Here is a 57,671-nt window from a genome sequence, read left to right as displayed (position 1 = left end):
GCTTGACTGCGAGAGAGACAACTCGAGCAGGGACGAAAGTCGGGCTTAGTGATCCGGCGGCACTGAGTGGAAGGGCCGTCGCTCAACGGATAAAAGCTACCCCGGGGATAACAGGCTGATCTCCCCCAAGAGTCCACATCGACGGGGAGGTTTGGCACCTCGATGTCGGCTCATCGCATCCTGGGGCTGAAGTCGGTCCCAAGGGTTGGGCTGTTCGCCCATGAAAGCGGTACGCGAGCTGGGTTCAGAACGTCGTGAGACAGTTCGGTCCCTATCTGCCGCGGGCGGAGGAAACTTGAGAGGGGCTGTCCTTAGTACGAGAGGACCGGGATGGACCGACCGCTGGTGTCCCAGTTGTGCCGCCAGGCGCACCGCTGGGTAGCCAAGTCGGGGGGGGAGAAGCGCTGAATGCATCTAAGCGCGAAGCCCGCCTCAAGATGAGGTTTCCCACACCGCAAGGTGGTAAGACCCCTTGGAGAAGACGAGGTAGATCGGTCCGGCGTGGAAGCGCCGCGAGGCGTGAAGCGGACGGATACGAATCGGTCGAGGCTTTCTCAAGCTGTGGTGGCTTTTCGGTTTTGAGGGAACGAGGGTCGGGTGACGAGAGCGGAGGGGAAACACCTGTCACCATTCCGAACACAGAAGTGAAGTCCTCCAGCGCCGATGGTACTTGGGCCGCAGGGCCCTGGGAGAGTAGGACGTTGCCGGGCGCGTTCCCGCAAGCCCCGCAGGATCTTTCCTGCGGGGCTTTGTGTGTGTGCCCGGCATGGGCGTTGACTTGGTGGTGAAAGTCCACTGCAGGCGAGGCAGCACGAGTCTGCTAGCCAAAGGCAAGGGTGTCCGCTGCGAGGCGGAATCCGAAGGAAGCCGGAGGCAAACCCACGGTCCGATGAACAAGAACCTCATACGAGGCTGCGCCGTTCGGATGAGCTGGCGCAACACAGCGAAATCCAAGGCTGCCAAGGAGCGGTGGAGTATATGAGGCGGGCGCGGGGGGAAGGTCAGCGTTCTTACCCGGGGAGGCCTGCCGGACACGCCAGAGAAACTGGCAACCCGAACCGAGAGGTTCGGCTGAACCGGCAGGAGTCAGCAGAGGGCATAGTACTCCGGGGATCATGAACCTGAGAGGAAGGCCCGAACATCAAGTCAGAGGTGAGACCGGTGCGTTCGCGAGAAGGACGAAGACAGCCGAAAACCCTGAACAGGGACTGCCCACGGGAGGAAGTGGTGAAGCCACGGGGGATCGTGGGAGAGCCGAGCCCTTCTCCGGCACAAAGCGGAACCTCACCTCGCGGGGATCAAGGTGATAGCCTGATGGAGAAGGTGGTGGCCAGGGATAACATGCTGGCCGCCCTGAAGCGGGTGGAGCAGAACAAGGGTGCCCCCGGCGTGGACGGCATTCCCACGGAAAACCTCCGGGAACAGATCCGAGCCGAGTGGCCGCGCATCCGGGAAGAACTGCTCGCGGGGACCTACCGACCGCAGCCCGTGCGCCGGGTCGAAATCCCGAAACCCGGGGGAGGCAAGCGGATGCTGGGGATCCCCACCGTGATGGACCGCCTGATCCAACAGGCCCTCCTGCAAGTGCTGACGCCGATCTTTGACCCGGAATTTTCGGAGGCCAGCTACGGGTTCCGCCCCGGAAGAAGGGCCCACGACGCGGTCAAGAAGGCGAGGCAGTATGTGGAAGAAGGATACGAATGGGGCGTGGACATGGACCTGGAAAAGTTCTTTGACCGGGTGAATCATGACATCCTTATGGCCCGGGTAGCCCGGAAGGTCACGGACAAACGAGTGCTCAAGGTTATTCGCCGGTACCTCCAGGCAGGGATCATGGTGAACGGGGTGGTCATGGAAAGGGAGGAAGGGACGCCACAGGGCGGGCCGTTGAGTCCACTGTTGGCGAATATCCTTCTGGATGACCTGGATAAAGAACTGGAAAAGAGGGGCCACAGGTTCGTCCGGTATGCGGATGATGGTGCGCCACGAAGGCGACGAGCTAGGTGATGGCTCGAAGGCCATGCCGAATCGAAGATGAGGGCAGGCCCCTCGAAGTCGCCATGCAGGTGGAGGCTTCAAACCACCGTAAGCTGCTGTGGACAAAAGCCATGGTAGTGAGCGTTACGGAAAAGGCGAGGGCCAGACCTCGTCAGGTGCGTGCCGATGGAGACGAACACCAGTGAACCGCTGATAACGTGTCGAAAGCGTAGGGACGTCATCAAAACCGGGAGGTAGTCGTTAGCCCGGGATCAGTCTGGAGGAAACCTGCTTACTGTCCAGGCGGTGACCGGCATGAAGGCGGCGTGAACGCGGCACAGGCTTCGATTCGGAACGTGGGAACCTGCACTTCGATGCGAAGGGAAAACTCCAAGCGGAGGACCCGCAAGGACGAAAGTACCGATGCGAGGTGCAGGGGCGGAACAACCCGTAGTAGCGAGGAAGCTTTGTAATGGAAGTGGAGTGAAGGGGTTGTGTTATCCAGTTTTGTGCAGAGGTCAACCGCAAGGGAGGAGCCAATGGACAAAACAAAGCCGTACAAAATCTCTAAACATGTGGTGCTTGAGGCGTTCCGACGAGTCAAGGCGAACCGGGGAGCGGCTGGGGTAGACGAGGAAAGCCTAGGGCAGTTTGAGGCCAATTTGAAAAACAACCTCTACAAGATTTGGAACCGGATGTCCTCCGGCAGCTATTTTCCTCCACCAGTCAAGGCAGTGGAAATACCCAAGAAAAACGGAGGAACAAGGATTCTTGGAGTACCCACGGTGGCGGACCGCGTCGCACAAATGGTCGTGAAGATGTACTTCGAGCCCAAAGTGGAGCCATACTTCCATGAGGACTCTTATGGCTACCGGCCAGGGAAGTCGGCAGCGGACGCGCTTGCGGTCACCCGGCAAAGATGTTGGCGATACGACTGGGTACTGGAGTTTGACATCAAGGGGCTGTTTGACAACATCGACCACGAGCTGCTGATGAAGGCTGTTCGTAAACACACGGATAACCCATGGGTGATTCTGTACATTGAAAGATGGCTGAAGGCACCGTTTCAGTTGTCGGATGGGACCGTGGTGGAGCGAACGAAGGGTACGCCGCAAGGCGGTGTAATCAGCCCGGTGCTGGCTAATCTGTTTCTTCATTACGCGTTTGACAAATGGATGGACAAGAACCATCCGGACAAACCGTTTGCCCGGTATGCTGATGACGCGGTAGCACACTGTAATAGCCTGGAAGGTGCGCAGAAGCTACGAGCCAGCTTGGAAAAGCGGTTCAAAGAATGCGGGCTTGAACTCCATCCGACCAAAACGCGTATCGTCTATTGCAAAGATGACGATCGACGTAGGGAGCACCCGGAAACGAAATTTGATTTCCTGGGCTACACGTTTCGACCGCGAAGGTCCAAGAACAGATATGGCAAGCATTTCATCAACTTCACCCCAGCGGTAAGCAACAAGGCGAAGAAGGCCATGCGGCAGACGATTCACGATTGGCGCATGCATCTGAAGCCGGACAAGACCCTTGAGGATCTGTCCAGGATGTTCAATCCCGTCATTAGGGGCTGGATCCAATACTATGGGCGCTTCTACAAATCGGAACTGTACTCTGTGCTCCGGCACATGAACCGAGCTTTGGTTCGCTGGGTACGACGCAAATACAAGAAGTTTGCTAGCCACCAGCGGCGGGCGACACACTGGCTCGGGTGTTGATATACACTGAAAATGGACCCCAGATCGTCAGTGAAAATTGACCCCCACCAGATAGACTGGTACGCTCCTACTAATCTGAGTGGGAGCGGGGGAGAAAGGGTTGATCTCTATCGAGGATTGGACTGCGATTCGAGCACTCCATGCCCGCGGTGTCAGTATTAAGGCGATTGCGCGGCAACTGGGAATTTCGCGCAACACTGTGCGTCGTGCCTTGCGGGGAGACGATCCACCCAAGTATGTGCGAAAGAAGCCGTCGGCTCGGGCAACAGACCCATTCCTGGAGCACATTCGACAGATGTACGTGGAAAAACAATTGATCGGAACACGAATCTATGCGGAGTTGCAGAAGATGGGGTACCAAGGTTCACTTTCTGCGGTTCACCGGTGTCTGCAGCGGCTGAAGAAAGAACAGCCGCACACCGAAGTGCGGGTTCAGCGGATGGAGACGGCTCCAGGTGAACAAGCCCAGTTCGACTGGTCGGAGTACTCAGTAAAGATAGGAGGCAAGGAGGTCAAGGTATACGCGTACCGTTACATTCTCAGTTATAGTCGAATGCGATACACGCACTTTGCGCTGAATCAAACGCTGGAGACGGTCCTGGAAGCTCTGGAGTGCGGGATTCGCCACTTTGGCGGTGTGCCTGAGAGGGTGCTGATCGACAATGCCGGTCAAATGGTCGTGGATCATCGGCCGGATGGAGCTGTACGGTACCACCCGGAATTTCTCAAGGTCATGGGACTGTACCGGATGGACCCGTATGCATGCGCCCCGTACCGCGCCCAAACGAAGGGGAAAGTGGAACGGGCCTTCTATATGCTGGAACAGCATTTCCTCAAAGGGACGGAGTTCAAAGACTTTGAGGACCTCATTACCCAAGGGAAGTCCTTTGACGAATCGGAGAATCAGCGGGTGCACCGCCGGTTGGGACAAACCCCGTTGGAGCGGTTTGAGGCGGACCGGGCGGCTTTACGGCCCCTCCCCGAGCGCAGGTATGTCGACAGTGTGCGCGTCTTGCGCCGCGTCAGCAGAGACGGATACATCTCCGTCGATCACGTGGAATACTCGGTCCCGCCCTCCTACCTCGGCCGGGAGGTGTGGGTGACGCAACCCAGGGGGGCATATGTCGAGATGTACGGCCCAGACGGCACCTTCTTGTGTCGGCACGTCAAATCGAGAGACACCGGCTCGATCCACACGCTGCCCGAACACCAGGCGCCTCACCGGGAGCGTGTCTCGGTTCGTCAGCGATTCTGCGAGGTGTTTCCCAGCGGTGCGGCATTCTACCAAGGGCTCACCCGTCGGTATGCCCACAACGCTCGGTACCATGCCGCCCGCATCCTGGACATGCGCAGCACCTATAGCGACGAGTCTATTGAAATGGCCCTGAAGGAGGCCTTGGCTTACGGAGCCACGGACGAGAAGGTCGTGTTGAAACTGCTGGCCAACTACCCGACAAAACCGGCCGCCTCTTCGAGAAACGTCGAGGTCCAGGCGTTATCTCGGCGCGCCGACACCATTCGCCCGTTGTCCTACTACAGTCAACTGTTGCATTAACAAGGGGGAGTTCCCGTGACCGAAGATGCGATGGAGACCCTGAAACAACATCTCAAAACGCTCCAACTGCCGTATATGCGGGAGGTGGTGGAACGGGAAATTGAGAACGCGGTGAAAATGAAGCTGACTTACCAAGCTTTTCTCACGCGGCTCGTGGAAGCGGAAGTGTTGCAGAAGACCAACCGGTCCATTGCCACGAAGATTCATCTGGCGCGATTCCCGCGGATCTGTACATTGGAGGAGTTCGATTTCTCGTTTCAACCTTCGCTCCATGCCGCGGAGATTCGGGAATTGGGAGAACTCGGCTTTATCCACCGAAAAGAAAACGTTATTTTCCTAGGTCCTCCAGGGGTTGGAAAAACGCACTTAGCGATTGCCCTTGGGGTCAAAGCGTGCACGGCCAGACTCCGGGTCGCGTTTTTCACCGCCTCTGAACTGGCGGATCTCTTGTATGCCAGTTTAGCGGATCGTTCCACGCCCCAAAAGCTGGCGTCGCTGAGCCGCTACCACCTGCTGATCATCGACGAGTTGGGCTACATGCCCATGGACAAGCAACGGGCGAACCTCTTTTTCCAGCTCGTCAGCAAGCGCTATGAGACGGGATCAATCATCCTGACGACCAACATGCCTTTTGACGAGTGGGACAAGGTGTTTGGCGATACAATTGCTTCTGCCGCCATCATTGATCGTCTGGTGCATCACAGTCACATTTTTCACATTCAGGGTCACAGTTACCGGATGAAGGACAAGCTCAAGGCCGATGCCTCCGCCTAATCACCAGCCCGGCGGACTTGGTACCCCATGTTGTCCGTGCGTGTGCGACACGCACACGTGGCCGTTGTCCCCTAAGGGCCCCCCATCGGCCCGCAGCCGCGAGGTCAAGGGCGCCCTTGGGCGAGCGAAGCGTCCCTTGACGGAGCGGCCAGGGCCGATACACTCGGCCCGTTGGGACAACGGCCGACGACGATGAACCCTGAGTGACGACACGACATGGCAAGCAATGACTTCCGTTTTCTGAGGGGGGTCAAAATTCAGTGCCAAACCGGGGTCAATTCTACTTGACGATCAACATCGGGAAAATCGCCAGGCGTGAACCGAAACTGTTCGTGCATTGGCAAATGGGGATTTTACCTTAGGCTGGATAACGGGAGCCGGATGAGCTGAGAGGTTCACGTCCGGTTCTGAGAGGGCCTCGGGGTGAAACTCCCCGGGGCTACTCACCCCAACATCTACGTTCGAAGCAGACGGGCGGGGGAGAGAGTCCTGGCCAGTATCCGGAAATTCCTGCAGGAGCGGTTAAAACTCAAGCTTAACGAGCAGAAGAGCACGGTGGACCGACCGTGGAAACTCAAGTTTCTGGGGTTCAGCATGTACAAACGCAAAGCCGGGGAAATCCGGATTCGCCTGGCCAGGCAGTCGATCGACCGGGTCAAGACCAAGATCCGAGCCCTCACGGCGAGGAACCAACCGATCGCCATGGAGGAACGAATCCGACGGCTGAATACGTACTTGGGCGGCTGGATCGGATACTTTGCCCTGGCCGAAACGCCGAGCACATTCGAAGAAATCGAAGGATGGATCCGGCGGAGGCTGCGGATGTGTCTCTGGAAACAGTGGAAACGGGTGCGGACGCGATACCGTGAACTGCGCGCACTGGGGTTGCCGGAGTGGGTGGTACACCCATTCGCCAATGCCCGCAAAGGGCCGTGGCGAATGGCCCATGGGCCGATGAATCGAGCCCTGGACAACACCTACTGGCAGGCTCAAGGTCTGATGAGTTTAACCGAACGTTACCGAAGGCTTCGTCAAGCTTGGTGAACCGCCGGATGCGGACCCGCATGTCCGGTGGTGTGAGAGGACGGGGGCTAGCCGCCCCCTCCTACTCGATGTGCCCGGCATGGGCGTTGACTTGGTGGTGAAAGTCCACTGCAGGCGAGGCAGCACGAGTCTGCTAGCCAAAGGCAAGGGTGTCCGCTGCGAGGCGGAATCCGAAGGAAGCCGGAGGCAAACCCACGGTCCGATGAACAAGAACCTCATACGAGGCTGCGCCGTTCGGATGAGCTGGCGCAACACAGCGAAATCCAAGGCTGCCAAGGAGCGGTGGAGTATATGAGGCGGGCGCGGGGGGAAGGTCAGCGTTCTTACCCGGGGAGGCCTGCCGGACACGCCAGAGAAACTGGCAACCCGAACCGAGAGGTTCGGCTGAACCGGCAGGAGTCAGCAGAGGGCATAGTACTCCGGGGATCATGAACCTGAGAGGAAGGCCCGAACATCAAGTCAGAGGTGAGACCGGTGCGTTCGCGAGAAGGACGAAGACAGCCGAAAACCCTGAACAGGGACTGCCCACGGGAGGAAGTGGTGAAGCCACGGGGGATCGTGGGAGAGCCGAGCCCTTCTCCGGCACAAAGCGGAACCTCACCTCGCGGGGATCAAGGTGATAGCCTGATGGAGAAGGTGGTGGCCAGGGATAACATGCTGGCCGCCCTGAAGCGGGTGGAGCAGAACAAGGGTGCCCCCGGCGTGGACGGCATTCCCACGGAAAACCTCCGGGAACAGATCCGAGCCGAGTGGCCGCGCATCCGGGAAGAACTGCTCGCGGGGACCTACCGACCGCAGCCCGTGCGCCGGGTCGAAATCCCGAAACCCGGGGGAGGCCAGCGGATGCTGGGGATCCCCACCGTGATGGACCGCCTGATCCAACAGGCCCTCCTGCAAGTGCTGACGCCGATCTTTGACCCGGAATTTTCGGAGGCCAGCTACGGGTTCCGCCCCGGAAGAAGGGCCCACGACGCGGTCAAGAAGGCGAGGCAGTATGTGGAAGAAGGATACGAATGGGGCGTGGACATGGACCTGGAAAAGTTCTTTGACCGGGTGAATCATGACATCCTTATGGCCCGGGTAGCCCGGAAGGTCACGGACAAACGAGTGCTCAAGGTTATTCGCCGGTACCTCCAGGCAGGGATCATGGTGAACGGGGTGGTCATGGAAAGGGAGGAAGGGACGCCACAGGGCGGGCCGTTGAGTCCACTGTTGGCGAATATCCTTCTGGATGACCTGGATAAAGAACTGGAAAAGAGGGGCCACAGGTTCGTCCGGTATGCGGATGATGCCAACATCTACGTTCGAAGCAGACGGGCGGGGGAGAGAGTCCTGGCCAGTATCCGGAAATTCCTGCAGGAGCGGTTAAAACTCAAGCTTAACGAGCAGAAGAGCACGGTGGACCGACCGTGGAAACTCAAGTTTCTGGGGTTCAGCATGTACAAACGCAAAGCCGGGGAAATCCGGATTCGCCTGGCCAGGCAGTCGATCGACCGGGTCAAGACCAAGATCCGAGCCCTCACGGCGAGGAACCAACCGATCGCCATGGAGGAACGAATCCGACGGCTGAATACGTACTTGGGCGGCTGGATCGGATACTTTGCCCTGGCCGAAACGCCGAGCACATTCGAAGAAATCGAAGGATGGATCCGGCGGAGGCTGCGGATGTGTCTCTGGAAACAGTGGAAACGGGTGCGGACGCGATACCGTGAACTGCGCGCACTGGGGTTGCCGGAGTGGGTGGTACACCCATTCGCCAATGCCCGCAAAGGGCCGTGGCGAATGGCCCATGGGCCGATGAATCGAGCCCTGGACAACACCTACTGGCAGGCTCAAGGTCTGATGAGTTTAACCGAACGTTACCGAAGGCTTCGTCAAGCTTGGTGAACCGCCGGATGCGGACCCGCATGTCCGGTGGTGTGAGAGGACGGGGGCTAGCCGCCCCCTCCTACTCGATATCTGGGTGCTCAAAGGCCTCTGGGGGAGTGATCCGCCGGGATGGCGAACGAGCGGAATTGAAACCCCAGGGCGTGGATTCGTCCCTTCCCGGGCATAATACTTCCGAGTGTCGACCGAGGGAGGGATTGGCCGATGCAGGTGGTGTTGCGTCCGGAACTTCGAACCGCCGGTGGGGAATCATTGGGGATTTTTTTGTCCCACCGCTGGATAGGAGATGTATATCTCGTCTACCGAGAGGGGCATTTGCTGACCGGGACGATCCAGTTGGACAGCGGGAAATTACCCGATGATCAGGTTGACGCGGTGGTGAGTCACATTCAAGACTACGTGGCGGGCTTGGCCGGGGCGTTGGACATTGGCGACGCCACAGTGGTGATGATGTACGGAGATATCGATCCGGTCTTGGAAGGTCCAGCGACTTGGACTGGCCATCGCGAGGAAAATGAAGCACAACACGACTCCGCCCAAGACACTTCCGGGGCGAATCGCAAAGAGGCGCGCAAAGCCCCCGAAGGTGAAATTTTGAATGGGTCGGCCCCCGAAGATCAGGACGAACAATACGGAGACGAAGGCCCCGAATATGATCTGGATGGTTTTCAAACCTCGTCCCGGCGCGGGATCTCCGCCGACCCTTCCACGGAGTCCAACAAGGAATCCGCGAAAAACCGGCTGTCGGCCAATGATCGGTCGCCGAAACGCCGGCGTCGGAATCGGGGCCGCCGTCAAACTCTGCATCTCTCTCTCTATAAAGAAGAGGGAAGTCACACCAAATATCATCTTCATAACGGCCATCATGAGCCGATCGGCCTGGTGGCGGTGGATGAGTTGGATAACAGCGTGACGGGGCGGGTGGAATTCTGGCAGCCGCCGGGCAAGGCGATGACCAACCAAGTGGCGAGGTTATTAGCCAGAGAGTTTGCAGACGGCGACGTGCAGCGGGTCAGTTTTACGATGAACTACATGGATGAACATCTGGGAGATATGCACTTAGAAAAACAACCCCTCCATTAGTGCCCTTATGCGGCCGCACCGTTTATCCGCCGGGCGGCCGCGCTCTATGTTATAATGCGAGAAGAATAATCGCTAAGGGACAGGACTAGGATGGGGGGAATGATGCCCGTGCGGGTGGGGTTTGTCGGAGTGGGGACTATGGGAGCCCCCATGGCGCGCCGTCTGAAAGGAGCCGGATTTGAGACTCTTTTTTTTGCGCGCCGCCAGGCGGTCATCGAAACATTACAGGCAGAGGGGCTGCACTATGTCCAAAATGTGCGGGATTTGGCCGCCCAGACCGACGTGGTCTTGATGTGTTTGCCCGACGATGCCGTCGTAAACGAAGTGGGTTCGGTCGTTCTCTCTGCCATGAAAACCGGAGGGGTCGTGGTGGATCACAGCACGGTCAGCCCCTATACCTCCCGGAGGCTGGCGGCAGAAGCGCAAAGACAAGGGATTTCTTATCTCGATGCGCCGATCAGCGGCGGTCCGATGGGGGCCGAAGCGGGCACCCTTGCCATCATGGTGGGGGGAGAGGAAGAAGCTTTTCGCCGTTGCCATCCTTTGTTTGAGGCGATGGGCCGGCATATTTTTTACCTCGGCCCTAGCGGCGCGGGCAACATTGCTAAGCTTGTGAATCAGCTAATCATCGGGATCACGCAAGAAGCCCTGGTGGAGGGCTTTGTCCTGGGGAGCCGCATGGGCCTGGATCCCAAACTGCTGTATGACGTCTTGGCCGTATCCACCGGGGAGAGCGCAATGTTGCACCGGAGTGTACCGAATTGTATTTTACAGCGGGATTTTACTCCAAAATTCACTGTGGATTTGCTTTACAAGGATCTTCGCCTGGCCAATGACCTCGGCCGGGGTGAAGGGATTCGCCTTCTGGAAGGGGCTGTGGCCGAGCAAGTGTTTCGGGAGGCGGCTGCGGAGGGCCTCGGCTCGGAAGATATTTCCGCTTTGGTGAAACCACTGGAACGCCAGGCCGGGGTTGTCGTGGAAAAACGGTCGTGATCAGCGGTTCTTGGGGAAATGGAGGGTTCTTCCGGCGTTTCCCCCTTGGCGAATTCCGAGACTCGATATATAATGTCTACCGTGTATGGATGACTGTTCATTCACGGTAGACAAATGGATCGGCGCGTCCATGGGGGGATGAGGAAGATGAAACAGGATGTTGTACGTGTCGGCCTGATGGGGCTCGGGACGGTTGGCACGGGGGTGTACAAGGTGTTGCAGCGCAATGCGGAAGATATTGCGCTGCGGGCGGGCATCCCCGTGCGGATCGAGAAGATCGCGGTGCGCGATCCTGCGAAAGAGCGGACTGTGGACGTGCCGAAGGATCTCTTGACCACGGATGCAGACAGTTTAGTGGATGACCCCGACCTGGATATCATCGTCGAGGTCATGGGGGGCATGGACCATACCCTTGAGCTTTTGTTGCGGGCACTGCGCAACGGGAAGAGCGTCGTGACGGCCAACAAAGACTTGATCGCCGAGCACGGCCGGATCCTTCTGGAGACGGCGGAAGCGCACCGGTGTGATTTGCTGTTTGAGGCCAGCGTTGCGGGGGGAATTCCCATCGTTCGACCTTTGAAACAGTGTCTCGCAGGCAACCGGATTTCGGAAATCATGGGCATTATCAATGGGACCACCAATTATATTTTGACGAAAATGACCGAAGACGGCTTGGATTTTGCGACGGCCCTTCACCAAGCGCAGCAATTGGGGTACGCCGAAGCGGATCCGACGTCAGATGTGGAAGGATACGACGCGGCGCGGAAAATCGCGATTCTGGCGTCTCTGGCGTTCAATTCCTGGGTGGTGTTCCCGCAGGTGGATGTCACCGGAATTACCGAAGTGACAGACCGGGATATCCGATACGCCGGGGAGTTGGGGTACATCATCAAATTGTTGGCCGTTGCTAAACAGGACGAGGCGGAGGAGGCGATCGAGATCGCCGTACGGCCGACCTTGGTGCCCCGGGATCATCCCTTGGCCGCGGTGGGAGGTGCGTATAACGCGATTTTTGTCCGGGGGGACGCCATTGGCCAAGCGATGTTCCACGGCCTGGGGGCAGGGGAGTTGCCCACCGCCAGTGCGGTGGCCGGGGATGTGGTGGAAGCGGTGCGGAATCTCCGGGACGGGGTGCGGGGCCGAATGCTGTGTCCCTGCTATCGGCGGAAGACGATTAAACCCATCGAGGACACCCGTTCACGGTTTTATTTGCGGGCCCTGGTGGTGGACCGTCCAGGTGTGCTGGGCGCGGTTGCCACAGTACTCGGGCAGTACGGGGTCAGTATCGCCTCGATGTTGCAAAAGTCCTCCCAAGGAGATCTTGCGGAAATCGTCGTGGTTACACATTCGGTCCGCCAGGGGAATTTGATGGATGCGGTGGCCCGTTTGCGGGATCACGAAGTGGTGCATACGGTGCACGCGCCTTTGCACGTGGAACATTAGGCGTCTCGCGGGCTGGGGCAGTCCGGGGGGCCTCACGGATGGGTGGACGTCAATCATGCCTGGAACGGTCGTCGTAAAAATCGGCAGTAGCTCGTTGATGGAAGGGAATCACTTACACACCGGAAACATGGAGGCGGTGGCAGATCAACTGAGCGCATTGATGAAGGATGGGTGGAAGGCCGTTCTGGTCAGTTCCGGAGCGGTGGCGGCGGGGCGGATGCGCCTGGGTCTTCCGGCCGAGGGACTTACCATTCCCGAGAAGCAGGCTGCGGCCGCCGTGGGCCAGGGCGTCCTGATGCAAGCGTACGAGCGGATTTTTGAGCGGCGCGGGATCATTATCGCCCAGGTTCTGCTCACCCGGGACGTGATGGGGGAGCGTCGCAGGTATGTCCATGCCCGGAACACCCTCATGACCTTGTTGCATCATCGGGTTCTTCCCATTGTGAATGAAAACGACACCGTGGCGGTGGAGGAGATCCGCTTCGGGGACAACGATGCCCTGTCCGCCCAGGTGGCGGTGATGGTGGACGCAGATCTTCTGGTCCTGTTGACAGATACGGACGGGCTCTACACCGCCGACCCCCGGGTCGATGCCGGCGCGGTTCGGATTCCCAGGCTGGCGGAGATCACTCCGCAAATTTGGCGGGCGGCGGGCCGAACCCGCTCCCGGGTGGGTACCGGGGGCATGCGTTCGAAGCTGCAGGCGGCCCGAATTGCCTCTTCCACCGGGATTCCCACCGTTATCGCGTCGGCCAGGCGGTCCCGGGCCGTTCTCGACGCAGTGGAAGGCAAAGATGGGGGGACGTATGTCGAGCCGCAGCCCCACATCCGGGGACGGAAGCGGTGGATCGCTTATAGTTCCGCCCCCCGGGGTCGCCTCATCGTGGACGAAGGCGCGGTGCGGGCGCTCTGCCTGGACGGACGTAGTCTACTTGCTCCGGGACTGTTGGATGTTCAAGGGTCCTTCTCGGCCGGGGACGTGGTCAGCATTGTGGGACCGGACGGCCGGGAGATCGCCCGGGGCGTAGTGAACTACGACGCCAGGGATTTACAAAATGTCCGGGGATTACGCAGTCAGGATATCCGGGAGATGGGTGTGGCAGCCCGAAAACCGGAAGTGGTTCATCGGGACGATTTGGTGATCATGGAGGAGGGATGGAGGTGACCCTTGTCAAGGAATTGGCGCTTCGAGCCAAAGAGGCTTCGGGAAAAGTGGCGGCGGCGGGGCCGGAGGCGCGGCAAAAGGGCGTTTTGGCCATGGCCCGGGGACTGGAGGAGCACGTCTCGAAGATCCTCGCCGCCAATGAGGAGGACGTGGCGGCGGCTCGGGAGCGGGGAGTGAGGCCGGAACTGTTGGACCGGTTGCAACTGAGTGAGCGCCGGGTGGCGGAGATGGCCGAGGGTTTGCGCCAGGTTGCAGGTCTTCCCGACGTGATCGGTGAAGTGTTGGAGGCTTGGCAACAAAAAGACGGTCTTTGGATCGAAAAGGTGCGGGTGCCCTTCGGGGTGGTCGGCATGGTTTACGAGTCCCGGCCGAATGTGACGGCGGATGCGGCGGGTTTGGTGGTCAAAGCCGGGAGTGCGGCGATTCTCCGCGGGGGTTCCGACGCCCTCCATTCCAACCGCGCCATCGTCACGGTTTTGCGGGCGAGCCTTGAAACGGAGGGGATCCCTGCGGATGCGGTGATTTTGGTGGATGACCCCGATCGCCGGGCGGTGGATGAGCTTTTGACGGCAAAGGGGCTGGTGGACCTGGTGATCCCCCGGGGGGGCGCGGGGCTGATCCAACATGTCGTGGAGACGGCCACTGTCCCGGTGATCGAAACCGGGGTGGGCAACTGTCATCTGTACGTGGACCAGGCCGCCGACCTTGACATGGCTTCGGCCCTGACCATCAATGCGAAAACCCAGCGGCCCGGAGTGTGTAACGCCATTGAGACCCTGTTGGTTCACGAGGCCGTGGCGGACTCCTTCTTGCCCGGAATCGTGGCGTCCCTGCGGGAGCGGGGAGTGGAGGTCCGCGGCTGCCCGAGGACCAGGGCCGTGGTCCCCGATGTGGTGCCGGCCGGGGAGGAGGATTGGGTCACGGAATATCTCGGACTGATCCTGGCGGTTCGGGTGGTGCCGGATCTGCCGTCGGCCATCGAGCATATCAATCGCTACGGCACCCATCATTCCGAGTCGATCGTCACCGAAGACAAAGAGGCTGCGGAGCGCTTTCTTCGCGAAGTGGATGCGGCGGCGGTGTATCACAACGCGTCCACCCGCTTCACGGACGGATTCCAGTTCGGGTTCGGAGCGGAAATCGGCATCAGCACGCAGAAATTGCACGCCCGGGGACCCATGGGCCTCAAAGAATTGACCACGTACAAATACGTCATCCGGGGCAGGGGCCAGGTGCGCCCGTAACAGGCTGCTGGGAGGCCTGGCGTTGCTTCGAGAACGGTTGTTGGATTCTTGTGGAGAGGAGCCGGTACGATTTTCACAATGACAGCACAAACACAATTGGCCTTTCTCGGCCCGTCCGGGACCTTCACCGAGGAGGCGGCCCGGGTCATGTCCGGCGTTTTGGCTTCAGATCTCCCTGGAGAAGAATGGGTGGCCTGCGACACCATTGCGGATGTGCTCGACCTGACGGCTTCTGGAGCCACGGCCTTCGGGGTGGTGCCCATCGAGAATTCCTTGGAGGGATCCGTGAATATCACTTTGGACTGGTTGGCCCACGAAGGGGGACTGGTCATCGCGGCGGAGGCGGCCCTGCCCGTCTCCCACCACCTTCTAGCCCGTTCGGGGGTTTCGGGAGAGCAGATCGAGGGAATTGTCAGTCATCCCCAGGCCCTGGCCCAGTGTCGAGGATATCTTCGAAACCACTTTCCAGGGGTCCCTCAGTATGCGGCTGAAAGCACGGCCGCGGCGGCGGAACGGGTTATCCGGGATCCCGAGGATTTGGCGGCGATTGGAACCCGCTTAGCCGCCCGGATCTACGGTCTAGAAATCCTTGATAGTGAGATTCAAGACGAGGCCAACAATCGGACCCGATTTGTGTTGGTGGCCGCTGAATCCCGGTGGACCGAGGATCAGCAGCGGGAATTTTGTCGGCGGCACGGTTCCAGCAAGACGTCCGCCTTGATCACCCTCGGGGAAGACCATCCCGGCGCCTTATATGAGGTTTTGGCCTGTTTTGCCCGGGAACGGGTCAACCTGACCCGGATCGAATCCCGCCCCACCCGCCGAGGACTTGGTAGCTATCATTTTTTTGTGGACATGGAGGGACAGTGGTGGGATCCGGCGGTGATTCGGGCGGTGGAGGGGATTCATGAAACTGGGGCGGCGGTTCGGGACCTCGGGACGTATCCGGTCATCGCATAATCTTCACATAACCTTTAGAAGAAACCCTTGACACTCCTTTGTCCGACCTCTATAATCCGAGATAAATATTTCAATCGGTTGCCCCGTGCGGCGGCAACTCGACACGGTGAAGAAGAACACAGGCAATGACGGGGACAGGAAGACGCGGAGCTCTAAAGCCCAGAGAGTCGGGGTAGGTGAGAGCCCGGCCTTTATCTCCGATGTCCAGCTCACCCCTGAGCCTCTCGCCGAACGGCTTCCCCTGAGAGGGAGGTACCAGTAGGCGACGACGGCAGGCGGCGGCCGTTATCCCGCCGGAAGTCTCGTATTGTGAGAGACTTCACGAGGTCGTGCGTTGCGAAACGCCGACGAACCTGGGTGGTACCGCGAACAAAGCCTTTCGCCCCGGACCGTGCACCAAGTGTGCCGGGGGTGAAAGGCTTTTTCCGTTTTCCCCGATGGGGTAAGTGAGAAGGGAGAGAGAGCGGTGAGTGAAGGTCAACTCATCTACTTGAACGGGGAGTTCGTCGATCCCAAACGGGCGACGGTCTCGGTATTCGATCACGGATTTTTGTACGGAGACGGTATTTTTGAAGGGATTCGCGCGTACGGTGGGAACATCTTTCGCCTCCGCCAGCACATTGTACGGCTTTATGAGTCGGCCAAATCAATTTTGTTGCAGATTCCACTGACTTTTGAAGAGATGCAACAGGCAGTGGCGGAGACGGTGCGCAGGAATGGCCTGAAAGACGCGTATATCCGCCTGGTGGTCTCCCGGGGCCCCGGGGATTTAGGGCTCGACCCGCATAACTGCTCAGGCGCCAATGTCATCATCATCGCCGATCAGATTAAATTGTATCCGCAAGAATTTTATGATCAGGGCTTACGAGTGGTGACAGTGCCCACCCGGCGAAACAATCCGGATGCTCTCAATCCGAAAATCAAATCGTTAAACTATCTCAATAATATTTTAACCAAAATCGAAGCGAGCCGCGCCGGGGCTCTGGAGGCCTTGATTCTGAACCAGGATGGCTACGTTTGCGAAGCGTCGGGTGACAACGTGTTTATCGTGAAAAACGGGCGGGTTATCACTCCACCCACATATCTCGGGGCGTTGGAGGGGATCACGCGAAACGCGATCATCGAAATTTGCCAGCGGGAAGGCATCCCGGTGGCCGAAGAGCCCTTTACCCGGCACGATGTGTTTGTCGCCGATGAATGTTTTCTGACGGGCACCGCCGCGGAGTTGATCCCGGTGGTGGAGGTGGACGGCCGGGAAATCGGTCGGGGCGTCCCCGGGGAGATGACCAAGCGGTTGCTGGAGCATTTCCGGGCCCTGACTCGGGTGGACGGTTATCAGGTGTATCCCGAAGCCGCCTCCCATCAGGTCTAAAACCAAGACGACGGGGTTGAGGTGAAAGAGGATGGAAACGCAAAAGCTGGAGGTTGTGCCCGAACCTGAGGCCTCGGCCCCGGCGGCCGGCCCCAGGGTGATGACCGGGGCGGAGATGTTGGTGGAGTGTTTGAAACGGGAAGGCGTGGAGATCATGTTCGGGTACCCCGGCGGCGCGGTGCTGCCCATCTATGACGCGCTATATGGCTCCGGAATCAGGCATATCCTCACCCGGCATGAACAAGGAGCGGTTCACGCGGCAGAGGGGTATGCCCGGGTGACCGGGCGGCCCGGGGTGGTGCTCGCGACCTCCGGGCCGGGGGCCACGAACTTGGTGACGGGGATCGCCGATGCGTACATGGATTCCACTCCTCTGGTCTTGTTTACGGGCCAGGTGGCCACGGACCTCATTGGCAGCGATTCCTTCCAGGAAGCCGACATCATCGGGATCACCATGCCGATCACGAAACACAGTTATCAGGTGCGGGACGCCGCGGATATTCCCCGGGTGGTGCGGGAAGCGTTTCATATTGCCGCCACCGGCCGACCGGGGCCGGTGCTGATCGATGTGCCAAAGAATGTCGCCAACCAAAAGGCGGTGTTTGAGTGGCCCGAGCGCGTTTTTATCCGGGGCTACAACCCGACGTATACACCCAATCCCACCCAGTTGTCGAAAGTCACGGAGGCAATCCGGGAGTCCCGGCGGCCGCTACTGTACGTCGGCGGCGGCGTGGTCCATTCCGGGGCGGCTGAAGAGTTGCGGGAGTTTGCACACAAAACGGGCATTCCCGTGGTTTCCACCCTGATGGGACTGGGGGCGTTTCCTTCTGCCGATCCGCTGTTTGTCGGCATGCTGGGCATGCACGGGACCTTCGCGGCCAACCGGGCGGTGATGGAATGCGATCTACTCATCGCCGTGGGGGCGCGGTTTGACGACCGGGCCACGGGCAAGTTGGAACGATTTTCGCCGCATTCGAAAAAGGTGCACATCGACATCGACCCGGCGGAGATCGGGAAAAACGTGGCGGTGGACCTGCCTTTGGTGGGCGACGTGAAACGGGTATTGTCGGCCATGCTCCCCGAGGTGGGCCCGGTGGGGACCAAGGCCTGGATCGACCAGATCCGGGCCTGGGATGAACAGTGGCCCCTGGGCTACAAGGCCGAGCCGGGGGTGTTGAAACCCCAGCAGGTCCTGGAGATGCTGTGGGACGCGACCCGGGGCGAGGCGATCCTCACCACCGAGGTCGGACAACATCAGATGTGGGCGGCCCTGTTCTACCGGTTCAAGCGCCCCCGGCAGTGGGTCACCTCCGGAGGGCTCGGAACGATGGGTTTCGGATTTCCGGCGGCGATGGGGGTGCAGTTGGCAAAACCGGGTGAAACGGTCATCTGTGTGGCCGGGGACGCCAGCTTCCAGATGAATATCCAGGAGCTTCAGACGGTGGCGGAAAACGGCCTGCCGGTCAAAGTGGCAATTATCAACAACGGGTTTCTCGGCATGGTCCGGCAGTGGCAGCAGTTGTTCTACGACCGCCGCTACGCGGAGTCCCGGGTGGGAGCTCCGGATTTCGTGAAGGTGGCGGAGGCGTACGGGATCCGCGGCCTCCGGGCCCAGACGCCGGAGGAAGCCCGGGAAGCCATTCGGGAAATGCTCGCCCACCCCGGACCGGTTGTCGTCGATTTTGTCGTCCCTGAAGAAGAAAATGTCTTCCCGATGGTCCCTCCTGGGGCGGGCACCGATGAGATGATCGGGAGGTGGGATGATTGAAGCACGTTCTCTCGGTCCTGGTCAACGATCAACCGGGGGTGCTGGCCCGGGTTGCCGGATTGTTTTCCCGGCGAGGGTTCAACATCGAAAGCATCACCGTGGGCAACGCCGAGGAGGCAGGGCTGTCCCGCATGACCCTGGTCACCTCCGGCGATGAAAGAACGCTGGAACAGATTATGAAACAACTCCACAAATTGGTGGATGTCATCAAGGTGAACGACTTGACGGAAGAGCCCATGGTGGCCCGGGAGTTGGTCCTCATCAAAGTGGCGGCGACGGCGACCACTCGGCCGGAGATCACCCATCTCATTGAGCCCTTCCGGGCGGCTATCGTGGATGTGGGCCGGAACAGCCTGGTGGTCCAGGCCACCGGCGATATGGATAAAATCGACGCCTTGATCGAGCTCCTTCGCCCTTACGGCATCAAAGAGATCGCCCGAACCGGCGTGACCGCTTTGATGCGGGGCAGCTTGGTCAAAGTGCGAGTCTGACCGCTTCAAGAGCGGTAGCAAATCTCTTGATTCACATTCTTGTACAGATGGGAGCGAATCGTTTTGTCATTGAAAATCTACTATGAACAAGACGCGGATTTGAAATTGTTGGACGGGAAGACGGTTGCGGTGCTGGGTTACGGCAGTCAGGGCCACGCCCAAGCGCAAAACCTTCGCGACAGCGGCGTATCGGTGGTGGTGGGACTGCGTCCGGGCCGCTCCTGGAAGCAAGCCGAGGCGGACGGGTTTGAAGTCCTGTCTGTGGCCGAGGCCACCGAGCGGGCCGACCTGATCCAAATCCTCATCCCGGACGAGCGCCAGGCCCAGACCTATCGGGAGGAGATGCAGCCGAACCTGCGCAGTGGCCAGATGCTGATGTTCGCCCACGGATTCAATATTCATTTCGGCCAGATCGATCCTCCGGCGGACGTGGACGTGACCATGATCGCCCCGAAGGGCCCGGGACACCTCGTTCGGCGCACCTTCCAAGAAGGAACCGGGGTGCCGGCGCTGCTGGCGGTTCACCAGGACGCCTCCGGCAAGGCCAAAGAGATCGCCCTGGCTTTTGCCAAAGGCATCGGGGCGACCCGGGCCGGGGTGATCGAGACCACTTTCAAAGAAGAAACCGAGACCGACCTGTTTGGCGAACAGGCGGTACTGTGCGGCGGAGTCTCCAACCTGATCAAAGCCGGTTTCGAGACCCTCGTCGAAGCGGGATACAAACCCGAGATCGCCTTTTTCGAGTGTCTGCACGAGATGAAACTGATCGTGGATCTCATGTATGAGGGCGGGTTATCCCGGATGCGGTACTCCATCAGCGATACGGCGGAGTTCGGGGATTACCGGAGCGGGCCCCGGATTATCACCGAGGAGACCCGGGCCGAGATGCGAAAAATCCTCGCAGAGATTCAAAGTGGGCAATTCGCCCGGGAATGGATTCTGGAGAACCAGGCCAACCGGCCGTTCTTCAACGCCAGGCGGAAAGCGGAGCAGAATCATCCCATCGAAGTGGTGGGCGGAAAACTGCGGGAAATGATGACTTGGATTAAAAAATGACCTCCGCTCGTTACAGAGCGGTACACACGCGGGAGGTGGCACACATGCGGACCATCGAGGTGTTCGACACCACGCTGCGGGACGGCGAACAATCCCCGGGAATTAACCTCAGCCGGGAGGAGAAATTGGAGATCGCGCGTCAGTTGGGCCGTCTCGGCGTGGATGTCATCGAAGCCGGATTCGCGGCGGCGTCGCCGGGCGACTTTGAGTCCGTGGCGGAAATTGCCCGGGAGGTGCGCGGGTTGACCGTGTGCAGTTTGGCCCGCAGTGTCCAGTCGGATATCGACAGGGCGTATGAAGCCCTGCGGGATGCCGAAGACCCGCGAATTCACGTCTTTCTGGCAACCTCGGACATCCATCTTCAGCACAAGCTGAGATTGACCCGGGAACAAGTTTTGGAGCAGATCGACGCCGCCGTTCGCTATGCGGTCAAGTATATGAGCAACGTGGAATTCTCCGCTGAAGATGCGGGGAGGACGGACATCGACTTTCTCTGCCAAGTAGCCGAGGTGGCCATCCGGGCCGGGGCCAAGGTGTTCAATGTCCCGGATACAGTGGGTTATCTAACGCCCCAGGAGTACGCGGGAAAGATCCGGGCTTTGCGGGAGCGGGTGCCAGGGATCGAAAAGATCAAGCTGTCCAGCCATTGCCACGACGATCTGGGGATGGCGGTCTCGAACACCCTGGCGGGCATCGAGGCGGGAATCACTCAAGTGGAGGTCACGATCAACGGCATCGGAGAGCGGGCGGGCAACGCCTCTTTAGAAGAGGTAGTCATGGCTTTGGCGACCCGGCAGGATTTCTACCAGGCGAAAACGAACATTGTGCTCAATCAGATCTACCGCACCAGCCGACTGGTGAGTAAACTCACAGGATTCGTGGTGCCGCCGAACAAAGCCATCGTCGGGGCGAACGCCTTTGCGCACGAATCCGGCATTCACCAGGACGGGGTACTGAAAGAGAAGCTGACCTACGAGATTATGAAACCCGAAACGATCGGGGTGGCGGAAAGCAAACTGGTGCTCGGCAAACACTCCGGGCGCCACGCCTTCCGGGAAAAGCTGACGGAGATGGGCTATCAGCTCTCGGATGAAGAGGTCAATGAGTTGTTTAAACGTTTCAAAGACCTGTGTGACAAAAAGAAAACAGTGACCGACGACGACATCGCCGCTTTGGTGGACGACAGTCATACCGTTGAACGCTCGGACCTCTATCAACTGGAGTACCTGCACATCTCCGCCGGCAACACCGCCGTTCCCACGGCGACGCTCCGGGTGCGGCTGGCGGACGGGACCGTGGTGGAAGAAGCCGCGGTGGGCAACGGCGCCGTGGACGCTATTTATCAAGCTATCGACCGGGTGACGGGGGGAGCGACTGAACTGGTGAGTTATCAGATTCAATCGGTCACCGGTGGCCGGGATGCCCTCGGCGAGGTGCGGGTCCAGGTGCGGCAGGGTGAAGCCGTGGTGAGCGGCCGGGGTGTGAGCACCGATGTATTGGAAGCCAGTGCGAAAGCCTACCTGGATGCTGTGAATCGGTTGGCGGCGGGGCAGGGGCGGTCTGCGGGAGCAGCCCGGGTGAAAGCGGGTGTCTGAAAAGGTCTATCGCCTTGTCCTGCTGCCTGGAGACGGAATCGGACCCGAGGTGGTTCAGGCAGGGCGGCGGCTCATCGAAGCCGTCGCCGGGGCCTTGGGTCACGAGGTGATCTTTGAGGAACACGCCATCGGCGGGGCGGCCATTGAAGCCTTTGGAGAGCCGCTGCCCGAGGGCACATTGAAAGCCGCCCGGGAAGCCGACGCCGTGCTCCTCGGTGCTGTGGGAGGCCCCAAGTGGGATCGGCTGGGGGGCGATCGGCGCCCCGAGGCGGGCCTGCTCGGGATTCGGAAAGCTCTCGGCGTTTATGCAAACCTGCGTCCGGTGCGGGCTTATACGCCCCTTCTCGGCGCCTCCCCTCTTCGCCGGGAAAAGGTGGAGGGGGTGGATCTCCTGATCGTCCGGGAGCTGACGGGCGGACTGTATTTTGGCCCGAAACGCCGGGAGCCCATCGACGGCGGCACGCGGGTGGTGGACGAGCTGGTGTATACCACGGCGGAAATCGAGCGTATCGTCCGCCTGGGCTTTGACGCCGCCCGGAAAGCGGGAAAAGCGCTGACTTCCGTTGACAAGGCCAATGTGCTCGAAAGCTCTCGCCACTGGCGGGAAGTGGTGGAGCGGGTGGCAACAGACTACCCCGATGTGGCCTTTGGCCATATGCTGGTGGATAACTGCGCCATGCAATTGGTTCGCAGTCCGAACCAGTTCGGGGTCATTGTCACGGAAAACATGTTTGGCGATATTCTCAGCGACGAAGCGGCGGTGCTCACCGGCTCTATCGGGATGTTGCCCTCCGCCAGCCTCGGCGATGGGCCAGGACTGTACGAGCCTGTTCACGGTTCGGCGCCGGATATCGCCGGGCAGGGTCTCGCGAACCCTCTGGGGACGATGCTCTCTGTCGGGCTGATGTATCGTTTTAGCCTGAATGAACCCAGGGCGGATCAGGCCATCGTCCGAGCGGTAGATCGTGTGCTGGAGGAAGGGTATCGAACGGCCGACTTGGCGGGCCCGGGGGATCGCATCAGCCGGACGGAGGAGATCACCGAGGCCGTTCTCGAAAGGTTGGAACTCGAGTAAACCGGTTTGAGAAGCAGTGGAGTCTGGCGGAACGTGCCTGGGAGGGATTTCCCCCGGGCGCTTTTCGTGTACAATGGGATGTGTATCTCGAAGGAGAAAACCTCACAGGCTTCAGGGAACGGGTGAGGTTGAAGAGACCGGGGGGAACATCGTGGAACGGGATACGCACCGCCGAGCGATTTCGGCTATGGGGAGCGATTTATGGACACTGATGCGCCCCCGTCAATGGATGAAAAACGTCTTTGTCTTGGCGCCGGTATTTTTTGCCGGCAAGATTGGCAACTGGGGTTCCCTGTGGGCCACGGTGGCGGCCACGGTGGCATTCTGTCTCATGAGCAGTGCCGTGTACGTGGTCAACGATTTCATGGACATGGACAGGGATCGGGCTCACCCGAAAAAAAAGCACCGCCCTTTGGCGTCCGGCCGGGTGTCCCCGGGGCCGGCGGTGGTTTTGGCTGCCGCCCTCTTTGTGGTGGCCGAGTGGTTGGGCTGGGTAGCGGACACGGGCGCTGGAGTTCCGACGGTGCTGCTGATCTACGGGTTGATGAATTTACTGTACAGCACTGTCTTGAAACATTATGCCATCGTCGACGTGTTAATCATCGCCTTCGGGTTTGTCCTCCGGGTGGTGGCCGGGGCGTTTGCTGCCGAAGTGCCGCCGAGTCCGTGGCTTTTGCTCACGACCTTCCTGTTGGCCTCCGTGCTGGGCCTTTGTAAACGCCGGGCGGAACTGGCCGCCCTGGAGGATCAAGCGGCGGTCCATAGGGCCAATCTCGGCGTGTACACGGTGGATCTCCTCAACCAGCTGATTTCGATCTCGACAGCCGCCACCATTATGACGTACGCCATGTACACCTTCAGTGGACCTCAAGGTCCCAGAGCGATGGTGACCGTTCCCTTTGTCATGTACGGTCTCTTTCGCTATCTCTACTTGGTCAATCAGAAAAATGAAGGGGAGAATCCCGATCAGATTGTGGTGCGAGACACCCCCTTTGTGATCAACGGCCTCCTGTGGGTGGGGGCGAGTTTTGCCGTCGTCTATTGGCCGTGGCTCTAAAAGGAGTGAGCGCTCATGGCGGCTGATTGCATTTTTTGCCGCATTGTCCAAGGCGAATCCCCTGCACGCAGGGTATACGAGAACGCGCATGTTGTCGCCTTTCACGATATCGCCCCCCAGGCCCCGGTCCACGTCCTGGTGATTCCCCGCCGCCATCTTGCATCGGTATTGGAGCTCGGCGAGGAGGAGGTGGAGATCCTGAAGGGGATCCAAGGGGCGATCCGCCGGGTGGCGGAGGAGACGGGCGTGGCCAGAACCGGATTTCGGGTGGTTACCAATTGCGGGCGGGACGGCCATCAAACGGTGTTTCATCTCCATTATCACATCCTGGGCGGCAGGCGGCTCGGTTGGCCGCCGGGTTAAATCGGACGCCGGTGTCGGGGATTCAAAAACGAGGAGGCTGGGACACGTGGATGGGACAAAACCGTTAGCCGGATTAAGGATCGTTGATTTTTCTCGACTTCTCCCCGGTCCCTTTGGAACTTGGCGACTGGCGCAACTCGGGGCCGAGGTGCTCAAGGTGGAGGATGTACGGGGCGGCGATCCCATGCGGTTGTTCGGACCGCCCTACGATGCGGTCAATCGCGGGAAACAAAGCGTCGCCCTGGACCTCCGTGAGGAAACGGGCCGTCGCCAAGCGCTTGCCTTGATTCGGGCCGCAGACGTGTGCATCGAGAGTTATCGCCCCGGAGTGATGAAGGCGATGGGGCTGGACGAACCGTCGGTTCGGCCGCTCAATCCCCGGCTCATCTACTGTTCAGTGACCGGCTACGGGCAGGAAGGCCCCTGGGCTGACCTGGCCGGCCATGATATTAACTACTTGTCCGTCACCGGGGTGACGGCGGTGACCGGCGTTGCCATCGGCGATGAGGAGCACCTGGCAGTCCCGGGGATTACTGTGGCCGACTATGCCGGCGGGGTGGCGGTGGTAGAGGCGGTGCTCGCCGCCCTGTGGCGCCGGGAACGCACCGGGCAGGGGGCTTACCTCGACGTTGCGATGCAGGACATGCTTTTGTCCTTTCAAGCGGTGAATGGAGCCTTGGCCCGGGCCGGTGTGCCCACGGGTCCGGAGAAACAAGAGCTCAATGGCGGAGTGGTCTGCTACCATCTATACCGGGCTAAGGATGGCTGGGTTTCCCTGGGTGCCCTGGAACAAAAGTTTTGGGATCGATTCTGTCAAGGTGTGGGTCGGCCACAGTGGCGAGACAAAAGCCGGTCTCCCGCGTGTTCTGAGAATCCGGTGTACCGGGAGATGGTTGAATTATTTCGATCCCGGCCCCGGGATGAGTGGGCGACCCTTGGTGAACAGTGGGACTGCTGTTTGATGCCGGTTCTCACCGTTCCCGAGGTGGTCGAACGGTTTTCCGACCACCCCGCGTTTCGTCCGGGCAAGGGTCCGGCTCTGGGAGAACACACGTGGCCGTGGGTTCGAGAGGCCTTGGCGTCGGCAGACTGAGCGAAGATGTGCCTGAGCAGTTCTGCCGGTCAAATTCTCGGGTAGATATTTCGCCGATGGGTGGCCAGGGCTGTTTCATAAAGCCGCTCCTGGCTGTTCAGGGGCTCCTCCTCTTCCCCGGGGGTTATGCGCACATACGTGCCGTCCGACAACAATTGACGCCGCTTCACGTTGTCGGCCAATTGGGTTTCCAGGATTCCGATCACCCGGCGCTTGAGCCTCGGATTGAGCACCGGAAACAATGTCTCCACCCGGCGTTCCAGATTGCGGGTCATCCAATCGGCACTGGATATCCACACCTTTTCCCGGCGCCCGGCGCGAAAACAGTATGCCCGCCCGTGTTCCAGAAAGCGGCCGACAATGCTGTGGACGCGGATGTTTTCGCTCACTCCGGGTATCCCGGGCCTCAGGCAGCAAATGCCGCGAATGATCAGATCGATCTGGACACCGGCGCATGATGCCCGGTACAGCGCTTGAATCATTTCTTTGTCCGTCAGCGCGTTCATCTTCGCGAGAATGCGTCCGGGCTGTTCCGGGGTGGAGTGAGCGATCACTTCTTCGATCTGCTCAACAAAGGCCTCCTCTAGCCCCCAAGGCGCCACTCGAAGGTGATGCAGCTCGGGCAGGGAGGAGTAGCCGGAGAGCTGATTGAAAATCGAAGAAACATCTTCGCCGATCAGTTCGTTGGCGGTGAAAAGGCCGAAGTCGGTGTACAGGCGAGCCGTATTTTCATTGTAATTCCCGGTGCCGAGGTGGACGTAGCGCCGGAGCCGGTCTTTCTCCCGGCGCACCACCAGGATCATTTTGGCGTGGGTTTTCAGCCCCACCAGGCCGTAGATGACGTGACAGCCGGCCTTCTCCAATTTTTTTGCCCACACGATATTTTTTTCTTCGTCAAATCTCGCCCGGAGTTCCACCAAAACGGTGACTTGCTTGCCGTTTTCCGCCGCTTCGGCCAGGGCCGCCACGATGGGGGAATCGCCCCCGACCCGGTACAGGGTTTGCTTGATGGCCAAAACCTGGGGATCCTGGGCGGCCTGGCGCACGAAATGCACCACGGGTTCAAAGGACTCATAGGGGTGATACAAGAGGATATCCCGCTTGCGGATGGCCTCGAAGATATCCTGCTCCCCCCGAAGATCCATCGGGAGGATCGGGGGGTAATCCACAAAACGGAAGGCTTCGAACCCGTCTTGGTTGACAAACCGAAACAGGAAGGTCAAATCCAGAGGTCCTTCCAATTCGAATACTTCCTGGGGGCTGACCTCCTCCCACTCTTCCAGTACCTCCCGCAGGTAGGGGTGCATGTCCCGCTCCACTTCAATCCGAACCGCATCTGCCGTCTTGCGCTTCTTGAGTTCTTTTTCGATCTCCTCGAGGAGATCTTCCGCCGCATCCTCGTTTAAGGTTAAATCGGCGTTTCGAGTGATCCGGAAAGGGCTCGCCGACAGGATGTGTTTCCCCCGAAACAGATCCTGCAGGTGCATGCGAATGACTTCTTCAAGCAAGATATAAGTCAGCTTGCCACCTTCCGCCGGCAACTCAATGAACCGGGGCAATACGCTGGGGACCTGGACGAAGGCAAACAGATAGGGCTCTTTTTCAGGATCCTCCGATTCGATGAGCACCGCCAGGTTCAGGCTTCGGTTGAGGAGCATCGGGAACGGCCGGCTGGCGTCCACCGCCATGGGCGTCAACACCGGGTAAATCATTCGGTCGAAAAGATCTGAGATGTAGGCTTTTTGTTCCCGGTTCAACTGCTTCGCCCCGATGAACGAGATCCCTGCCTCTTCCAGCAAAGGGACGAGCACTTCCCGCCAGGCGTGCATCTGGTTGCGCATGAAGTCCCGACTGCGCCGCAGGGCCGCGTCCCACTGCTCCATGGCGGACATCTTCGTTTTGTTGTCGGGCACGTTGCTTCCCGTCTTGATCTGCTCTTTGAGCCCGGCGATGCGCACCATAAAGAATTCATCCAGATTGGAGCTGGTGATCGCCAGGAACCTCAAGCGTTCAAACAGTGGGTTGCTGCTGTCCAGGGCTTCCTCCAACACCCGCTCGTTAAAAGACAACCAACTCAGTTCTCGATTGATGTAATAGGCCGGGTTCTCAAATTCTTGCGGCGCGGTCAAGATCATCGACCTCCAACCGTATCTCTCGCTGAAAAACCTTTCGACATTTCTTGGTCCATTCCAAAGCCAGGTCTAACTCAATTCCCAGCGGCTGTCTCGCCTTTACGATCAGCTTCCAGACCCGGCCATCGGGCTGAAGGTCGAGGCCCGTGACCGCACCCGTTTCCGTGCGATCAAAGGCCCGGACCAGTCGCAAAATCACTCCTAATTGAGCGATGGCCGGGATATCCTCTTCGTCAAAAAATTCCTGATACATAGAAAGGTAAGTTTGAATCTGCTTGGTGCTTTTGAAGGCTGCAATGGCCGCCGCCATGACGCGGTCCCGGTGGCTGACCCCGAAGAGGGGAATCTGAAGGAGCAGGTAAAAGGTGTGTTTACTCGTATTATAGATACTGATGGCTCGCCCGATGTCGTGGAGGAGCGCCGCCACCTGAAGCCAACGCCGATGTTCTTCCGACGCTACCACCAAGCCGTGTTTTACCATGGCCGTCAACAATTGATCCGCCAGTTCCCATACGTGAAAGGCATGGTCCCGGTTCAGGCCAAACTGGTCGTGGACATTTTCAATGCTGTACATCAGCGTGTCCGGAAGCAACTCCTGCCCCCGAATATGCAGAACTTGCTCCATCAATACCCCATCCCGCAACCCTTTATTGCTGATGATGAACCGGGAGGTGCCCACTCGCTTCAGGATCTGATCCAACATCGCCAGCCCCGCCGTGATAATATCCGCCCGGTCGGCGGACAGGCCATTGATGTTCCTGCGTTTGGCGATGGGCATGGAGCGAACCATGTCCAGGATAGCCGTGACCTCTGTGGGCCACATCTCGTATCCGTGCAAAATCAGCAGGGGATAATGCCGCCGGCGCTGATGAATGCGCGCCAAAGATCGGGCGGTCCCCCCCATGCCGATCACCGGGAATCCTAAGCCCGTGAGCCACGGGCGGCGGTCCAGTTCTCGTTGAATGACCCGATCCAAGTTTTTCATGTCCTTCATGGACGGGAGATCACTCCGGAGAAACTCCCGGGTCAAGGAGACCGCGCCGTAGGGAATGGAGTCGGCCCGCACCAGGCGGCGGCCGCGAAAAACGGTGATCTCCGTGCTGCCGCCGCCGATGTCGACGGTGACGCCTTCTTCCATGGCAAGGGAATTCACCACCGCCAGGTATCCGTACCGGGCTTCCTCCTCGCCGCTTACCACCCGGAAAGGGATCCCGGTCGCTTCATAGATCCGCTTGAGCACTTCCTCCCGGTTTACAGCCATGCGAACGGCCTGGGTGGCGATTCCCGTGATGTGGGTCACCCCATACGCCCGGCACAACTGGCAGAATTGCTCCAACACCCGAAGCGCCACCTTGATCCCGGCTTCGTCGATTCGCCCATCGTCCCCCAAGTGGCTGCTGAGGCGAACGGTTTGTTTAAGATTATCGATCTCTTGTTGGGTGCCCTGTGAACTTTGTCGATAGATGACCAAGCGGACGGAGTTGGATCCGAGGTCGACAATGGCTCCGAGTTCGTGGCTCATCCCGATTCCTCCGTTGTATTTCTCAGGGAACCGCCGTGTTTTGTTTCTATTGTACAGCATTCCCGGAGGTCTTTCACCCAGGGGCGATCCGGGTGGCCAAACAGGGTGTCTTCGCGACGCTATCCTACCTCTCCACGTCAGCGGTGCATAAACTTATGCAGCCATAGATACCTGATAAAAACAAAGTAGCGATGGACTCTATAAAATTGCAGGTCTCAATGTGGCATTATTCTTGCAAGTGAAATGTGTATCCTGATTCTGATGGAGGGATAGAATGGTTGTCCCCAAGACAGCCGGTTGGAATGACCGGGTACAACAAAAGCTTCGGCGCATTATGGTGCTGGGAGCGGGAGGTGTTGGCGAGGTCGTCATTAAAGGGTTGCTTCGGCTAAAGGCTGTAGAGCGAATCTGTGTCGCCGATATTGATGAAAAGCGGGCCCGGGAGCTGGTGGACCGGGCTCGGGATCCCCGCCTCGTCCCCTTGCACATGGACGCCGGGAACGTCGCCGCGTTGTCTGCGGCTCTCCGGGAGTGCGGGATCGTGGTTCACGCTGGATTGCCGCGAAACAATCTTCATGTCATGCAAGCCTGTTTGCAAGCTTCTTGCCACTATATCGACATGGCCTCGGATGGGCCGGTGGATATGCCGGGATTGGTGACGATCCAGGACCAACTCGGGTACGACGACTCCTTCAAGACCTCGGGGCTGTTGGCCATCCTTGGCATCGGCAGTGATCCCGGTGTTACAAACATCCTCGCCCGCTACGCCTATGAACGTCTTCAACGAATGGAATCGGTGGTGGTTTACGACGGAGACAACTCCGTCGTCAAGAATCAAGCTTTTGCGATTGCCTTTTCCCCGGAAATCAGTATTGAAGAAAACCTGCAGCCCCCCCTGGTCTACGACCGCGGCCGCTGGGTGACGGGCATTCCCCTGGAGACGGGCATTGAACAATTCGAGTTTCCTTCCCCGGTTGGGACGCTCACCGTCCGCAGCGTCGCCCACGAAGAAGTGCACACCATCCCCCGATTTCTGGGCGACAAAGGGTTGTACCAGTGTGAGTTCAAATACGCCCTCAGTCAGCAATATGTGGATATCCTGAAGGGGCTGCGGCTCATCGGCCTGGATCGGGAGGATCCGGTGCAGGTCGGCGACGTTTCGGTCAGCCCGAGAAAGGTCGTGGCCTCTCTACTGCCCAAACCCGCCTCCCTGGCGGATAGTCTGGAAGGGACGTCCTGTGTCGGGGTGCAGGTCAAGGGACTGGATGACCAGAACCGGCCTGTGGAGATGTTTTTGTATACTATGCAGTCCCACGAATTCAGCCGGAAGGACATGGGGGTCAATGTCACCGTCTTTCAGGCCGGGATTCCCGCAGTGATCGCCGTGGAACTCATGCTGGAAGGGATGCTCGATGTTGCAGGGGTCTATTCGCCAGAACAGTTCGACCCGCAGCCTTGGATCGATCGGTTGCCCCGGTGGGGGATGCCTCTGTACGTCAGAAAAACGGTGACCGAAGCGCTCTGAAGACGCTTCGGTCGCACTGCAGAACTACATCGCTCGATTGAGGAGGGATATTGGAGTGGGTAGCGAGCGAAGCACGAGACTGAAAGCGAACGCCCTCAACTTTTTCGACAACACCGTCATCGGCGTGGCATCCACGGCGCCGGCTTACTCCCTTGCCGCGTCACTGGGCGGGATTGTGGCCGTGGTGGGCTTCATGTCACCGGCCCTGCTGCTGTGGAATTTCGTTCCCATGATCGGGATTGCGTGTGCCTTTTATTATTTGAATAAATACGTCGGGCCTTCAGCGGGAGGCGTTTACAGTTGGGTGAGCACCAGTCTCAACCGTTATTTAGGATACATGTCGGGCTGGGCCATTGCGGCTGCGGGGATTTTGTTCCTCATCTCCGGGTCGGTGCCGGCCGGAACCTATACCTTGGCGTTGATCAATCCGGATCTTTCTGACAACCCTGTACTGGTGTCTTTGGTGTCGGCGGCTTGGTTTATCGTCGTGACCTTTATCGTCGTTCGGGGCATTGAAATTACCGCAAAATTCCAATGGGTCCTGTTGTTAATTGAGTATGTGGTGCTACTGGTTTTTGCCGGTGTGGCACTGTATCGGGTCTACGGGGTCGGGGTGCCCGGGTCGACGCCCATTCATTGGTCCTGGTTTACCTTTCATGGAAGTTTAGCGGATTTTGCCAGTGCCACCACCATCGCCCTGTTCTTCTATTGGGGATTCGATACCATCACGAACCTCGGGGAAGAATCGAAGGATGCCCGAAACAATCCGGGCTGGGCGGGGGTCACCAGTGTGATCGCCCTGTTGATCATTTTCCTCGTGGTCTCCATTTCGGTCCAGGCGTTGATCCCCGAGGAAGAAATTGTCAAACATCAGGACGATATTTTGAGCTATTTCGCAGGTCTATTGGCGCCTCACCCCTGGAGCGATCTGATGATTCTTTCGGTTCTCTCGTCCACGGTGGCGACGCTGGAGACCACCCTCTTGCCTTCGGCCCGGGTGAGCTATGAGATGGCGGTGGACCGGGTGTTACCCGAGGTTTTTGGGAAGGTTCACCCGTCCTGGAAGACCCCGCACATCGGCACCCTCATCATCGCCGCGATTTCCTTCATTGGCATTTTCTCGATTAATCTGTCCTCAAGTGTTGGATCTTTTCTTGAAAATGCCGCCAGCAATGTCGGCATCATGGTGGCTTACTACTATGGCATCAGCGGTGTGACGTCGGCGTGGTTCTTGCGAAAGCGGTTGACGGACTGGAGAATATTAGTGTTTGGCTTTGTTCTCCCGTTGTTGAGTGGCCTGTACCTGGTTGCGGTGGGCATCATTGTACTTTTGGAAAGCGGGTTCAGCAGTTCGCTGCCGGCCCTGGTGGCTTTTGCCCTGGGCTTGCCGGTGATGGCCTATTATGCCTTCAAAAACCGGGCGTGGTTCCGGTCGCCCGAAGTCCCTGCACTGTCGGAGGACGTCTTGGTCGGAGGCGCAAAGGTGGACCAAAGTGGCGATTTATGATTAGCGCCCGGTTCGAAACGAGACACAGCCCGGACTGGGTTCCCAAAGGCAGCGGGTGGAGAGTTTGCGGTCGGGACGGTGATCGAGAATGGATGAGGCGGGAAGGTCAGAATTCGGGCGCAGTTTCTGGCTCGACACCTGCGGGGACGACTGTACTCCTCGTCCGGCTCTTGCTGGCGAGATTCTGACCGACGTTGTCATCGTCGGGGCGGGGTTTACCGGATTGTGGACGGCGCATTACCTCGTCAGCGCCCGACCCGACTGGTCGATCGCCATCTTGGAACGAGAGATTGCCGGATATGGTGCCTCGGGTCGGAATGGCGGGTGGTGTACGCCGGAACTTCCGATAAGTCCCGGGGAAGTGCTCAAGCGGTTCGGGCGGGAGGCCGCCCGGCGCTGGCAGGCGGCGCTGTACGACAGCGTGGGAGAGATTGAAACGGTTCTTGAGGCTGAAGGTATCGATGCACACTTTTATCGAGGGGGCTCTATGATGGTGGCCTTGGGAGCCCACGGCCTTCCCCTTCTTGAGGAGGAGTGGAAAGCTTATCGAAAGCTTGGCGTCGAATCCCACTATGAGTGGTGGGATGGACCCCAAGCCCGGGAACGGGTCAACATCCGAAAACTTTGCGGAGCTCTGTATTGTCGGGACACGGCCGTCCTTCATCCCGGTCGTTTGGTGCGGGGTCTTGCCCGTCGGCTGGAGCGTCGCGGTGTGCGAATTTATGAACGCACGCCGGTTCTCGACATTCGGGCGGGGGACGGTCGGAAGCCTCCGGAGGCGGTGACCAAGGAAGGCCTGGCCCGGGCCCGGGTGGCGCTTGTGGTGGCGACCGAAGGCTATACAACGATGCTCAAACCGTGGCATCGAAGTGTGACGCCGGTTTACTCTTCCATCGTGGTGACGGAGCCGCTGCCGGAATGGGTGTGGAAAGAGATCGGCTGGGCGAACCGAGAGGCGGTGGCGTCGACACGCCTCAGCATCGATTATCTGCAAAAGACCGTGGATGGGCGCATTCTGTTCGGCGGCCGGGGGGAACCGTATCATTTGGGATCGCGGATTCGGCCGGAATACGATCGGAATCCCAAGGTGTTCGCCAAGTTGATGGCCATGGCCCGGGAGTGGTTCCCCGCGCTCCGGGATGCCCGGTTTACCCATGGATGGTCCGGGCCTCTCGGCATGACCCGCGATCAGATCCCGAATGTGTGGTATGACCGGCAAAGTCGGTTGGCCGGAGCCTGGGGGTATGTGGGGGCAGGGGTGGTGGGGGCGAACCTGGCGGCGCGAATTTTGTCCACGCTAATTTGGGGAGAAGAACCGGTTTGGGAGGGGGTTCCCATCGTACAGCACCAATCGGTTCGTTGGGAGCCGGAGCCCTTCAGATGGCTGGGCATTCGTTACGTTCAGCATGGGTTGGAGCGTTTGGACCGCCGGGCGGAGCGAACGGGCAAGGCGCCCCGGGGCACCTCGCTGCCCGAACGGTGGTTTCGCCACTGATGTTTCACCAGTGATGCGTACAGGGGAGGGGTATCATGCGGGCTTCTGCGGAGGAGATTTTGGCCGAATCAAGCCGGATTCTCCGCTTGATTGAAGCGCCGGCGTTGTCCGACGACGAGCGCCGGCAGATCGTTGAGGATTCTGTTACGAATTTTTCCCTATACGTCACCAAAGCGATTCTCGAACATCGAAAATCCTGCTCGTCGGACTATTCGGTGGCGGAGTGGGAGGACGAAGGGGCGGTGTTCCGGGATACCGCCGGCCGGGAGTATATCGATTGTCTCGGCGGATACGGTGTTTATCTGCTGGGACACCGCCATCCCCGGGTGGTGGCGGCGGTGGAGCACCAACTTCACCGTTATGCTTTGCACAGCCAGGAGCTGATCGACCCGCTCCGGGGCTATCTGTCCAAATTGGTGGCGATGATTACCCCCGGGGATCTCCGCCACACCTACCTCGTGAATGCCGGGACCGAGGCCAACGAAATGGCGATCAAGCTGGCCCGGCTGGCCACGGGGAAAACGCACATCATCGCGACCCTAGGGGGATTCCACGGCAAGACGTTAGGTTCTTTGTCGGCCACGGGGAAAGGGCTTTACCGGGAACCCTATCTGCCTCTCGTTCCCGGGTTTCACCATGTTCCTTTCGGGGAAGCCGATGCGGTGGAGGAACGGATCGAGGCGCTTCTTCAGACCGGGGAATCGGTGGCCGCGGTGATCGTCGAGCCGATTCAGGGGGAAGGCGGGATCAACATCCCCCCGGTGGACTACTTGCCGCGATTGCGGGAGATCTGCGACCGCTACGAATGTCTCCTGATCGTGGATGAAGTCCAGACGGGGATGGGCCGAACGGGTCGGATGTTCGGGGTTGACCATTGGGATGTGGTGCCCGATATCATGACTCTGGGCAAGGCGTTTGGCGGCGGGGTGATGCCCATTGCCGCCATGGTCGCTCAGCCGAAGTGGTGGGGGAAGATGGAAGAAAATCCGTTTATTCTCGGATCGTCGACTTTTGGCGGGAACCCGCTGTGCGCCGCCGGTGCCATTGCCGGGATTCATACGATATTGGCCGAGGACATTCCCGGTCAGGCCCGGGCAAAAGGCGAGTATTTTCTCAGGGCGCTAAAGGCAATGCAGCAGCGGACGCCGGATTTGCTCCGGGACGTTCGGGGGATGGGGCTTTTAATCGGCCTCGAATTCATCGACAATGCCAGGGGATTTTCGGTGGCAAAGCGCATGTTTGAGCGGGGCGTGCTCGTGGGCGGCACTTTGAACAATGCCCGGGTGATCCGCATCGAACCTCCGGCGGTTATCCGCGAAGACCAGATCGACAGGGTCCTACAGGCTCTGGAGGATTCTCTGCGGGAAGAAGCGGCGACCATGTGAGAGTGGACACATGATGCCGGGATGAACGGGATTAGTTGCGGACAGTTGTACTTCGGTTCAGTGCGTGAGGGGCATCCGATGGGGTGCCCCTTCGAACGATTCGGGCATGTCTTTGGCCAGCGGTGCTTGAGCCCGGACCGGATTTAAACGGGAAAAAACATTATACACCCAAATATTTATGCCGCACGTCGTCGCTTGTGGCCAACTGCTCGGGGGTGCCTTGCCACACAATGTTCCCTTTGTTCATGATCATGATTTCGTCGGCAGTGCGCAGGGCGAGGTCAAGATTCTGTTCCACCACAAGGATTGCCAAGCCCGTTTGTTTCAGATGTTCAAGAATGTCCCCGATCTGGTCGATCACGACGGGGGCCAAACCCTCGGAAGGTTCATCCATCAGAAGAAGGTGCGGGTTGGTCATCAGTGCCCTAGCGATCGCCAACATCTGCTGTTGTCCTCCGGACAGTTGAGTACCTTGATTTTTCTCTCGCTCCTTTAGGATTGGAAAGAGTTCATAAACTCTTTCCAGATCCCAGTCTTTTGTTCCGGTGAACGGATTTGGGCGTGCGGACATGGTTAGATTTTCACGGATCGTCAAGGACGGGAAAATCCGCCTCCCCTGGGGGACCAAGCCCATGCCCAGTTGAGAGATTCGATGGGCTGGCAAATTCTGAATATCGGTGTCCAGAAACCGAATCCGACCTTGACGGCACCGAAGGAGGCCACAGATGGTGTGAATGGTGGTTGTCTTCCCGGCACCGTTTCGGCCGAGAAGCACGGTGGATTTTCCTGCGGGCACTCGAAAAGACACCCCTTGTAAGATATGGCTCGTCCCGTAATAGGTGTGTACATCTTCAAGCTCCAGCACCGATTTTTGCCCCCCCTCCAAAGTAAATGCGTTTGACCATTTCGTTGCTCCGTATTTCTTCAGGGGTGCCGCTGGCAATCATTTCGCCATGATGCAGGACCGTCAAACGATCGGCAATGGAAAACACAACTTCCATATCGTGCTCAATCACCAGAAGCGCCATGGTTCCTGGGAGGTTTTGAATGAGCGCCACGGTTTCCAACGTTTCGGCGGGTGACATGCCGGAGGTGGGTTCATCCAGCAGCAGGATTCGCGGTCTGGATGCCAGGGCAAGCACGAGTTCCAACAAGCGCTGCTCACCATAGGAAAGGTTGTTCACCCGGATATTCCTCCGGTCGGTGAGCTTCCACCTCCTGAGAAGTTCTTCCGTTTCCTCACGAAGATCTCGATAACGGGACAAAGGCTTGAAAAGTCGAGAGCGATAGGGTTTGGTTGCGGCCACGGCCAGGTGGATGTTCTGTTCGACGGTCAAAGTGCCGAACAGGTTATTCTTCTGAAAAGTTCTTGCCAGCCCGAGATGCACCCGGCGATGGGAAGGGAAGTGAGTGATCTCTTCCCCACCGAGATATATTCGGCCTGCGTCGATACGCTGTGAACCGGTGATGCAGTTGAACAAGGTTGTCTTTCCCGCGCCGTTGGGACCGATGATGACATGGCGTTCACCGGGCTGAACTTCCAGAGATACATCCCGAAGCACCCGAAGGCTCTTGAAAGATTTACTTATTCCTTCAATTGTTAACATATGCTCAACCCCTACTTCCCGTATAGATGGCCTGAAGAGGATTTTTGCAAGGATGCCTCTTTTTGCCTCACAAAGATTTTTGTTCTCGCCAAACCCACCCAGTGTACGATTCCGCCCCGACCGACGAGGACCAGGGTGACGAGCAAGGCCCCCAGAATGATGGGCCATCGTTCGGTGTAGCTGCTGATAAAGTTTTGGAGGATGATGAAGAGGGCCGCTCCCACGGCCGGTCCCATCAGTGTCCCGACCCCGCCGATGATCACCATCATCATGACTTGGCCGGAGAACATCCACCCGGTCAATTCAGGACTCACAAATAGATTGAAGTAGGCGTACAGCGAGCCGGCGAGGCCGGCTATGGCTCCGGCCACGGTATAAGCGAGCACCTTATAAAAACGGACATTGTATCCCAGGGCCGTCATGCGGTTTTCGTTGTCCATGACCCCTTGGACAATCCTGCCCGCCGGGGAGTTCACAAAAACGCGAAGGAATACATACACGATGACCATAGCGACGGCCATCACGGCATAAAGGGCAAGGGGTGAACCCATTTCTCCGAAACCAAAATCGAGCGGTGCCGAGACTTTATGACCGTCCGCCCCGCCGGTCCATGATTTCAGTTGCCATATCAGGGCGAAGATCAACTGTCCGAACGCCACGGTGATCATCAAAAAATAAAAACGAGAGGTCCGGATAAAGATCATTCCGGTCACCCATGCGATAATCCCGGCCAGTACCATGGATAACCCAATCAGAACAATGGTGCTGGGGATTGCCGGTCCCAACAGGGCCACGGTGTACGCACCGATGCCGAAAAAGGCCGCATGCCCCAGAGACACCAGTCCTGCATACCCCATGAGGAGTCCAAGACTCATGGCGAGGATGGCCATGATGTAAACTTCAGTGGCAAGATTCACTCCGTAATCGCCGAGGACCCATGGCAATGCAGCGGTCACCGCAACCAAAACAATGGCGGACAACAATGTTTTTTTCACGGTGCCACCTCTCTTCCGAACAATCCCCTGGGTCGAATCAACAGAATCACGACCATTAACAGAAAAATGACCAGCATTGAAAACGACGGGAACCAGACCTTCCCCAGCGTGTCCATGAGTCCGATGAGGAGTGCTCCAACGAAGGGCCCTTTCCACGATCCAAGTCCGCCCACGGTAACGACGATCAACGAAGTGACCAGAATGTCCCCGTCAAGACCCGTGTACACCCCGATCAGGGGGCCTCCCAACACCCCGCCAAGACCGGCCAATGCGGCACCAAAGGCGAACACACCGGTAAAAACAGCCCCCACATTGATTCCGAGGGCCGTCACCATCGCGCGGTCGTCAACGCCCGCCCGAATAATCGCCCCGATTCGGGTCCGGTTTTCCAACAACCAAAGGATAACGGCCAAAGCCCCTCCCACGGCGACAATGAATAGGCGGTACGCCGGGAAATCCACAGAACCCACGGATATGGAGAAGTCGAGAACACGGGGGACCGGAATCGTCTGAATGTCGGTTCCCCAGATCCATTTTGCCGCGTCCGACAACATGAAGGTCAGACCGAACGTTAAAAGCACCTGTTCCAGTTCCTTCCCGTATACCCGGTGGATCAAAAGGCGTTCAATGACGAGGCCCAGGATCGCCGTGACCCCAACTGACAGTATCAAAGCAAGCCAAAAACCGAGATGTTTCGACACGAGGGTGTAGGCGACATAAGCGCCGATCAAGAAGAATGTGCCGTGTGCGAGATTGACCACGTTCATGACGCCCAGGATAATGGTTAAGCCTGCCGCGATCATGAAGTAGAGCATGCCGTAGGCCAAGCCCGTCAAGATCTGTACGAAGAGAATGGAAAGTGACATGTTTTCCCCCCTTGTGTCGTTTCGCCCGCCGCGTGTTCCGGCTGAGTTGCGGTTCGGGCCTCCGGGGAGTTCCCCGAAGGCCCGCGGTCCTACTGCGCCGCCGGTGACGGGGTTTCTGGCATGGTGACGTTCGGGATCGTTTGACTCACCTGCGGAACAATTTTACCGTCGAGTTTAACGTTTTTTGCCACGTAAAAATTCTCAATCGGATTGTTGGTTTTGGGGTCAATGGTCACCGGCCCTCGGGGACTGTTGAAAGAAATCCCTTTGAGCACTTTTATCAAATCATCGGAACGGGTGCTCCCGGCTTTCGTAATTGCCAGGTCGATGACTTGGGCTGCGTCATAACCGTCGACCGCGAAGATATTGGGCAATTTGTTATATTTTTTCTGATAACTGGTGACAAAGGTTTGATTGACGTTGTTTTCGAGCCAGGGTGTGTACAGGACGCCGGAGATGATCCCCTCTGCCGCGTCACCGGCGGGATCCAGAATCAGATTGTCTCCCAATTCCAGGGTGCCGGTCAGCGGGATTTTTCCTTTAAGACCGAAATCGGCATATTGTTTGACGAATCGAATTCCGTCGCTGCCGGTCTCAAAAGAGTAGACAACATCGGGTTTCGTTTGAGCGATTGTCGTCAGGTAAGTGGCAAAATCGTTCGTGCCGAGTTTCGGGTACAATTCCTTGACCACCTTGCCGCCGGATGCCTCAAAGGCCGCCTTGAAGGCCTGGATCACCTCACGCCCAGCGGGATAATCCGGCGCGATGGTCACGGCGGACTTGCCTATGTTTTGGGCGATGTACTTTGCAACACTGCTCCCGTTTTGCCAATTGGAAAAGGAAACCCGATAGATGTAATCGCTTTTTTGCTTCCAGGACAGGTCATTGGCCGCCGCGTTCGGGTCGATTAAAACGATTTTGTCCTTTTCCACACCGTCTCGAAGCGCGTATGCCACGGCTGAGGAAATCGGTCCGACCAGAATGTCCACCTTGTCGCTGCTCACGAGCTGGCGGTACTTCCGCAGGGCCACTTGGGGATCTTCTTGATCATCCTCGAACTTGATCTCGACTTTCCGGCCCCCCAGCATTCCGTTGTGCTGGTCCAAATATAGCTGAAACCCGTTTCGGATACTCTCCGTGAGTGGGGCGAAAGTACCGGTGGCGGAGAGAATCATGCCAACTTTGAGGGTATCCGAGGAAGAGGCGGACGTGCCTTGCGGTGACTGGGTTCCGGTGGACGTCGTGCCTCCGCAGGCCGTCAGAGCCAGGCTGAGAGCAGAAGCTGCCAACACCGTTTTCCATTTGGAAAAGATAAAGTGTGACCGGGCGAATTTCACTTGTCATCCTCCCTGCTCAATTAGAATCCCATAATTCCATCAGCATAGATTTATGTTAATTTTTAAAGGAAGAGGATCAACCGTATTGTTTCATAATCTGAAAAAGGTTGAAAGGAGATAAGTACTCTGTGATCTATACTTTTGCCAGAAAAAAGTGCGGTGTCGAACAGGACGGACACAGGAGCCTGTGTTTTCGGAGGAGGTGGCACGGATGTTGAGTTCCGTCCGGAATATGGCCCGAGTGTTGCGGAGTTTCCGGCTTGACTGCCCGGAGTTGTCATTGTCGGAGTTATCGAAGCGATTGGAGATTCCGCGATCGACGATGGCGAAATTACTCAACACCATGACGGCGGAGGGAATGTTGGTGCGCAATCCGGCCAACGGAAAGTATTCCCCGGGAGAAAAGATGTTGATGTTGAGTCGAGCGATTCTGTCTCATCAGGCATTGGTAAAAGAGGCCGGTCCATACCTCCGTTCACTGGCGGCGGGCACGGGATTGACGGCGCACCTGGCGTATTATGGCAGTGGAGAAATCGTGTGGACAGCAAAAGTTGCGGGATGGCGGAAGATTGATTTATATTCCAGAATTGGCCGCAGGGTGCCCGCCTATGCCCCCGCATCGGGCAGAGCGATCTTGGCGTTCATGGGTGAGCGGGAAGTGGAACGTGTTTTGAAGCTGAGATGGAAACGCCTGACCCCCCACACGAATGTGTCGAAAGAGAATTTTATCCGGGAACTTAACCAAATTCGCGAGAGGGGTTATGCCATACAGTTTGAGGAGGTGGATATCCGTGTGGCCTCAATTGGCGTTCCGATCCTCACTCCGTTCAATCAGCCGATTGGTGCCGTCAGTTTGGCGTTTCCCGTCACCCATCTGCCTGCGGGCGGTATCGAAAAGCTAGCGGATCTTGTAAAGAGGGCAGCCAAAAACATCGGGATGTTGTCGGTGTCTTGATTTCTCGGCGAAAGGAGGCGGAAATTGTGCAGACTTCCAAGTCCACCCTGGTTACCGTCGGGAATGCATTGCGGTTGTTGAAGCTCTTTTCCCACGAAACCGCCGAAATTGGCGTGAACGAGATGAGCCGTGCCTTGATGTTGGCCAAAAGTACGGTTTCCCGCATGGTCTCCACTCTCGTCCAAGAATCTATATTGGAGAGAAATCCGGAGAACGGGAAATACAGATTGAATCCGTTATTGCTTGAGATCGGACTTATCGCACAGGAACGGTTTGGAAGAGAATCTGCGACGAATCCGCCGGAGGAGGGGCGGCATGAGCGGGGGAGTCCGTGAGGGGCGTCCGGATCCGGGCCCCCTGATTGGAGGGGGGCTGTGTTTCCGTCGAGCCCCCGAGCTCCTTTCTCGGTTCGCCCGTCACCAGTCAATGGGCATTCCCACATAGTTTTCGGCCAAGCTTGTGGCGGCGGCGCGGGACGACACGGTATATTCCAACTGGGCCAGTTGCAGTTTTTTCTCCAGCTGCGACTGTGTCGGGTCGGGATGCAGCATGGTGGTCATAAACCACGAAAAGTGTTCCGCTCTCCACACCCGGCGCAGGCAAGCTTCACTGTAACCATTCAGCCGATCTGTTTTGCCAGTCTCGTAGTACTGGACCAAACCCTGTGATAATTTCAGCACGTCCGCCGCGGCGAGATTTAGCCCCTTTGCGCCGGTGGGTGGGACGGTATGAGCGGCATCACCGGCGATGAACAGGCGCCCATATTGCATGGTCTCGCAAACGAAGCTGCGCATGGCCACGATATTTTTTTGGAAGATGGGCCCGTCGGTCAGTTGAAAACCGTCGGTGGTTTCCACGCGGGCGTGAAGTTCTGTCCAAATTCGGTCGTCGGACCAATTGGACAGGTTATCGTTCGGATCAACTTGGATGTAATAGCGCTGAATCCAGGGAGTTCTTGTGCTGAGCAGTGCGAATCCCCGTTCATGATGGGTGTACACCAACTCCGGTGCCGATACGGGGGCTTCGGTCAGAATCCCCAACCATCCGAATGGATACATTTTTAAATACTCTTTTCGGTTCGGAATGTAAGATCGACTCGGACCATGATATCCGTCGCAACCGGCGATAAAATCGCAGGATATTTCTTGAAACTCGCCAATTTTATCTTGTCGAAAACGGATTTTCGGAGCGGACGTATCGATATTGTGAAGGGTCACATCGCCGACGTTGAAAATGATATGTCCACCGGCCTGAAGCCGCGCGGCAATCAGGTCTTTGAGGACTTCGTGCTGAGCGTAAATGGTCACCCGTTTTCCGTCCGTAAGTTCTTCAATGGGAATTCTGTGCCCCTTGCGATTGAAGCGCAGCTCAATGCCTCCATGAAACGTGCCTTCCCGCATCATGCGTTCCCCGACGCCGGTTTCGCGGAGAAGATCCACCACCCATTGTTCGAGAACACCGGCCTTAATCGTTCCTTCGATCTCTTCTCGGGTCTTGCGCTCGATAACAATTGACTCGATGCCTTCCAGATGCAGAAGATGAGAGAGAAGAAGACCGGCTGGCCCCGCGCCGATAATCCCCACCTGCGTGCGCATGTTATCCTCCCCCCGGTTCAGTGACATATAAGGGATCTTGGAAGATATCCTAGCTTTTTGCTTCTTTTGTGTGAACAGCGTTGTTCCTGTATAGGGGAGTCTTTTTCAAACCATCCTCGCGCCGAGACAATCGGGGCATTCGTGGGCCTGCCGGTCTTTCACCAATCCAGCAGACGCTTGGCTCCCGCATCCCATTCTTCCCCGAGGGGCCGGCTGCTCAGATCAAAAGGAAAGTCTGACCCGGGAACGATTCGGTCTGTACCGGCCACATTTCTCAACAGGGCCAGGGAAGCCGGATGCCACAACACGCTGTCATACCAAAACCGGCGAAGGGACGCCTCCGGAGACTCCTTAAGGTCGGCCGACACGTCCAGCCACTGTTCATATCCCTTTTGGATACGGCCGATCTGATATGGGAGAAAGCCGGCTCCGTGTGCAAGCAACATACGGGTATCCGGATACCGGTGTACAGTGCCGCTGAGGATCAGATCTGTTGCGCAGACCGTGGTTTCCCATGGAACGCCGATCAGATTCGCCATTTTTCTCTGCCGGAGGCGCGGATCGCCGCAAAGGAGCGGGTGAAGAAACACGATGGCTTTCCGCCGATCCGCTTCCTCCCAGAAAGGCCGAAACCGTTCATCACTGAGCAGTTGGCCGTTGACAGTGGTGGCGATGATCACTCCTTTAAGTCCGATGTCCATCGCCTCGGCCAGTACCTGAGCGGCCCGGGCCGGCTGTTGCAGAGGAACCGTTCCCAGGGCGGAGATCCGGTCCGGGTTTGTTCGTGCCAAATCCGCCAAGGCATGGTTGTATTCGCGGGACCATTCCTCAGCCGTCTCGGCCGAAGATTCATATAGAAAAAGTTGAGGGACCGGGGAAATCAAAGAATGGGCGATTCCGGCCCGTGCCTGTTCTTTGAGATAGATCTTCGGATCGTAAAAGGCTCGTTTGAGTTCGAATCCCCATGTGCCGTTCACGATGAGAAACGGGTCGTCCTTGCCCGGAATGCGGCGAAATTCCGCTTGAATGTCACTTAGTTTTTTCAGTCGCTCCAAAACGGTATCGGGTATAAAATGCGTGTGCAGGTCGTACAAGGGCGCTCTCCTTCTCATTGAAAGTCTAGCGGCGGGAGAACACCATGATCGGGTTCCCACTGCCGGATGATTGGGCATAACCCAGGTACTCCGCATGGTACGCAGCGATTTCGCTCAACACGCCGAGAAGGACCGCCACGTGGCGGCCGCCGGACTCCACTTTGGCGGCTTGTGCGAAAGAAGGCAACATTTGGCGAACTTCTTCAAGTTTTTGATCTTGAAGAAGTTCAATGAACTTTTGATCCAGGGCCATTTCCATCGTGGTGGGCCATCGCTCGGGACCGCGGACCAGGTTGTGCGATAAGGCGCCGCTGGCGACGAAAGCGGCGCGGCGACCACTTTTTTTCAGAGTTTGTCCGATCACTTGCCCCCATTGATAACTCTCGTCCAGATCCGCGGACCAACACACGGAAAGCGGGACCACGGCGAGTTCTTCACGGGGGTCGAGGTAGCGAAGGGGTACCACGGTGCCGTAGTCCAACACATAGGCCGGGTCTTCGAAAGAGATCACTGGGATGCCCGCTGCACGACCGGCCTCGGCCAGGGCAATTCCCAAGTCCCTGTCGCCCCGGTACCGGTAAGGGACTTGGGAGATGAGATCGGGGCATTCCTCCGCGGTCAGCAACCCCTCGTGAACGGGGGTGGCATCCACATAATGATCAAAGGTGCTCATCCAATGGCACGAAATCGTGACCAATACGTCAATCTCGGCGTCGGACAGTTGCCCGGATGCCTGGTCCAGCGCGTGAACCAGCGGTTCTTGAAAAGGGGGGACACGGTCGCGATGGCACATCCGGGGTGTGTGGGTGCTCAAAATAGCCAGATCCATACTCATGGTTGCTCCCTCCGCATCGGTGATATGAATTCGACTTTAACTATAGCACCCTGAATCGATGGTTTCTTCAAGCGAATTTCACAAAACGAAACACGGGGGAGCTTTTGTTTTTGCCGCAGATTTCCGACAGTTCCCGGTTTCCATGTGGCCGGGACTATTGCCAGAGGGAAATTTTTTCAGATATCTGAGAGGCGGTTTTTTTGACGAGACGGACTAGGTTATCCGCATTTTCTGTTCGCATTCGGACTTCAGGGCCCGCGAGGCTCACCGCCGCCACAACTTGATCCTGACCATCCCGGATGGGGGCGGCGATGCAATACAACCCAATCTCATATTCTTCGTTGTCGATGGCGTAACCCCGTCGGCGAATGGTCTGCATTTCTTCATAGAATCTTGCGGGGTCGACAATGGTGTTGGGGGTCACGGCCTGCAATTGTTTCGCCGAGATCTGTTGCAGGTGTCGATCCGGCTGAAAAGCCAACTGGGCTTTGCCGAGACCCGTACAATGGGCCGGCATCCGGCCTCCGATCTTGGTTTCGATTCGAATGGCCCGTTGAGAGCGCAACTTGGCCAAATAGTACACCTCGGTTCCTTCCAAAACAGCGAGATGCACCGTTTCCCCGGTTATTTTTACCAGAGACTCCATAAATGGAGATGCGACCTGCAACAATTTTGAAAGCGGAGATACCGAACGCTCCCAGTCGAGGATCTTTGAGCCCAGTCGATATTTTTTTGCGGGGGTTTGAACGAGAACTTTGTGTTCACACAGGGATTTCACAATGTGATGAACAGTGCTCTTGTTCATGTTCAGTTGTACAGTCAGCTCCGAAATCCCCAACTCCGTCTTTTCCGGGGTAAAACAGTTCAAAATGTTGACGACATGATCGACGGATTTGATCATGGAGTTACCTCCCACATGTTCAATCGGCTTGTCGAAAGAGAGAATGTTTTCAATGGGCAGACTGAACCCCACGGTTACCCCTTCTTAAATTATTAACTCAATGGGCCTCAATTTCAAGTGGAATGTGCGATTGGACAAATCCATGCCATGTGTCAAGATTGTCGTTTCACGTCGGTCGAGGTTGGAGTATAGCGACAAATCAATGCACCTCCTTTTGTCGAGATGCGCACTTACTTTCGGCTTAGAGCGCTCTTAAAATTACAAATAGCCCCGCTGAAGTTTAACGAAATCTATAAGAAAGGAGAAATTCAGAAAAATGGGCATCATGCGACTGGGTAGAGTGGAGGCCCGGGTCCTGGATTTGGAGAAGAGCATTGACTATTATTCCAATGTCATCGGACTTCAGTTGATGGCCCGGGAAAATGGGAAGGCTTATTTCAAAGCTTGGGATGAAGAGGATCATCACAGTTTGATATTGACTGAAGCGGACCATCCGGGGCTGGTTCATCTCGCCTTCAAGGTGCGCTACGAACACGAATTGGACGAATTCGAAAAAAAGCTGGAAAATTACGGTGTCCGCGTGAATCGGATCTCGAAAGGAACCCGGCTCGCGGAAGGAGAGGCCATTCGTTTTGAACTGCCTACCGGACATTTGGTGGAGTTGTACCACGAGATTGAGCGGGTGGGCAACGGGCTCAAACTGAATCCTGACCCATATCCGGAGAATCTGAAGGGGATTGCGCCTCCGCAGTTGGATCATCTTCTGATTGTCGGCGAAGATGTGGAGGGAGCCACCGATCTGCTCATGAAAGTGTTTGACTTTCATATGAGCGAAAGGATCATTACTCTGGACGGCGAGAAGCTGCTGGCGGTATGGCTGTTCCGGACCAACACTCCGCACGACATCGCCATTCTCAAAGGGCCGAACGGGAAATTGCACCATTTCGCGTTTACGCTGGGCAGCTGGAATGATGTGCTGCATGCCGCGGATGTGTTGGGCCGCAACAACGTGACATTCGACGTCACGCCGACTCGTCACGGCATCACCCGAGGAACGACGATCTATTTCTTTGACCCGTCCGGAAACCGAAACGAGGTCTTCAGCGGCGGGTATATTCCTCATGAAGATTTCACGCCGGTCACCTGGACCGAAGATCAGTTGGGCAAAGGGATTTTCTATCATATGAGGGAACTCAATGACCGATTTACCACCGCGCTGACCTGAGTCAGGCGAACCAGAAACAAGAACTGAGCGAGATTTGGAAAGGAGCAGCTGGGCGATGGCCGAGGGGTATCGGATTATGGTCTTTGAGGAAGGACGAGAATTCACATGTAAGCATGAGCAGGATGTTTTGGAGGCGGCCATCGCCCAGGGCGTCCGAAGCGTGAAGCGCGGATGCCGGGGTGGAGGATGTGGATTGTGCAAGGTGCAGGTGGTGGAGGGCTCGTATGAACTGGGAAAGTCTTCGGTGGCGGTCCTTCCGGAGGATGAGCGGCAGCGAGGGTTTGTTTTGGCGTGCAAGACCACCCCGAAGTCCGATCTGGTGATCCGCCTGACCAAAGACTCATGAGAAGGGGAGAAAGCCAATGGCGTTTCAGCCAAAGACCCTTGAACCGGTCCGAAAACAGCCCTGGGACTGGCTGACGAAAAATGAGTACGAAGAGGTAACCGTTCGGGAACAATCGTATCTCCACGGACAGTATCGGTTCAAGTACGGGAAAACGGACTATGACATCTATGATCCGCGGTTTACGCGAATCCGGGTGAAAGACTGGGACGCTTTCCGCGATCCCAAGCGCTATTGGTATGAAACGTACACCCTGAGCCGCAAGAAAATGGCGGAGGATGTGGAGGGGGTATTCGACCGGGCCCAGAAGCTGGGGATCTACAGCTGGGTCTCTGATTCGTGGAAAGAATTTGCCTGCGATTTTTATACCCCGCTTCGCCATTACGAATACGCCGGAGCGGTTCAACTCCAGTACGTGGTGCGTTATGCCATGGGTTGTCCAATCGAGCAGTCGGCGACCTATACCGCATTCGACAAACAAGGACGCGCGCAATGGTTGAGCACGTGGGCGCTGGAAGTCGTTGGCGACGAGGGGTTGCCGGTTTTGGAGCGTGGCAGGGAGCTCTGGGTGCACGACCGCGCCTACAATGGGCTCCGCCGGTATATGGAGCATGTCTTGGTCACCGAAGACTGGGCGGAGGCACTTGTGGCCCTGCACTTAACCCTGGGACCTTTAATCGACAGAATCTTGTACCAAGAGATGAATGAAATGGCTTTGGCGCACCACGATACGGTCATCCCCGAGTTGGCGCTGGTGTGCGCGGAGCAGGTTCAGTGGCAGGAACAATGGACGGAATCCCTGTTCAAAATGGTGGCCGAGGATCCGACGCTCAGCCGTTGGGAATATCTCAAGGCGTTGGGCTATGAGAACTGGCCGGGGGATTATCGTTGGGGCAAGACCCTGAGCGACCCTCGTTTGACCCCCGAAGAGGAAAAGACGAACCGGGAGATTGTGGAATCCTGGGTGCAACATTGGCTGCCCAGGGCAGCGGAGGCGGTGAAGTCACTCCAAGCCCTCATGGATCGCCACGGCATCCCATTCTCGCTTGAACAATCGGTCGACCGGAATCTTCAGGAAAATATTTATCCAAAACTGCAACGAATGGGGATTCTCGCACAAGAGCCTGCGTAAAAAAGGGAGGGTTCAGGGATGACGGTGGACCAGGGCCAATACGTGGGGATGGATTTGGACAAGAACGGCGGCCCCGTGGTGGATGCGATTGTCGAAGCTGTTCAGGCGGACAATGCCGGGGTTGAGTTGGTTGATTTCAATATCTATGTCAAAGTGAAATCGCCGCTCAAACTGTTGTTGCGACGGGAGAAGGTGGAGGAAGTCCTGGGACGGGACTGGTCGATGGATGAGTTGCACATCTATATGTCGTCGTATTTCGGCTTCATTGAAGAATGGGATGAAGATCATCTTTTAATTCGGTGGAATCGGGAGGACTGACCGGAGGAAAAAAGGAATCACGGGGAGGGTTCGAGATGGGGAAACTTTCGGCGGGTGCGCGGTACAAGGCGCTGACCAGGGACCTGATGTGGGACCCGAAAGATGTGGATTTTAAGCAGATTTATCCGTTGGTGGAGGCCGAAGGTATACGTATCAAAGATCCAAAGCGCTGGGAAGACCCTTTTCGCATGACTTTCAATCAATATGTCAAGATACAGGCAGAAAAGGAACATCTGCATCACGCGATCCGAAGTGCGTTTGAAGCCAACCATGGACATGCGCGGATCGTGGACAGCCGGTGGTTCGAAGGCGTCAAAGCTTTTGCGGTGGCCGTCCAGCCGGCGGAGTACTCGGCCCATCGTCTCATGGCCTACATTGGCCGCAACATTCCGATCGAGGCGATCCGTTTCGCGACCTTTAATCAAGCTGTGGACGAATTGCGGCATGCTCAAATCGAAATCAAGCATTACGCGCACATGAGTCGGTATTACGACGGTCTTCATGCGTATGCAAAGACGAACGAAAACCTGTGGTTCAACACCGTGCCTAAATCGTTTTTCGATGATGCCCTGACATCTGGCCCCTTCGAGGCACTGATCGCCATTTCGTTCTCGTTTGAATATGTGTTTACAAATATTTTGTTCCTGCCTTTTGCAGCTTCTGCGGCGGCCGTTGGGGATGAACATTTTGCATCGGTGGGCAAGAGCGTTCAATCGGATGAGTCCCGGCACATGGCCCTGGGGATGGCGGCGCTGAAGATGTTGCTGGAGGAAGACGATCGCAACGTCCCGATCGTACAGCGCTGGCTGGATAAATGGTATTGGCGTTGTTATCGGATCTTCTCTGTGATTTCAACCTTGGTGGATTACTATCCCCGGGTGCGTGCAATTTCGTGGAGAAAAGCATTTGAAATGTACGTGGAAGACCAAGTGCTGAACGGATTGTTTAAAGATCTCTACAAGTATGGAATCCGGCCGCCGCGGAATTTTGAGGATACAATCAAGGAGAAGGAGCATTATTCCCACGCAACGATGCGGATTCTTGATCATTATAAGCATGCGAACTATTTCCGCGGGTTCCGGTTGCAGCCGGATGATTATGAATGGTTATCCCGGGAGTACCCAAACACTTTTGAACGCTATTATGCCCCCTTCTTCCGAAAAATGGACGATCATGTCATGGCGGTCGCGTCTCCCGGTCTGCCGGCGGTTTGCGCGGTCTGTCAAATTCCCTGCGAATTCCCGGACCCGGATCATCCGGATCGGATGTGGACGCAATATGCCGAGTACAACGGCAAGACGCACATGTTCTGTTCCCCCGGATGCAGGGATATCTTCCTGGAGGAACCGGAAAAATACATTCAGTGGTGGTGGCCGGCGGAATCGTATCTGTCCGGTGAGTTTGGACCTACTCTTCCCGATATGTTCGAATACTTCGGTTTTACTCCCGAAGAAGCCAACGAACATTATAGTTCCAGAGATTATCACCGGTGGGTCCGCTACCGGGAACAGTTGGGACTGGATAAAACCTTTGAAGTGGTGTAGAGAGGGGGAGACGGCGTGTTCGTCTGGGTTCGCGTGACCTTTGATGACCGGTTTCTTTGTCACCAAGGGGTCCCTGCAGAGCCAGGGATGAAAGGGAAGGAATTGTTGGATGTCGTGAAGAAGATGTGGGAATTGCCCGATAACAGGCCCTATCGCATGGTGCGCATCCATCCGAACGGCCTAAAGGAAATTGAACTCGAACGCACCCTTCGAGAAAATGGAGTCCGGGACGGGGATCCTGTCGATCTTGACGTGGCCTAAAAGGAGGAATGTGCTCATGTCTGAAGATCATGGGTCCGTACAAGTCGGACAGTACGTCGATGCCGGAGGAATACGCACGCATTACCACGTTCTTGGAGAAGGGCCGAATGTTCTTTTGATCCACGGGTCCGGTCCCGGAGTATCGGCGTGGGCCAATTGGGGAGGGGTTCTTCCCCGGTTGGCCGCCCGGTTTAGGGTGTACGCACTCGATGTCGTGGGCTTTGGCAAAACGGAGCGTCCCACCGCAATCGAATACCGACTCGAAACCTGGGTGAATCATGTAAAGAATTTCATGGATGCCGTCGGGGCTGTCCCGGCCATGATAGTCGGCAACTCCATGGGTGGGGCGGTGGCCCTTCGGCTGACGGCCCAGCATCCGGAATATGTGCGTGCCTTGGTGTTGATGGGAGCGGTTGGGGTGCCGTTCAGAATTACGGAAGGACTGGATGCGGTTTGGGGATACCGAGCCCGTGGCGTGGAGGAAATGGAACGCATTATGGATATCTTTGCGTTCGATAAATCCCTTCTGACTCCGGACCTGGCGAGGCTTCGTTACGAAGCCAGTCTGGAGCCCGAATCCCGGTCCGCCTATGAAGAAATGTTTCCGGAGCCCCGGCAGCGACACGTGGATGCGATGGTGACACCCGAAGAGGATATCCGGAATATTGTCCGCCCGACTCTGGTCATTCACGGGCGTGAAGATCAAGTGATTCCGGTGGACAACTCGTATCGGTTGTTTAATCTGCTTCCCTATGCCCAGCTCCACATTTTCGGACGTTGTGGTCACTGGACACAGATTGAGCGCCGAGATGAGTTCTGTGAATTGGTAGAAATGTTTTTTGGACGGGTGTCCCGAGGGAAAGCGGGGGCGTGATCGCTATGCAGCCCATGCCGTCGCGAAGGACGGACAGTGTATGAAAGCCCATCGGTTACTTCTCGATCAATTGCTGGAGGTCAATCCCCGAACCGGTATCATCAGACTGAACGGGCACCGAATGGCTTTGATCGAGACCTCGGCACTGGGATTGTTGCGCAGAGATCTGGTGGCAACCCTGGGGATGGACCGGGCGAAGGGATTTTTAATGAGGTACGGATGGGCCTGTGGCCAGAGCGATGCCAAGGCCATCCGGACCATGTTCAACTGGGAGTCGAAGGACGAATTGTTTTTCGTTGGGCCTCAGTTGCACACGGTCGAGGGGATTGTGACCGTTGAGCCGCAGGAACTTCGTGTGGATTGGGAATCCGGTTCGTTGGTGTTTACAGGGGAGTGGCGGCATTCGTATGAGGCGGACGAACATTTGCGTCATTTTGGGGTGAGCGAGGAACCGGTTTGTTGGACATTGGTGGGCTATGCCAGTGGGTATCTGACAGAGATTTTCGGACGGCGGGTTTTGGTCTATGAACCGGAGTGCCGTGGCCGCGGCGACGCTCGGTGTCTGTACATGGCGAAGAGCTGGGAGCTGTGTACGGATGCCGAGCGCGCCCTCGGCCAATATTATGAAGCGGAGTCGTTGGCCACCGAACTGGACAGGGCTTACCAGAGAATTTCTCTTCTCAATCAAACCTGGAAAGAGTCGATGGTTCTTCACAGAAGGCTGAGCGAGCTCATGTTTGAGGAGAAATCACTGGATGAAATTGTTCAGGTTATCGGGGATGCCCTTCACCGCAGTGTTTTTGTTGAGAATCTGAAAGGACGGCTTTTGTCCGAGGCGGTTCTCGATCCGGATCACCGGCAGGTTTATCGAGAGTGGAAAGCCCAGGCCGGGGCGATCGCCAGAACGGGGAAAGAGCCGGCCGTCGGAAAACCGGAACACTGGGAGAGCGGGGGCAACTTTATCGAGGTCCTGCTGATCGGCACCTCCGCGAACCGATTCGGCCACCTTTGTGTGGTTGGCGCGAAACCGATGGGGGAAGGGGAGCTTATCCTCGCCGAGCGGGCCAGTAACATCTGTGCCATCCACCTGTTCCAGGAACGGCTGCTGATGAAAGAGGCGAGACTTCATTTGGCCGATTTTCTCGATGAAGTGATCGGCGGGAGACATGACGAACAGACCCTGGTTCGACGGGCGAGGTTGTTGGATATTAATCCTGAGGAACCGAGGCGGTTGGTGGCGTTCCGGGTCGAACAGGAAGAACAGATGATGGAGGTTTTTTATTTTCTACAACAGAAATACCCGGAATTTGAATTATTCCCTAAAAATGGATATTTAATTGGCCTGTATTCCGAGGTACAGCGCCGTTCGGGAGATACGCCGGACGAGTTTCTCCAGTCGGTTTTCAACACCTGCCAGAAAAAATTTAAAGTGATCCGCATGTTGGCCGGATGCGGCCGGCTGGCGCAATCGGTCGTCAGCATAGGCCGGAGTTATGACGATGCCGTGAGTATTGTCGATTTTCTCGATGTTCTTGAAACGAGCGGTGTGCCTCTTCGTTCCCGCTTCGGGGTCTATGAACAGTTTCAAACCGTGTTGATACTCATGAAGGCCGCCTCCCATCAAGAGCTCGCCGATTTTTACCGATCTGTGTTGGGGCGTCTGGAAGCTTATGATCAGAAGCACCGAGGCGAATTGTTGACGACTCTGCGAGCGTATTTGGCCCATACCGGCAACATTCGAAAAGTCGCCGGTGCGCTGTATGTCTCGGAAACCGGCCTGCGATACCGTCTCCGCAAAATTGAGGAACTGTGCCGGATCAATTTGGATGATGGAGAACATCGGTTCAAGATTCACTTGGCGTTACAGATTCACGACAGTTTACAAGTTCGGCGGAGTTCAGGTCCAACTCGCCGGGATCAACCAGAGCTGAATTGAACGAAAGGGTGTTCGCAATGAGCGTTGTACAACAATCGAGTGTCACCTTCAAGATCCGTGTGGAACCGCGGGGAGCCGAGATTCATTGCAGAGAAGGTCAAACCGTTCTGGATGCGATTCTGCGCAGCGGTCTGGCGGTTCCGTACGGCTGCAAACACGGGAACTGTTCCGCGTGTAAAGCAAAAGTCCTTGAAGGGGATTATCGCCTGATGGATCGGGTTTCTGAATTCGCCCTCATGGGTTTCGAGCGAGACGATGGGTACATTTTGATGTGCAGCACACTGCCGGAAAGTGATCTGGTCGTTGAAGTCGAGGAGGAGGACGAGGAACCGGGGGTGCAGTTGTTCCCGGTTCATGATTTTGCAGCGGTGGTACGGGAGAATCTCGCCTGTACGCACGACATCCACCGCATTCGTTTGGAACTGACGGAACCGTCAGATATTCCATACGCGGCCGGACAGTTTTTCGAATTCGCAATACCCCAATCGGACGAGGGACGGGCGTATTCGGTGGCAACCCGGTATCGAACCGGAGAACCTCTTGAATTTCATGTCAAACGGGTGCCCGGAGGACGGGGCTCCAATTACATGTGTGACCTGAAGCCGGGGGATCGGGTGAGGGGCTCGGGGCCTTACGGAAAAATGCAACTCCGGGATCGCAACAAGAAGCTTCTTTTCGTTGCCGGGGGCTCCGGGATGGCGCCCATCAAAGGTTTGATCGAGGAATTATTTGCCGGTCCTTATGAACACGAGGCGTGGTTTTTTTATGGCGCGCGCAAGGTACGCGATTTGTACCTGATGGATCTCTGGAGGGAACTGGAGCAGAAGCAGAGCAACTTCCATTTCATCCCTGCACTTTCCGAACGGGATCCCGAAGATGCCTGGGAAGGGGAGGAAGGATACATCGCCGATGTCGTTGAGAGGCATTTTGAACGATTCGACGGGATGGATGCGTATCTCTGCGGTCCTCCTGCGCTCATTCAGACCACACTAAAGGTGTTGTACAAAGGTGGACTGCGCAGTTCAAATATCTTTTACGACGAATTTTAGGCGATTTCATATTGTGAGAAACGCGGGTTGTACCCGCGAGCAACTATTCTAAGATAAAAATAGCCACGGAACCAGTGAGAAATCTGTCAAGCCGAGAAAGGAAGAGATTCGATGGAACTGGTGCGGCATTTTATCGACGGGAAGTTTGTGGAGTCGGAAAACGGACGCAGGTTCGTGAATGTGAACCCGGCCACCGGAGAGGTGCTGGGCGAGGTGGCCGAGGGCGGAAAACCGGAGATTGACCGGGCGGTGGCGGCGGCCAGGAGAGCATTCGGCGAGTGGGGACGGATGCCTGTGGCCAAGCGCTCGGCGATTCTCAATCGGATTGCGGACCTGATTGATGAAAACATGGAGGAACTGGCCCGCCTGGAGACCCTGGATACCGGCAAACCGCTGACATTGGCCAGAACGCTGGACATTCCGCGGGCCGCTTACAACTTCCGGTTCTTTGCGGATTTTGTCAAGGGGTTGGGTACCGAAGCATTTCAGATGGACGATGTGGCCCTCAATTATGTGTTGCGGCGTCCGGTTGGGGTGGCGGGGTTGATCTCGCCCTGGAATCTGCCGCTTTTATTGTTGACCTGGAAGGTGGCTCCATGTCTTGCCGCGGGCAATACATGTGTGGCAAAACCCGCGGAATTGACGCCGATGACGGCGACGAAATTGGCGGAGATTTGTCAGGAAGCCGGCTTGCCGGATGGGGTTTTTAACGTGGTTCACGGGTTTGGGCCGGATTCGGCGGGATCGGCATTGACCGAACATCCGGATGTGAATTTAATCTCCTTGACAGGCGAAACGTCCACAGGGAAAGCTGTGATGAAGGCGGCATCCGGAACATTGAAGCGGGTGGCCTTTGAACTGGGCGGCAAAAACCCGAATATCATTTTTGCTGATGCCGATCTGGACGATGTTGTGGAGACGACAGTTCGTTCCAGCTTTTCGAACCAAGGGGAAGTTTGTCTGTGCGGTTCCCGGGTGTATGTGGAACGGCCGATTTATGACGAGTTCCTGAGCAGAATGGTGGAGAAAGCCAAGAACTTGGTGGTGGGAGATCCTTTTGATGAGCGAACGAACGTCGGGGCGTTGATCAGTGAGGAACACCTTCATCGGGTTGAGGGCTTTATTGAGCGGGCGGTCAAGGAGGGCGGGCGAATCCTGGTTGGGGGCCGGCGGCCCGAGCACCTGACCCGGGGGTATTATCTGGAACCCACGATTATTGTCGATGTCGACCGCCGTTGCGAAATTGTACAGCAAGAGGTCTTCGGTCCGGTGATCACGGTTCAGCCCTTTGACACCGAGGAGGAAGTGATCGAACAGGCCAACGATACCCATTATGGTCTGAGCGCCACGATCTGGACCTCGAATCTCAAGCGGGCCCACCGGGTGGCGGCGCGGCTTGAGGCGGGGGTGATATGGATCAACACTTGGTTCCTGAGGGATTTGCGCACTCCGTTTGGCGGTATGAAACAAAGCGGCATTGGGCGGGAAGGCGGCGTTCACAGCTTTGAATTTTTCACAGAGCTGTCGAACGTGTGTGTGAAATTGTGAGGGGGTGAGGACGTGAGCGTCGGACCGGAAAAACTGGCCGCATGGGCTGAGCGCTTGTTTCGGGCTGAGAAAGAACGCCGTCCCATTCCCCCGTTAACCGAAGCGGAATCCCGGATAACGGTGGAGGATGCATACCGGATCCAGTTGGAGGTTGTAAAGAAGAAGATAAATCTCGGAGAAGAGGTCGTGGGGCACAAGATCGGTTTGACCAGTCGGCCCATGCAAGAGATGTTCGGCGTGGGGGAACCCGATTATGGCCACCTGTTTCGCTCGATGGATTACCCGTCGGGTGCAGTGATCGACTATCCCCTCCTTCAACCGCGGGTGGAAGCGGAGATTGCCTTTATCTTGAAAAAGGATCTCGAGGGTCCTGGACTGGGAATTCATGACGTGCTCCGGGCTACGGATTACGTGGTTCCCGCCATTGAGGTGGTGGACAGCCGGATTGCCGACTGGCGGATTAAACTTCCCGACACCGTGGCGGACAATGCGTCGTCAGGCTGTTTTGTACTGGGTACGCGGGCGACCCGGGTGGAAGATGTGGACCTGGAGCTCGTGGGAATGGCCCTTTTTGAAGACGGAGAGGTCGTGCAGACGGGAGCGGGGGCCGCGGTGTTGGGACATCCGGCTTTGGGAGTGGCCTGGCTGGCGAACAAAGTCGCGGCGTTCGGGACGACTTTGAAGGCGGGACACGTGGTTCTTTCCGGAGCGGTGAGCGCGGCGGTGAATGCCAAGGCGGGATCCCGATACGTGGTTAATTTTGGAAAAATGGGCAGGGTGGAAGCGATTTTTCCGAAGCTGGAGGGAGAGGCGTGAAACTCAAAGCGGCCATAGTTGGATCGGGCAATATCGGAACCGATCTCATGTTCAAACTCATGCGCAGTGACTGGCTGGAACCCCGCTGGATGATCGGGATTGATCCAGCGTCCGAAGGTCTGCGCAGGGCGGGACAAATGGGGTTGGAGACTTCTGCGGAAGGGCTCAAGGCAGCGTTGGATCAGGGAGTTCGCCCGGACATCGTGTTTGATGCCACCAGCGCCAAAGCTCATGTGCGCCATGCCAAGTTGCTCAAAGAGGCGGGAATCCAGGCCATCGACCTGACACCGGCCGCCCGTGGGCCTTACGTGATCGCGGCGGTGAACCTAAAGGAACACCTCGACGCGCCGAATGTGAACATGGTGACCTGTGGAGGCCAGGCGACCACCCCCATGGTTTACGCCGTAAGCCGGGTGGTGGGGGTGTCCTACGCCGAGATCGTGGCGACCATTGCCAGTAAAAGTGCGGGGCCAGGAACACGCCAGAACATCGATGAGTTTACGGAGACGACCGGAAAAGCTCTTGAGGTTATCGGCGGTGCGAGAAAAGGCAAGGCGATCATCATTCTCAATCCGGCCGAGCCGCCGATTCTCATGCGGGACACCATCTACTGCCTGATCGACGAGACCGGAGAGGATGTGTATGAACGGATTGACCGGTCGATTCGTGAGATGGTGGCTCATGTCCAAGAGTTTGTCCCGGGATATCGCCTGAATCGGGATCCGATCTACCGGGATAACCTGGTCAGCATCTCCATTGAAGTGGAGGGGCTGGGGGATTTTCTCCCTGTTTATGCGGGGAATCTCGATATCATGACGGCTGCTGCGACCAAGGTGGGCGAGGAATTCGCCAAGAATCGCTTGGCGGTCCAACATTGACGGGGGCGGGAGGACGATCATGGGAAATCGGACGATACGGGTCACGGATGTGACGCTGCGAGACGGAATGCATGCGGTTCGCCACCAGTTCAGTGTGGAAGATGCCCGGGCCATCGCGGGTGCCCTGGATCGGACCGGAGTGGCGATCATTGAAGCCACCCACGGAGACGGTTTGGGAGGCAGCTCCGTCCAGTACGGATTTTCAAAGGAAACGGAAGAGGACTACCTGCGGGCGGTGTGCGAAACGGTCCGCAACAGTAAGGTTGCGGCCCTGCTT

Annotated in this window: 50 protein-coding genes, 2 rRNA genes and 1 pseudogene (2 of these 53 only partly in view); 42 read left to right on the top strand and 11 right to left on the bottom strand. The window is 57.4% G+C overall.

Annotation, left to right across the window (positions count from 1 at the left end):
* From CVV65_RS11565 to CVV65_RS11440, 23 genes and pseudogenes are all read left to right on the top strand, one after another.
* Positions 1-559, top strand: a 23S ribosomal RNA gene (locus tag CVV65_RS11565) (it extends 2,397 nt beyond the left edge of the window).
* Positions 560-593: 34 nt separating this feature from the next.
* Positions 594-710, top strand: a 5S ribosomal RNA gene (gene rrf, locus CVV65_RS11560).
* 451 nt (positions 711-1,161) lie between these two features.
* Positions 1,162-1,977 (top strand): annotated as a pseudogene (gene ltrA / locus CVV65_RS11550) (group II intron reverse transcriptase/maturase); the annotation flags it as partial.
* A gap of 539 nt (positions 1,978-2,516) precedes the next feature.
* Positions 2,517-3,701, top strand: coding sequence for a group II intron reverse transcriptase/maturase (gene ltrA, locus CVV65_RS11540; RefSeq protein ID WP_100668257.1), 1,185 nt, complete (start codon positions 2,517-2,519; stop codon positions 3,699-3,701).
* 100 nt (positions 3,702-3,801) lie between these two features.
* Positions 3,802-5,256 carry an IS21 family transposase gene (istA, locus tag CVV65_RS11535; RefSeq protein ID WP_157935348.1) on the top strand — a complete coding sequence of 485 codons (1,455 nt, stop codon included), beginning with the start codon at positions 3,802-3,804 and terminating at the stop codon, positions 5,254-5,256.
* Positions 5,257-5,271: 15 nt separating this feature from the next.
* Positions 5,272-6,030 (top strand): IS21-like element helper ATPase IstB, encoded by a 759-nt coding sequence (istB, locus tag CVV65_RS11530; protein WP_100666831.1) that lies wholly within the window; start codon positions 5,272-5,274, stop codon positions 6,028-6,030.
* 423 nt (positions 6,031-6,453) lie between these two features.
* The gene (locus CVV65_RS11525; RefSeq protein WP_198592011.1) at positions 6,454-7,074 is read left to right on the top strand and encodes a group II intron maturase-specific domain-containing protein; all 621 of its coding nucleotides are present in this window, start codon (positions 6,454-6,456) and stop codon (positions 7,072-7,074) included.
* Between the two features lie 474 nt (positions 7,075-7,548).
* A complete protein-coding gene (ltrA, locus tag CVV65_RS11515) occupies positions 7,549-8,961 on the top strand; it encodes a group II intron reverse transcriptase/maturase (RefSeq protein ID WP_198592010.1) in 1,413 nt (470 codons plus the stop codon).
* 204 nt (positions 8,962-9,165) lie between these two features.
* Positions 9,166-10,044, top strand: a complete 879-nt coding sequence (locus tag CVV65_RS11510) for a hypothetical protein (protein ID WP_100668255.1) — start codon at positions 9,166-9,168, stop codon at positions 10,042-10,044.
* 99 nt (positions 10,045-10,143) lie between these two features.
* Positions 10,144-11,037 carry an NAD(P)-dependent oxidoreductase gene (locus CVV65_RS11505; protein WP_232796601.1) on the top strand — a complete coding sequence of 298 codons (894 nt, stop codon included), beginning with the start codon at positions 10,144-10,146 and terminating at the stop codon, positions 11,035-11,037.
* 147 nt (positions 11,038-11,184) lie between these two features.
* On the top strand, positions 11,185-12,480 hold the full coding sequence (locus CVV65_RS11500; RefSeq protein WP_100668253.1) for a homoserine dehydrogenase: 1,296 nt from the start codon (positions 11,185-11,187) through the stop codon (positions 12,478-12,480).
* 55 nt (positions 12,481-12,535) lie between these two features.
* Entirely contained in the window at positions 12,536-13,645 is a 1,110-nt protein-coding gene (gene proB, locus CVV65_RS11495; RefSeq protein WP_100668252.1) for a glutamate 5-kinase, read from the top strand.
* Positions 13,636-14,889: a glutamate-5-semialdehyde dehydrogenase gene (locus CVV65_RS11490; RefSeq protein WP_407928357.1), complete on the top strand. Its 1,254-nt coding sequence runs from the start codon at positions 13,636-13,638 to the stop codon at positions 14,887-14,889. The genes proB and CVV65_RS11490 overlap by 10 nt, the downstream gene beginning before the upstream one ends.
* A 78-nt stretch (positions 14,890-14,967) precedes the next feature.
* Complete coding sequence (gene pheA, locus CVV65_RS11485; protein ID WP_100668250.1) at positions 14,968-15,849, top strand: prephenate dehydratase; 882 nt, start codon at positions 14,968-14,970, stop codon at positions 15,847-15,849.
* 466 nt (positions 15,850-16,315) lie between these two features.
* Positions 16,316-17,221 (top strand): branched-chain-amino-acid transaminase, encoded by a 906-nt coding sequence (gene ilvE, locus CVV65_RS11480; protein ID WP_013074975.1) that lies wholly within the window; start codon positions 16,316-16,318, stop codon positions 17,219-17,221.
* Positions 17,222-17,321: 100 nt separating this feature from the next.
* Complete coding sequence (gene ilvB, locus CVV65_RS11475; protein ID WP_232796784.1) at positions 17,322-18,989, top strand: acetolactate synthase large subunit; 1,668 nt, start codon at positions 17,322-17,324, stop codon at positions 18,987-18,989.
* Positions 18,986-19,480 carry an acetolactate synthase small subunit gene (gene ilvN / locus CVV65_RS11470; protein ID WP_100668248.1) on the top strand — a complete coding sequence of 165 codons (495 nt, stop codon included), beginning with the start codon at positions 18,986-18,988 and terminating at the stop codon, positions 19,478-19,480. Before ilvB ends, ilvN begins: the two co-directional genes overlap by 4 nt.
* Before the next feature lie 69 nt (positions 19,481-19,549).
* Positions 19,550-20,536, top strand: a complete 987-nt coding sequence (locus CVV65_RS11465; protein WP_100669456.1) for a ketol-acid reductoisomerase — start codon at positions 19,550-19,552, stop codon at positions 20,534-20,536.
* Positions 20,533-22,131: a 2-isopropylmalate synthase gene (locus CVV65_RS11460; protein WP_269148820.1), complete on the top strand. Its 1,599-nt coding sequence runs from the start codon at positions 20,533-20,535 to the stop codon at positions 22,129-22,131. Before CVV65_RS11465 ends, CVV65_RS11460 begins: the two co-directional genes overlap by 4 nt.
* Entirely contained in the window at positions 22,124-23,206 is a 1,083-nt protein-coding gene (gene leuB, locus CVV65_RS11455) for a 3-isopropylmalate dehydrogenase (protein ID WP_100668246.1), read from the top strand. The genes CVV65_RS11460 and leuB overlap by 8 nt, the downstream gene beginning before the upstream one ends.
* 151 nt (positions 23,207-23,357) lie before the next feature.
* Entirely contained in the window at positions 23,358-24,263 is a 906-nt protein-coding gene (locus tag CVV65_RS11450) for a decaprenyl-phosphate phosphoribosyltransferase (RefSeq protein WP_157935497.1), read from the top strand.
* 15 nt (positions 24,264-24,278) lie between these two features.
* A complete protein-coding gene (locus CVV65_RS11445; RefSeq protein WP_100668244.1) occupies positions 24,279-24,626 on the top strand; it encodes a histidine triad nucleotide-binding protein in 348 nt (115 codons plus the stop codon).
* Between the two features lie 46 nt (positions 24,627-24,672).
* On the top strand, positions 24,673-25,719 hold the full coding sequence (locus tag CVV65_RS11440) for a CaiB/BaiF CoA transferase family protein (RefSeq protein ID WP_157935496.1): 1,047 nt from the start codon (positions 24,673-24,675) through the stop codon (positions 25,717-25,719).
* Positions 25,720-25,748: 29 nt separating this feature from the next.
* Here the strand turns inward: CVV65_RS11440 and CVV65_RS11435 are convergent, their stop codons facing one another.
* Complete coding sequence (locus CVV65_RS11435; protein ID WP_133121294.1) at positions 25,749-27,854, bottom strand: RNA degradosome polyphosphate kinase; 2,106 nt, start codon at positions 27,852-27,854, stop codon at positions 25,749-25,751.
* On the bottom strand, positions 27,826-29,373 hold the full coding sequence (gene ppx / locus CVV65_RS11430; RefSeq protein WP_198592008.1) for an exopolyphosphatase: 1,548 nt from the start codon (positions 29,371-29,373) through the stop codon (positions 27,826-27,828). Before ppx ends, CVV65_RS11435 begins: the two co-directional genes overlap by 29 nt.
* 274 nt (positions 29,374-29,647) lie before the next feature.
* Between ppx and CVV65_RS11425 the strand changes: the two genes are divergently transcribed.
* From CVV65_RS11425 to CVV65_RS11410, 4 genes are all read left to right on the top strand, one after another.
* A complete protein-coding gene (locus tag CVV65_RS11425; RefSeq protein ID WP_100668241.1) occupies positions 29,648-30,898 on the top strand; it encodes a saccharopine dehydrogenase family protein in 1,251 nt (416 codons plus the stop codon).
* 55 nt (positions 30,899-30,953) lie between these two features.
* Positions 30,954-32,405 (top strand): APC family permease, encoded by a 1,452-nt coding sequence (locus tag CVV65_RS11420; RefSeq protein ID WP_157935495.1) that lies wholly within the window; start codon positions 30,954-30,956, stop codon positions 32,403-32,405.
* An 88-nt stretch (positions 32,406-32,493) separates the two neighbouring features.
* Positions 32,494-33,900, top strand: coding sequence for an NAD(P)/FAD-dependent oxidoreductase (locus CVV65_RS11415; protein ID WP_100668239.1), 1,407 nt, complete (start codon positions 32,494-32,496; stop codon positions 33,898-33,900).
* Positions 33,901-33,935: 35 nt separating this feature from the next.
* Positions 33,936-35,285, top strand: a complete 1,350-nt coding sequence (locus tag CVV65_RS11410; RefSeq protein WP_232796600.1) for an aminotransferase class III-fold pyridoxal phosphate-dependent enzyme — start codon at positions 33,936-33,938, stop codon at positions 35,283-35,285.
* Positions 35,286-35,445: 160 nt separating this feature from the next.
* Here CVV65_RS11410 and CVV65_RS11405 read toward each other — a convergent pair whose 3' ends face one another.
* The 5 genes from CVV65_RS11405 to CVV65_RS11385 all read right to left on the bottom strand — a co-directional run bounded on the left by CVV65_RS11405 (position 35,446) and on the right by CVV65_RS11385 (position 40,090).
* Complete coding sequence (locus CVV65_RS11405) at positions 35,446-36,150, bottom strand: ABC transporter ATP-binding protein (protein ID WP_100668237.1); 705 nt, start codon at positions 36,148-36,150, stop codon at positions 35,446-35,448.
* Positions 36,137-36,892 (bottom strand): ABC transporter ATP-binding protein, encoded by a 756-nt coding sequence (locus CVV65_RS11400; RefSeq protein WP_100668236.1) that lies wholly within the window; start codon positions 36,890-36,892, stop codon positions 36,137-36,139. Before CVV65_RS11400 ends, CVV65_RS11405 begins: the two co-directional genes overlap by 14 nt.
* A gap of 11 nt (positions 36,893-36,903) precedes the next feature.
* Positions 36,904-37,887, bottom strand: coding sequence for a branched-chain amino acid ABC transporter permease (locus CVV65_RS11395; RefSeq protein WP_100668235.1), 984 nt, complete (start codon positions 37,885-37,887; stop codon positions 36,904-36,906).
* On the bottom strand, positions 37,884-38,753 hold the full coding sequence (locus tag CVV65_RS11390) for a branched-chain amino acid ABC transporter permease (RefSeq protein WP_100668234.1): 870 nt from the start codon (positions 38,751-38,753) through the stop codon (positions 37,884-37,886). Before CVV65_RS11390 ends, CVV65_RS11395 begins: the two co-directional genes overlap by 4 nt.
* An 89-nt stretch (positions 38,754-38,842) precedes the next feature.
* Entirely contained in the window at positions 38,843-40,090 is a 1,248-nt protein-coding gene (locus tag CVV65_RS11385; protein WP_232796599.1) for an ABC transporter substrate-binding protein, read from the bottom strand.
* Between the two features lie 211 nt (positions 40,091-40,301).
* Here CVV65_RS11385 and CVV65_RS11380 point away from each other — a divergent pair, with 211 nt between their 5' ends.
* Complete coding sequence (locus CVV65_RS11380) at positions 40,302-41,045, top strand: IclR family transcriptional regulator (protein WP_100668233.1); 744 nt, start codon at positions 40,302-40,304, stop codon at positions 41,043-41,045.
* 26 nt (positions 41,046-41,071) lie between these two features.
* A complete protein-coding gene (locus CVV65_RS11375; RefSeq protein WP_157935494.1) occupies positions 41,072-41,380 on the top strand; it encodes a helix-turn-helix domain-containing protein in 309 nt (102 codons plus the stop codon).
* Between the two features lie 81 nt (positions 41,381-41,461).
* Here the strand turns inward: CVV65_RS11375 and CVV65_RS11370 are convergent, their stop codons facing one another.
* The 4 genes from CVV65_RS11370 to CVV65_RS11355 all read right to left on the bottom strand — a co-directional run bounded on the left by CVV65_RS11370 (position 41,462) and on the right by CVV65_RS11355 (position 45,470).
* Positions 41,462-42,640 (bottom strand): 4-hydroxybenzoate 3-monooxygenase, encoded by a 1,179-nt coding sequence (locus CVV65_RS11370; protein ID WP_100668231.1) that lies wholly within the window; start codon positions 42,638-42,640, stop codon positions 41,462-41,464.
* A 158-nt stretch (positions 42,641-42,798) separates the two neighbouring features.
* On the bottom strand, positions 42,799-43,734 hold the full coding sequence (locus tag CVV65_RS11365) for an amidohydrolase family protein (RefSeq protein WP_232796598.1): 936 nt from the start codon (positions 43,732-43,734) through the stop codon (positions 42,799-42,801).
* Between the two features lie 25 nt (positions 43,735-43,759).
* Complete coding sequence (locus tag CVV65_RS11360) at positions 43,760-44,569, bottom strand: DODA-type extradiol aromatic ring-opening family dioxygenase (RefSeq protein ID WP_100668229.1); 810 nt, start codon at positions 44,567-44,569, stop codon at positions 43,760-43,762.
* 154 nt (positions 44,570-44,723) lie between these two features.
* Entirely contained in the window at positions 44,724-45,470 is a 747-nt protein-coding gene (locus CVV65_RS11355) for an IclR family transcriptional regulator (protein WP_133121293.1), read from the bottom strand.
* A gap of 316 nt (positions 45,471-45,786) precedes the next feature.
* Between CVV65_RS11355 and CVV65_RS11350 the strand changes: the two genes are divergently transcribed.
* The 13 genes from CVV65_RS11350 to dmpG all read left to right on the top strand — a co-directional run.
* Complete coding sequence (locus CVV65_RS11350) at positions 45,787-46,695, top strand: catechol 2,3-dioxygenase (protein WP_100668227.1); 909 nt, start codon at positions 45,787-45,789, stop codon at positions 46,693-46,695.
* A 55-nt stretch (positions 46,696-46,750) separates the two neighbouring features.
* The gene (locus CVV65_RS11345) at positions 46,751-47,041 is read left to right on the top strand and encodes a 2Fe-2S iron-sulfur cluster-binding protein (RefSeq protein WP_232796597.1); all 291 of its coding nucleotides are present in this window, start codon (positions 46,751-46,753) and stop codon (positions 47,039-47,041) included.
* A 16-nt stretch (positions 47,042-47,057) separates the two neighbouring features.
* The gene (locus CVV65_RS11340; RefSeq protein ID WP_100668226.1) at positions 47,058-48,170 is read left to right on the top strand and encodes a ferritin family protein; all 1,113 of its coding nucleotides are present in this window, start codon (positions 47,058-47,060) and stop codon (positions 48,168-48,170) included.
* An 18-nt stretch (positions 48,171-48,188) separates the two neighbouring features.
* On the top strand, positions 48,189-48,488 hold the full coding sequence (locus tag CVV65_RS11335; RefSeq protein ID WP_100668225.1) for an MmoB/DmpM family protein: 300 nt from the start codon (positions 48,189-48,191) through the stop codon (positions 48,486-48,488).
* A gap of 35 nt (positions 48,489-48,523) precedes the next feature.
* Positions 48,524-50,032 (top strand): YHS domain-containing protein, encoded by a 1,509-nt coding sequence (locus tag CVV65_RS11330; protein ID WP_100668224.1) that lies wholly within the window; start codon positions 48,524-48,526, stop codon positions 50,030-50,032.
* A 15-nt stretch (positions 50,033-50,047) separates the two neighbouring features.
* The gene (locus CVV65_RS11325; RefSeq protein WP_100668223.1) at positions 50,048-50,293 is read left to right on the top strand and encodes a hypothetical protein; all 246 of its coding nucleotides are present in this window, start codon (positions 50,048-50,050) and stop codon (positions 50,291-50,293) included.
* 16 nt (positions 50,294-50,309) lie between these two features.
* On the top strand, positions 50,310-51,167 hold the full coding sequence (locus CVV65_RS11320) for an alpha/beta fold hydrolase (RefSeq protein WP_100668222.1): 858 nt from the start codon (positions 50,310-50,312) through the stop codon (positions 51,165-51,167).
* Positions 51,168-51,207: 40 nt separating this feature from the next.
* Positions 51,208-53,103: a XylR N-terminal domain-containing protein gene (locus CVV65_RS11315; RefSeq protein ID WP_100668221.1), complete on the top strand. Its 1,896-nt coding sequence runs from the start codon at positions 51,208-51,210 to the stop codon at positions 53,101-53,103.
* 17 nt (positions 53,104-53,120) lie between these two features.
* Positions 53,121-54,152 (top strand): NADH:ubiquinone reductase (Na(+)-transporting) subunit F, encoded by a 1,032-nt coding sequence (locus CVV65_RS11310; protein WP_232796596.1) that lies wholly within the window; start codon positions 53,121-53,123, stop codon positions 54,150-54,152.
* 111 nt (positions 54,153-54,263) lie between these two features.
* A complete protein-coding gene (locus tag CVV65_RS11305; RefSeq protein WP_100668219.1) occupies positions 54,264-55,700 on the top strand; it encodes an aldehyde dehydrogenase in 1,437 nt (478 codons plus the stop codon).
* A gap of 12 nt (positions 55,701-55,712) precedes the next feature.
* A complete protein-coding gene (locus tag CVV65_RS11300) occupies positions 55,713-56,516 on the top strand; it encodes a 2-keto-4-pentenoate hydratase (RefSeq protein WP_100668218.1) in 804 nt (267 codons plus the stop codon).
* The gene (locus CVV65_RS11295; protein ID WP_100668217.1) at positions 56,513-57,394 is read left to right on the top strand and encodes an acetaldehyde dehydrogenase (acetylating); all 882 of its coding nucleotides are present in this window, start codon (positions 56,513-56,515) and stop codon (positions 57,392-57,394) included. Before CVV65_RS11300 ends, CVV65_RS11295 begins: the two co-directional genes overlap by 4 nt.
* A 19-nt stretch (positions 57,395-57,413) precedes the next feature.
* Positions 57,414-57,671: the beginning of a 4-hydroxy-2-oxovalerate aldolase gene (gene dmpG / locus CVV65_RS11290; protein ID WP_100668216.1), read on the top strand. It continues 777 nt past the right edge of the window; 258 of the gene's 1,035 nt are visible here — the first part of the coding sequence; it begins with the start codon at positions 57,414-57,416; the stop codon falls past the right edge of the window.

The organism is Kyrpidia spormannii, from assembly GCF_002804065.1.
Lineage (GTDB): Bacteria > Bacillota > Bacilli > Kyrpidiales > Kyrpidiaceae > Kyrpidia > Kyrpidia spormannii.
Note: the sequence above shows the minus strand (reverse complement) of the source record. Positions and strands in the feature narration are given on the sequence as shown.

What these genes read in the sequence shown, in the direction of transcription:
- ltrA (WP_100668257.1), top strand. Translation starts at nt 2,517, where the DNA reads ATGGACAAAACAAAGCCGTACAAAATCTCTAAACATGTGGTGCTTGAG.
- CVV65_RS11510 (WP_100668255.1), top strand. Translation starts at nt 9,166, where the DNA reads ATGCAGGTGGTGTTGCGTCCGGAACTTCGAACCGCCGGTGGGGAATCA.
- CVV65_RS11505 (WP_232796601.1), top strand. Translation starts at nt 10,144, where the DNA reads ATGATGCCCGTGCGGGTGGGGTTTGTCGGAGTGGGGACTATGGGAGCC.
- CVV65_RS11500 (WP_100668253.1), top strand. Translation starts at nt 11,185, where the DNA reads ATGAAACAGGATGTTGTACGTGTCGGCCTGATGGGGCTCGGGACGGTT.
- proB (WP_100668252.1), top strand. Translation starts at nt 12,536, where the DNA reads ATGCCTGGAACGGTCGTCGTAAAAATCGGCAGTAGCTCGTTGATGGAA.
- CVV65_RS11490 (WP_407928357.1), top strand. Translation starts at nt 13,636, where the DNA reads ATGGAGGTGACCCTTGTCAAGGAATTGGCGCTTCGAGCCAAAGAGGCT.
- pheA (WP_100668250.1), top strand. Translation starts at nt 14,968, where the DNA reads ATGACAGCACAAACACAATTGGCCTTTCTCGGCCCGTCCGGGACCTTC.
- ilvB (WP_232796784.1), top strand. Translation starts at nt 17,322, where the DNA reads ATGACCGGGGCGGAGATGTTGGTGGAGTGTTTGAAACGGGAAGGCGTG.
- CVV65_RS11460 (WP_269148820.1), top strand. Translation starts at nt 20,533, where the DNA reads ATGACCTCCGCTCGTTACAGAGCGGTACACACGCGGGAGGTGGCACAC.
- CVV65_RS11445 (WP_100668244.1), top strand. Translation starts at nt 24,279, where the DNA reads ATGGCGGCTGATTGCATTTTTTGCCGCATTGTCCAAGGCGAATCCCCT.
- CVV65_RS11435 (WP_133121294.1), bottom strand. Translation starts at nt 27,854, where the DNA reads ATGATCTTGACCGCGCCGCAAGAATTTGAGAACCCGGCCTATTACATC.
- ppx (WP_198592008.1), bottom strand. Translation starts at nt 29,373, where the DNA reads ATGAGCCACGAACTCGGAGCCATTGTCGACCTCGGATCCAACTCCGTC.
- CVV65_RS11425 (WP_100668241.1), top strand. Translation starts at nt 29,648, where the DNA reads ATGGTTGTCCCCAAGACAGCCGGTTGGAATGACCGGGTACAACAAAAG.
- CVV65_RS11415 (WP_100668239.1), top strand. Translation starts at nt 32,494, where the DNA reads ATGGATGAGGCGGGAAGGTCAGAATTCGGGCGCAGTTTCTGGCTCGAC.
- CVV65_RS11410 (WP_232796600.1), top strand. Translation starts at nt 33,936, where the DNA reads ATGCGGGCTTCTGCGGAGGAGATTTTGGCCGAATCAAGCCGGATTCTC.
- CVV65_RS11400 (WP_100668236.1), bottom strand. Translation starts at nt 36,892, where the DNA reads ATGTTAACAATTGAAGGAATAAGTAAATCTTTCAAGAGCCTTCGGGTG.
- CVV65_RS11390 (WP_100668234.1), bottom strand. Translation starts at nt 38,753, where the DNA reads ATGTCACTTTCCATTCTCTTCGTACAGATCTTGACGGGCTTGGCCTAC.
- CVV65_RS11380 (WP_100668233.1), top strand. Translation starts at nt 40,302, where the DNA reads ATGTTGAGTTCCGTCCGGAATATGGCCCGAGTGTTGCGGAGTTTCCGG.
- CVV65_RS11370 (WP_100668231.1), bottom strand. Translation starts at nt 42,640, where the DNA reads ATGCGCACGCAGGTGGGGATTATCGGCGCGGGGCCAGCCGGTCTTCTT.
- CVV65_RS11360 (WP_100668229.1), bottom strand. Translation starts at nt 44,569, where the DNA reads ATGAGTATGGATCTGGCTATTTTGAGCACCCACACACCCCGGATGTGC.
- CVV65_RS11355 (WP_133121293.1), bottom strand. Translation starts at nt 45,470, where the DNA reads ATGATCAAATCCGTCGATCATGTCGTCAACATTTTGAACTGTTTTACC.
- CVV65_RS11350 (WP_100668227.1), top strand. Translation starts at nt 45,787, where the DNA reads ATGGGCATCATGCGACTGGGTAGAGTGGAGGCCCGGGTCCTGGATTTG.
- CVV65_RS11345 (WP_232796597.1), top strand. Translation starts at nt 46,751, where the DNA reads ATGGCCGAGGGGTATCGGATTATGGTCTTTGAGGAAGGACGAGAATTC.
- CVV65_RS11340 (WP_100668226.1), top strand. Translation starts at nt 47,058, where the DNA reads ATGGCGTTTCAGCCAAAGACCCTTGAACCGGTCCGAAAACAGCCCTGG.
- CVV65_RS11335 (WP_100668225.1), top strand. Translation starts at nt 48,189, where the DNA reads ATGACGGTGGACCAGGGCCAATACGTGGGGATGGATTTGGACAAGAAC.
- CVV65_RS11330 (WP_100668224.1), top strand. Translation starts at nt 48,524, where the DNA reads ATGGGGAAACTTTCGGCGGGTGCGCGGTACAAGGCGCTGACCAGGGAC.
- CVV65_RS11320 (WP_100668222.1), top strand. Translation starts at nt 50,310, where the DNA reads ATGTCTGAAGATCATGGGTCCGTACAAGTCGGACAGTACGTCGATGCC.
- CVV65_RS11315 (WP_100668221.1), top strand. Translation starts at nt 51,208, where the DNA reads ATGAAAGCCCATCGGTTACTTCTCGATCAATTGCTGGAGGTCAATCCC.
- CVV65_RS11310 (WP_232796596.1), top strand. Translation starts at nt 53,121, where the DNA reads ATGAGCGTTGTACAACAATCGAGTGTCACCTTCAAGATCCGTGTGGAA.
- CVV65_RS11305 (WP_100668219.1), top strand. Translation starts at nt 54,264, where the DNA reads ATGGAACTGGTGCGGCATTTTATCGACGGGAAGTTTGTGGAGTCGGAA.